This window comes from Cryptosporangium sp. NPDC051539, assembly GCF_044454545.1.
In the GTDB taxonomy this organism is placed as follows: domain Bacteria; phylum Actinomycetota; class Actinomycetes; order Mycobacteriales; family Cryptosporangiaceae; genus Cryptosporangium.
The window spans coordinates 115,343-156,092 of the sequence record NZ_JBITDV010000003.1 but is presented as its reverse complement, the minus strand read 5'-3'; the positions used below and the strand labels follow the sequence as shown (position 1 = coordinate 156,092).

Annotated in this window: 41 protein-coding genes and 1 pseudogene (1 of these 42 only partly in view); 23 read left to right on the top strand and 19 right to left on the bottom strand. The window is 72.2% G+C overall.

The genetic code is table 11. The features are described 5' to 3' along the window. Nucleotides 1-390 (bottom strand): hypothetical protein (locus ACIBZJ_RS10995; RefSeq protein ID WP_395928051.1); only part of this gene is annotated, 390 nt, incomplete at its 3' end. A 49-nt stretch (nucleotides 391-439) separates the two neighbouring features. Continuing rightward, the gene (locus ACIBZJ_RS10990; protein WP_395928050.1) at nucleotides 440-1,333 is read right to left on the bottom strand and encodes a TIGR03619 family F420-dependent LLM class oxidoreductase; all 894 of its coding nucleotides are present in this window, start codon (nucleotides 1,331-1,333) and stop codon (nucleotides 440-442) included. A 144-nt stretch (nucleotides 1,334-1,477) separates the two neighbouring features. On the opposite strand from ACIBZJ_RS10990, the gene ACIBZJ_RS10985 reads away from it, so the two are divergent. Together ACIBZJ_RS10985 and ACIBZJ_RS10980 are read left to right on the top strand one after the other, a co-directional pair. Continuing rightward, on the top strand, nucleotides 1,478-2,248 hold the full coding sequence (locus tag ACIBZJ_RS10985; RefSeq protein ID WP_395928049.1) for a CAP domain-containing protein: 771 nt from the start codon (nucleotides 1,478-1,480) through the stop codon (nucleotides 2,246-2,248). A gap of 298 nt (nucleotides 2,249-2,546) precedes the next feature. Then, entirely contained in the window at nucleotides 2,547-3,428 is an 882-nt protein-coding gene (locus tag ACIBZJ_RS10980; protein ID WP_395928048.1) for a sigma-70 family RNA polymerase sigma factor, read from the top strand. A 63-nt stretch (nucleotides 3,429-3,491) separates the two neighbouring features. Here ACIBZJ_RS10980 and ACIBZJ_RS10975 read toward each other — a convergent pair whose 3' ends face one another. The 4 genes from ACIBZJ_RS10975 to ACIBZJ_RS10960 form a co-directional block, all read right to left on the bottom strand. Beyond that, nucleotides 3,492-4,349, bottom strand: a complete 858-nt coding sequence (locus ACIBZJ_RS10975; protein WP_395928047.1) for a sulfurtransferase — start codon at nucleotides 4,347-4,349, stop codon at nucleotides 3,492-3,494. Beyond that, the gene (locus tag ACIBZJ_RS10970; protein WP_395928046.1) at nucleotides 4,346-5,347 is read right to left on the bottom strand and encodes a ketopantoate reductase family protein; all 1,002 of its coding nucleotides are present in this window, start codon (nucleotides 5,345-5,347) and stop codon (nucleotides 4,346-4,348) included. Before ACIBZJ_RS10970 ends, ACIBZJ_RS10975 begins: the two co-directional genes overlap by 4 nt. A gap of 174 nt (nucleotides 5,348-5,521) precedes the next feature. Beyond that, nucleotides 5,522-6,214, bottom strand: a complete 693-nt coding sequence (locus ACIBZJ_RS10965; protein ID WP_395928045.1) for a DUF4142 domain-containing protein — start codon at nucleotides 6,212-6,214, stop codon at nucleotides 5,522-5,524. 28 nt (nucleotides 6,215-6,242) lie between these two features. Beyond that, nucleotides 6,243-6,677, bottom strand: a complete 435-nt coding sequence (locus ACIBZJ_RS10960) for a DNA-binding protein (protein ID WP_395928044.1) — start codon at nucleotides 6,675-6,677, stop codon at nucleotides 6,243-6,245. A gap of 152 nt (nucleotides 6,678-6,829) precedes the next feature. Between ACIBZJ_RS10960 and ACIBZJ_RS10955 the strand changes: the two genes are divergently transcribed. Then, a complete protein-coding gene (locus ACIBZJ_RS10955; RefSeq protein ID WP_395928043.1) occupies nucleotides 6,830-9,625 on the top strand; it encodes a Tex family protein in 2,796 nt (931 codons plus the stop codon). A gap of 191 nt (nucleotides 9,626-9,816) precedes the next feature. Here the strand turns inward: ACIBZJ_RS10955 and ACIBZJ_RS10950 are convergent, their stop codons facing one another. After that, nucleotides 9,817-12,195 carry an MFS transporter gene (locus ACIBZJ_RS10950; protein WP_395928042.1) on the bottom strand — a complete coding sequence of 793 codons (2,379 nt, stop codon included), beginning with the start codon at nucleotides 12,193-12,195 and terminating at the stop codon, nucleotides 9,817-9,819. A gap of 366 nt (nucleotides 12,196-12,561) precedes the next feature. On the opposite strand from ACIBZJ_RS10950, the gene ACIBZJ_RS10945 reads away from it, so the two are divergent. From ACIBZJ_RS10945 to ACIBZJ_RS10930, 4 genes are all read left to right on the top strand, one after another. Then, nucleotides 12,562-13,506, top strand: coding sequence for a substrate-binding domain-containing protein (locus ACIBZJ_RS10945; RefSeq protein ID WP_395928040.1), 945 nt, complete (start codon nucleotides 12,562-12,564; stop codon nucleotides 13,504-13,506). 34 nt (nucleotides 13,507-13,540) lie between these two features. Further along, on the top strand, nucleotides 13,541-15,802 hold the full coding sequence (locus ACIBZJ_RS10940; RefSeq protein ID WP_395928038.1) for a PAS domain S-box protein: 2,262 nt from the start codon (nucleotides 13,541-13,543) through the stop codon (nucleotides 15,800-15,802). Nucleotides 15,803-16,255: 453 nt separating this feature from the next. Further along, a complete protein-coding gene (locus ACIBZJ_RS10935) occupies nucleotides 16,256-16,741 on the top strand; it encodes a glutathione peroxidase (protein ID WP_395928036.1) in 486 nt (161 codons plus the stop codon). Continuing rightward, nucleotides 16,738-17,325: a TetR/AcrR family transcriptional regulator gene (locus ACIBZJ_RS10930; protein WP_395928034.1), complete on the top strand. Its 588-nt coding sequence runs from the start codon at nucleotides 16,738-16,740 to the stop codon at nucleotides 17,323-17,325. Before ACIBZJ_RS10935 ends, ACIBZJ_RS10930 begins: the two co-directional genes overlap by 4 nt. On the opposite strand, the gene ACIBZJ_RS10925 is transcribed toward ACIBZJ_RS10930, so the two are convergent. From ACIBZJ_RS10925 to rfbB, 6 genes are all read right to left on the bottom strand, one after another. Continuing rightward, nucleotides 17,322-17,738, bottom strand: coding sequence for a DUF2304 domain-containing protein (locus tag ACIBZJ_RS10925; RefSeq protein WP_395928032.1), 417 nt, complete (start codon nucleotides 17,736-17,738; stop codon nucleotides 17,322-17,324). The two genes, ACIBZJ_RS10930 and ACIBZJ_RS10925, sit on opposite strands and share 4 nt — an antisense overlap. A 3-nt stretch (nucleotides 17,739-17,741) precedes the next feature. Continuing rightward, on the bottom strand, nucleotides 17,742-18,455 hold the full coding sequence (locus tag ACIBZJ_RS10920; RefSeq protein WP_395929087.1) for a glycosyltransferase family 2 protein: 714 nt from the start codon (nucleotides 18,453-18,455) through the stop codon (nucleotides 17,742-17,744). Between the two features lie 140 nt (nucleotides 18,456-18,595). Beyond that, complete coding sequence (locus tag ACIBZJ_RS10915) at nucleotides 18,596-19,618, bottom strand: glycosyltransferase family 2 protein (protein WP_395928031.1); 1,023 nt, start codon at nucleotides 19,616-19,618, stop codon at nucleotides 18,596-18,598. Beyond that, nucleotides 19,602-20,999 (bottom strand): hypothetical protein, encoded by a 1,398-nt coding sequence (locus ACIBZJ_RS10910; RefSeq protein ID WP_395928029.1) that lies wholly within the window; start codon nucleotides 20,997-20,999, stop codon nucleotides 19,602-19,604. The genes ACIBZJ_RS10915 and ACIBZJ_RS10910 overlap by 17 nt, the downstream gene beginning before the upstream one ends. Continuing rightward, nucleotides 20,996-21,874: a dTDP-4-dehydrorhamnose reductase gene (rfbD, locus tag ACIBZJ_RS10905; RefSeq protein WP_395928027.1), complete on the bottom strand. Its 879-nt coding sequence runs from the start codon at nucleotides 21,872-21,874 to the stop codon at nucleotides 20,996-20,998. Before rfbD ends, ACIBZJ_RS10910 begins: the two co-directional genes overlap by 4 nt. Nucleotides 21,875-21,876: 2 nt before the next feature. Beyond that, nucleotides 21,877-22,869 (bottom strand): dTDP-glucose 4,6-dehydratase, encoded by a 993-nt coding sequence (rfbB, locus tag ACIBZJ_RS10900; protein WP_395928025.1) that lies wholly within the window; start codon nucleotides 22,867-22,869, stop codon nucleotides 21,877-21,879. 155 nt (nucleotides 22,870-23,024) lie between these two features. On the opposite strand from rfbB, the gene rfbA reads away from it, so the two are divergent. Together rfbA and ACIBZJ_RS10890 are read left to right on the top strand one after the other, a co-directional pair. Beyond that, the gene (gene rfbA, locus ACIBZJ_RS10895; protein WP_395928023.1) at nucleotides 23,025-23,885 is read left to right on the top strand and encodes a glucose-1-phosphate thymidylyltransferase RfbA; all 861 of its coding nucleotides are present in this window, start codon (nucleotides 23,025-23,027) and stop codon (nucleotides 23,883-23,885) included. Between the two features lie 34 nt (nucleotides 23,886-23,919). Continuing rightward, the gene (locus ACIBZJ_RS10890; protein WP_395928021.1) at nucleotides 23,920-24,537 is read left to right on the top strand and encodes a class I SAM-dependent methyltransferase; all 618 of its coding nucleotides are present in this window, start codon (nucleotides 23,920-23,922) and stop codon (nucleotides 24,535-24,537) included. Here ACIBZJ_RS10890 and ACIBZJ_RS10885 read toward each other — a convergent pair. Next, nucleotides 24,501-24,737: an MMPL family transporter gene (locus ACIBZJ_RS10885; protein WP_395928019.1), complete on the bottom strand. Its 237-nt coding sequence runs from the start codon at nucleotides 24,735-24,737 to the stop codon at nucleotides 24,501-24,503. The genes ACIBZJ_RS10890 and ACIBZJ_RS10885 overlap by 37 nt on opposite strands. A gap of 54 nt (nucleotides 24,738-24,791) precedes the next feature. Between ACIBZJ_RS10885 and ACIBZJ_RS10880 the strand changes: the two are divergent. Further along, nucleotides 24,792-25,493: pseudogene (locus ACIBZJ_RS10880) on the top strand (response regulator transcription factor). A 100-nt stretch (nucleotides 25,494-25,593) separates the two neighbouring features. Here ACIBZJ_RS10880 and ACIBZJ_RS10875 read toward each other — a convergent pair. Together ACIBZJ_RS10875 and ACIBZJ_RS10870 are read right to left on the bottom strand one after the other, a co-directional pair. After that, a complete protein-coding gene (locus ACIBZJ_RS10875) occupies nucleotides 25,594-25,857 on the bottom strand; it encodes a hypothetical protein (RefSeq protein ID WP_395928017.1) in 264 nt (87 codons plus the stop codon). Nucleotides 25,858-25,872: 15 nt separating this feature from the next. Continuing rightward, complete coding sequence (locus ACIBZJ_RS10870; protein ID WP_395928015.1) at nucleotides 25,873-26,013, bottom strand: hypothetical protein; 141 nt, start codon at nucleotides 26,011-26,013, stop codon at nucleotides 25,873-25,875. A gap of 252 nt (nucleotides 26,014-26,265) precedes the next feature. On the opposite strand from ACIBZJ_RS10870, the gene ACIBZJ_RS10865 reads away from it, so the two are divergent. The 3 genes from ACIBZJ_RS10865 (at nucleotide 26,266) to pafA (ending at nucleotide 29,096) form a co-directional block, all read left to right on the top strand. Next, on the top strand, nucleotides 26,266-27,051 hold the full coding sequence (locus tag ACIBZJ_RS10865) for a sensor histidine kinase (protein ID WP_395928013.1): 786 nt from the start codon (nucleotides 26,266-26,268) through the stop codon (nucleotides 27,049-27,051). Further along, nucleotides 27,048-27,647 carry a dTDP-4-dehydrorhamnose 3,5-epimerase family protein gene (locus ACIBZJ_RS10860; RefSeq protein ID WP_395928011.1) on the top strand — a complete coding sequence of 200 codons (600 nt, stop codon included), beginning with the start codon at nucleotides 27,048-27,050 and terminating at the stop codon, nucleotides 27,645-27,647. Before ACIBZJ_RS10865 ends, ACIBZJ_RS10860 begins: the two co-directional genes overlap by 4 nt. Before the next feature lie 90 nt (nucleotides 27,648-27,737). Continuing rightward, complete coding sequence (pafA, locus tag ACIBZJ_RS10855) at nucleotides 27,738-29,096, top strand: Pup--protein ligase (RefSeq protein WP_395928009.1); 1,359 nt, start codon at nucleotides 27,738-27,740, stop codon at nucleotides 29,094-29,096. Nucleotides 29,097-29,126: 30 nt separating this feature from the next. Here pafA and ACIBZJ_RS10850 read toward each other — a convergent pair whose 3' ends face one another. Next, the gene (locus ACIBZJ_RS10850) at nucleotides 29,127-29,828 is read right to left on the bottom strand and encodes a DUF4232 domain-containing protein (RefSeq protein ID WP_395928007.1); all 702 of its coding nucleotides are present in this window, start codon (nucleotides 29,826-29,828) and stop codon (nucleotides 29,127-29,129) included. 260 nt (nucleotides 29,829-30,088) lie between these two features. On the opposite strand from ACIBZJ_RS10850, the gene ACIBZJ_RS10845 reads away from it, so the two are divergent. Next, nucleotides 30,089-32,137 carry a beta strand repeat-containing protein gene (locus tag ACIBZJ_RS10845; protein WP_395928005.1) on the top strand — a complete coding sequence of 683 codons (2,049 nt, stop codon included), beginning with the start codon at nucleotides 30,089-30,091 and terminating at the stop codon, nucleotides 32,135-32,137. 67 nt (nucleotides 32,138-32,204) lie between these two features. Here the strand turns inward: ACIBZJ_RS10845 and ACIBZJ_RS10840 are convergent, their stop codons facing one another. Beyond that, nucleotides 32,205-33,281 (bottom strand): DUF3866 family protein, encoded by a 1,077-nt coding sequence (locus tag ACIBZJ_RS10840; protein ID WP_395928003.1) that lies wholly within the window; start codon nucleotides 33,279-33,281, stop codon nucleotides 32,205-32,207. Between the two features lie 93 nt (nucleotides 33,282-33,374). Between ACIBZJ_RS10840 and ACIBZJ_RS10835 the strand changes: the two genes are divergently transcribed. The 9 genes from ACIBZJ_RS10835 (at nucleotide 33,375) to ACIBZJ_RS10795 (ending at nucleotide 40,356) form a co-directional block, all read left to right on the top strand. Further along, on the top strand, nucleotides 33,375-34,547 hold the full coding sequence (locus ACIBZJ_RS10835; RefSeq protein ID WP_395928002.1) for a helix-turn-helix transcriptional regulator: 1,173 nt from the start codon (nucleotides 33,375-33,377) through the stop codon (nucleotides 34,545-34,547). Continuing rightward, complete coding sequence (locus tag ACIBZJ_RS10830; protein ID WP_395928001.1) at nucleotides 34,544-35,506, top strand: helix-turn-helix transcriptional regulator; 963 nt, start codon at nucleotides 34,544-34,546, stop codon at nucleotides 35,504-35,506. Before ACIBZJ_RS10835 ends, ACIBZJ_RS10830 begins: the two co-directional genes overlap by 4 nt. Before the next feature lie 9 nt (nucleotides 35,507-35,515). Continuing rightward, nucleotides 35,516-35,743, top strand: coding sequence for a hypothetical protein (locus tag ACIBZJ_RS10825; RefSeq protein ID WP_395927999.1), 228 nt, complete (start codon nucleotides 35,516-35,518; stop codon nucleotides 35,741-35,743). A 135-nt stretch (nucleotides 35,744-35,878) separates the two neighbouring features. After that, nucleotides 35,879-36,175: a Sec-independent protein translocase subunit TatA gene (tatA, locus tag ACIBZJ_RS10820; protein ID WP_395927997.1), complete on the top strand. Its 297-nt coding sequence runs from the start codon at nucleotides 35,879-35,881 to the stop codon at nucleotides 36,173-36,175. A gap of 59 nt (nucleotides 36,176-36,234) precedes the next feature. Then, the gene (gene tatC, locus ACIBZJ_RS10815; protein WP_395927995.1) at nucleotides 36,235-37,098 is read left to right on the top strand and encodes a twin-arginine translocase subunit TatC; all 864 of its coding nucleotides are present in this window, start codon (nucleotides 36,235-36,237) and stop codon (nucleotides 37,096-37,098) included. An 84-nt stretch (nucleotides 37,099-37,182) separates the two neighbouring features. Then, nucleotides 37,183-38,256 carry a diacylglycerol/lipid kinase family protein gene (locus tag ACIBZJ_RS10810; RefSeq protein ID WP_395927993.1) on the top strand — a complete coding sequence of 358 codons (1,074 nt, stop codon included), beginning with the start codon at nucleotides 37,183-37,185 and terminating at the stop codon, nucleotides 38,254-38,256. 58 nt (nucleotides 38,257-38,314) lie between these two features. Beyond that, nucleotides 38,315-38,722 carry a fibronectin type III domain-containing protein gene (locus ACIBZJ_RS10805; RefSeq protein WP_395927991.1) on the top strand — a complete coding sequence of 136 codons (408 nt, stop codon included), beginning with the start codon at nucleotides 38,315-38,317 and terminating at the stop codon, nucleotides 38,720-38,722. A gap of 9 nt (nucleotides 38,723-38,731) precedes the next feature. Further along, complete coding sequence (locus ACIBZJ_RS10800) at nucleotides 38,732-39,586, top strand: putative RNA methyltransferase (RefSeq protein ID WP_395927989.1); 855 nt, start codon at nucleotides 38,732-38,734, stop codon at nucleotides 39,584-39,586. After that, nucleotides 39,583-40,356, top strand: a complete 774-nt coding sequence (locus ACIBZJ_RS10795; RefSeq protein ID WP_395927987.1) for an SDR family NAD(P)-dependent oxidoreductase — start codon at nucleotides 39,583-39,585, stop codon at nucleotides 40,354-40,356. Before ACIBZJ_RS10800 ends, ACIBZJ_RS10795 begins: the two co-directional genes overlap by 4 nt. Before the next feature lie 51 nt (nucleotides 40,357-40,407). Here the strand turns inward: ACIBZJ_RS10795 and ACIBZJ_RS10790 are convergent, their stop codons facing one another. After that, on the bottom strand, nucleotides 40,408-40,750 hold the 3' end of the coding sequence (locus ACIBZJ_RS10790; protein ID WP_395927985.1) for an IPT/TIG domain-containing protein. The gene runs 689 nt beyond the window's last position; only the last 343 of its 1,032 coding nucleotides appear in the window; its start codon lies beyond the right edge, outside the window; its stop codon occupies nucleotides 40,408-40,410.

Sequence of the window (40,750 nt, the reverse complement as noted above, 5' to 3'; positions counted from 1 at the left end):
ACCCGAGGTCGGCTGGCCGTAGCCGGGGCCGGAGGTCGGCGGACCATAGCCGCCGGGGCCGGCCGGACCGCCGGGCCCGCCGGGGCCCCAGCCGCCGCCGGGGCCACCCGGGCCCCCGGGGCCGCCGGACCCGCCCGAACCGCCGCCGCGACGTCGCATGAACAGCACGACGCCGATCACGATGATCGCGATGAACAGGAGGCAGCACACCGCACCACAGATGCCGCCGAAGCCACCACCACTGCGCCGCCGACCCCGGGCGACCTCGGTCGCGACCGAGGCCAGCGCCGGGTTTTCGGCGGCCCACGCGGACGCGGGAACGAGCACGGCGAACACGGTGGCGGCCGCGCCCGCGCCGAGTACGGCGAGCATGCGCCGGAAGGAAGTCATGTCCCTAGTGTCCCCACCAGCGCAATCGGGGGTTCATCCGGGCCTGCCCCTAGGGGGCGAGCGCCTCCAGCACGGTCAGCGCGTGGCGCAGCGACCCCACCGGATCGGCGTCCGGTGACCCGACCGCGGGATCGAAGTTCAAGTCGACGAACACCTCGGTGACGCCCTGCGCCTCGAGCGCCGGGAAGTCGGCGCGGATCTCGCCGAGCGTGCCGGTCAGCATCCGCTTGCGCGGACCGACCACCGCCACCCCCCGGCAGATGAACCGCAGGTCATCCGGGTTGCGTCCGGCCTTCTCGGCCGACCCGCGGACCACGCCGATCGCGTCGCCGAGCTTCGTCGGGTCGAAGCGGCTCGCGCTGATCCAGCCGTCCGCGAGCCGCCCGGCGCGGTCCAGCGCGCGCGGTGCGTCGCCGCCCAGCAGGATCGGCGGGCGGGGGCTCTGCACCGGCTTGGGTAGCACAGTGGACGGTTCGACCCGGTAGAACTCGCCCTCGAACGCGACCGGGTCCGGGCCCCAGATCGCGTCCAGGCAGTGCAGGTACTCCTCGAGCCGGGCACCGCGCCGCTCGAACGGCACGCCGGTCGCGGAGAACTCCGCCGGGAGCCAGCCCAGCCCGAGTCCGGTGACCAGCCGCCCGCGCGACAGCACGTCGAGCGTCGCCAGTTGCTGGCCGAGCACGGCGGGGGCGAGGAACGGCGCGTTGACGATCGCGGTGCCGAGGCCGATCCGCTCGGTGGCCGCGGCGGCGAACGCCAGCGAGACCACCGGATCGAGGACGCTCGCGTAGACCGGTGGCAGCGGCTGCGCCTCGGGAACGAGGAGCCGCTGGAACGACCAGAGCGTCCGGTAGCCCAGTTCCTCGGCGTGCCGCGCGACCGTGACGACGTTCTCCGGCGTTGCCCAGGCCCCGGAGACCGGCAGCCCGAATCCGATGTCCATGACCCGAGCATGCCAGCAACCTGGCTGCACCCGGAGTACCCCCAGAGCCTCACCGACGGTTTTCGCAGCGTCCGGCCGAGACCGCCGACCTTCCTGATGACGCCAACGGCAACCGACGCCGGCGCCGACCAAGGGGGACAATTCGTGCGAAACACCACCGTGCGTACGAAGCTCGCGTTCGGCGTCCTGACCGCCGCGATCTTCACCACGATGGCTGTCGGCGCGGGCTCGGCGGCATCGGCCGCCGACCAGCCCGCCGGGGGTTACGACCGCTACTCGCAGAGCGTCGACCACTACCGCTACTACGGCCCGTGGGGCCAGCGGCACGTGCAGCGCTCGGTCTCGACGACCACGCAGCAGACGGCCCCGGCCAAGTCCGCCCCCACCACGAGCAGCCCGACGACGAGCAGCCCGACCGCGAGCAGCCCGGTCACGAACGCTCCGGCCGACACGGTCACGCCGACCGGCCCGACCGCGAACACCGGTACGACGAACGCCCCGGTGCAGGCCGTTCTGCTCCAGATCAACAAGCTGCGGGCCGCCAACGGCGCCAAGGCGCTGACGCTGAACAACCAGCTCATCGGTGCCGCCCACGAGCACAACCTGACGATGGCCGGCGGTTGCGGGCTCTCCCACCAGTGCGCCGGCGAGAGCAACGGCGGTGCCCGGATCGGCGCGCAGGGCCTGAAGTGGAGCGCGTGGGCCGAGAACATCGGCTTCGGCAGCACCAGCGCCGCGACCGACGCCGCGCACGCCGCGACTGCGACCCGCATCACCCAGAGCATGATCGACGAGGTGGCCCCGAACGACGGTCACCGCCGCAACATCCTGAACCCGTCGCTGAGCCAGATCGGCATCGACCTGTACCGCGACGCCAAGGGCACCCTCTGGCTAACCCAAGACTTCTCTAACTGAGCGGGCGGCCCGCTGAGGGCGACGCTGCCGAGCGGGCGCGACGACTTGAGTATCAGTTATACGCGGCGTCATCGCGCCCGATCGGCAGCGTCGCCCTCAGCGGGCTCCAGGTCACTACCAACTACGTGGCGACGGGGCTTTCTGTGAGGGGGTGATTACTCCTTGCAACCGAGGTGCAACCGTGTGACACCCTTTTTCGCACCCGAACGGGAGAAATCTCTTTTGTGTCGGACCGGAACAGCACCGCTGCGGGAGCGGACGCGGCCGGCGCCGACCGAGAGATTTCAGGGGGGACCGCATGACCAGTCTTGCCACTCCGGAGCGCTTGTCCGAGCGGGAACTCGACACGCTGGTACGTGATCACCTGGCCCTGGTGGGCCACCTGGTCCGCGAGATGCTGGGCCGGGTCCCTGCCCACGTCAATCGCGACGATTTGACGTCGGCCGGTCTGGCCGCGCTGGCCGGCGCGGCGAAGTCCTACGATCCGTCGCGCGGCACTCCGTTCGGTTCGTTCGCGACCGTCCGGATCCGGGGTGCGTTGCTGGACGAGTTGCGGGGTCTGGACTGGGCCAGCCGGTCGGTCCGTCACCGCGCCCGCAAGATCGAGACCGCGGCCGCTGAGCTCACCGCTCAGCTCGGCCGCACGCCCTCCGAGGCCGAGCTCGCCGAGACGCTCGGCGTCGCGGTGGCCGAGCTCCATTCGGCGGCCGACGACGTGCAGCGCGCGGTGGTGCTCTCGCTGCAGGGGTTCGCGGCCGGGACGGCCGAGGACTTGGTGCCCGACCGCACCCAGGGTCCGGAGGAGCTGCTGCTGCACCGGGAGAAGATCGGCTATTTGCATCAGGCGATCTCGGCGTTGCCGGAGCGGCTGCGCACGGTGGTGGAGTCCTACTTCCTCGACGAGCGTCCGATGGCGGTGATCGCGGCCGAGCTCGGGGTGACCGAGTCGCGGGTTTCGCAGTTGCGGGCCGAGGCGCTCACGTTGCTGCGCGACGGGATCAACTCCCAGCTCGACCCCGACCAGCTGCCGAACCACGCCCGCCAGGACGGGTGCATCGCCCGGCGCCGTCACACGTACTACACCGACGTCGCCACCCGCGGAAACCTGCACACCCGCCTGACCCACACGTCGCCGCTCGGCACGCCTCTGCGCAATCAGCTCAAGGCGGCCGGTTTCTGAGCTACCGGCCGATCGGCCGGTGAACGCGCGGCCTTCCCGCGGGCCGCGTTCGGGGGCCCCTGCCTATACGGCGGGGGTCCCCGGCTGTTCTCCGGTCGCGGCCGGGCGAGCGGGATCGGCGGACCACTGGGACCACGAGCCGGGGTAGAGCGCGGCCGGGATACCCGCGACGGCGAGCGCGGCCACCTCGTGCGCCGCGGTCACGCCCGAGCCGCAGTAGACGCCGACCGTGGCCGCGGCGTCCACGCCCAGCGCGGCGAACCGTTCGCGAAGTTCGGCGGGGTCGCGGAACGTGCCGTTCGTACCGAGGTTGCCGGCCGTCGGAGCGGACACCGCACCCGGGATGTGCCCGGGACGGGAGTCCACCGGCTCCACCTCGCCGCGGTAACGCTCGCCCGGCCGGGCGTCCAGCAGAACACCCGTGCCGGTCAGGGCGGCGGCCTGGTCGGCGTCGAGGACCGGGAGCTGCCCCGGGCGCAGCGTGACGTCCCCGCCGCCGGGCGCCGGGTTCTCGCCGGTCTGCACGTCGTGTCCGGCCGCGATCCACGCCCCGAGCCCGCCGTCGAGCAACCGGACGTCGTCCACGCCGGCCCAGCGCAGCAGCCACCAGGCCCTGGCGGCCGCCAGCCCGCCGGTGTTGTCGTAGGCCACCACCGGTTTCCCGGTACGGACACCCCAGCGGCGGACCGTGTCCTGCAGGTCCGCGACCGCAGGCAGCGGATGCCGACCGCCGGCCGCGGTAGCCGGGGACGCGAGCTCGGTGTCCAGGTTCGCGAAGATCGCGCCCGGCACGTGCCCGTCGCGGTAGTGCTGCTCTCCGTGCGGATCGCCCAGTGCCCAGCGCACGTCGAGAATCGTGAGCTCAGTAGCGTCCGAAAGCAGGGCTCGTAGCTCTTCGGTGGTGATCAGCACGTCGGTCACCGGACCTCCTCGGCGGCCAGGCGGAGCAGCGTGGCGGGAAGCGTGGGATCGCCGCCGCCGGGCGCGACGCCGTCGCGCGCGGCCTTCGCCACCGCCGCCTGCATCGCCGCGTTGAGCGGCGTCGGAATGCCGTGCAAACGGCCGAGCAGCACGATCTCCCCGTTGAGGAAGTCGGCCTCGGTCGCGCCGGCGCGCTTGCCGAGGCTCTGCCGGGTGGAGCTGCCGCCGTACTGGTCGAGCAGGTCGTCGGCGAGACGGACGCGCATGTCGGAATCGGCGGAAAGGTCGGCCGGGTCGAGGCCCGCCGCCTCGAGCGCCCGCCGGGCCTCGGCCCGCAGTGCGGCGGCGACGTCGTCGAAGAGCTCGTGGCCGGCGTAGAGCGCGTCGAGCGGGTTCAGCACGTTGTTGAGCAGCTTGCCGGCCTTCCAGCGCGGCAGGTCCTCGACCAGGCGGACCGCGAACCCGGAGCGGCGGAGGTCGGTGGCCCAGACCTCGGCGTCCGGGTCGAGGCCGTCCGGGTAGCCGCCCAGGAAGAACGCGCCGACCACCGGGTCGCCGGGCGCGACGACCTCGCCGGGACGCAGGTAGCTGCTCGGCATCTGGACCGCGGCGCCGGAGGTGCGGGCGAAGCGGCGGAGCGCGGCGCGTTCGTTCTCCAGGCCGTTCTGCAGGCTGATCAGGGGTAGCGACTCGGCCGCGGTGGTGCCGCCGGTGACCGGGCGCCACGACCACTCGGCCAGCACGGCCTCGGTGTCCTGGGTCTTGGTGGTGAGCACCAGGACGTCGCCGACGGTCAGGTCGACTTCGGCGGCGGATCCGGCGACCGGCAGCCTGACGCGGTGTTCGCCGTCCGGGCGGACGTAGCGGAGCCCGTCGGTCGAGATCGCGGTCCGGTGCGCGCCGCGCGCGACCAGGACCACGCCGATGCCGGCGGTGCGCAGCTGGGCGGCGATCGGTGCTCCGATCGCACCGGCTCCGATGATGACGTAACGGCTCACGTCAGCCCTTCCTCTCGGCTCGATGTCCTGCTTACCGCACGCGGTGCCGGGCTCGGCGGTGGGCCCGGCCGCGACTCGCGGTCGGGGCCGGGAGCGGTGACGCGGTGACGCGGTGGCGCAGAGGAGGACGGCGGCTTCTGACCCGGGTGCCGCGTACGGCCCCGGCCGTGCCGGTCAGGGGGCGGCGGTGGTGGAGGGCCAGGGGCCTCCGGGGATCGGGATGGCGGTGTTCGCGCGGGGCTGCGTCCAGCCGGGGGTTTCTCGGACGGGCGCGACGGAGCTCTGGTCGGCCGGAGGAGCGGCGGGCGGTGGGAGCGGGGCAGAGCCGGGCCGGGGGACGTCGGGCCGGGCGGGAATCGCGGCGCCGACCGCGGGTTCGAGGGCGGTCAGCAGGCGCAGGTGGGTGGAGATCATCGGCCCGGCCGAGTGGGCCAGCGCCGTGACCGTCGGCGACGCACCGGCGGTGAGCTCGGCGGTCACCAGCGAGGCCGCCCGCTGGTGTTCGGTGACCTGCGTGGACACCCAGAGCGGGTCGAACTCCGCGTCGGGAGCGTTCCGGTAGCGCGCGGTGAGCGCCTCCTGGGCGGGGGTCGGCGCGGCCGGCAGCACCACGTCCAGGGCGATCGCGGCTTGGACGAGCGACCGGTCGGCGGACGTGTGGTCGCTGATCCAGCGGGTGGCCAGGTCGCGGACGCCCGACGTGGTGCCACGCTGCTGGGCGATCCGTGCCGCGCTGATCTCGGCCAGATTGCCCTGGTGCGCGGTGCGCAGGAACACCTGGTCCTGGGCGTTCGGGCGAGCCGTACCGGGGTGTCCGGCGGTCAGAACCGCCAGCAGGCTGACGGTTACGGCGGTTTTGGTAATCATTGTGGGGTTGTGCCCGGTTATCTGAGGGTCATGCGCTGCTCGGGTCGGTGCTGCTCGGGTCGGTGCGGCTGGACAGGCGGTCGTGGCGTTGTGACGCCGCTTGGGCGCTGCCCAGGCCCAGGCCGAACGCGATGTCGGCCCAGGTCATGCCCCGGCCCCTGGCCATCAGGAGCAGCCCGAGTTCGAGCTCGTCCAGCTCGGCGCGGACCAGCGGGACCAGCGTCAGCGCCGCGGTGAGGTCGTCCGCGTCGACCTCGGGCTCGCCCCCGCGGTACGCGGCCGACCCGCCGGCCAGGAACGAGACCAGCCGGACGGCCTCGTGCGGCGCCAGGATCGCCGGGTTCACCTGGCGGGCCCGGGCCTCGGCGTCGCCGGCGTGCCGCTCGGCCAGCCGGAACAGTGCCGCATAGGTGCGCTCGGCGCGGGCCCGGCTCGGGCTCGGCCTGCTCAACGATTCGCTCATACGACGAGTTTAAACAGATCGTTTTCAACATGCCATTGAAAAGTGCGTGCCTGTGGACGACGCGCACCGGCGTCGGCGCGCGGACGCTACGGTTCTCCGGAGCAACTGACGGGGCCGGGAGAGACCCGGCCGAAGACGGATTGGTGAGCTGCGTGGTAACAGAATCGGTAGGGGCACGCCCGGCGGGCCCGACCGGTGTCGGGGTAGCGACGATCGCCCGGCGTATCGCCGAAGAACTCGGCGTGCAGGAGCGGCAGGTCGACTCCGCGGTGGCCCTTCTCGACGGCGGCTCGACCGTGCCGTTCATCGCCCGCTACCGCAAGGAGCAGACCGGCGCGCTCGACGATGCTCAGCTCCGCACGCTCGACGAGCGCCTCGGCTACCTGCGTGAGCTCGAAGAACGGCGCACGGCCGTGCTGGACTCGATTCGCAGCCAGGGCAAGCTCGACGACGACCTGGCGGCCCGCATCAACGCCGCCGACTCGAAGGCGCGGCTGGAAGACATCTACGCCCCGTTCAAGCCGAAGCGTCGCACCAAGGCGCAGGTGGCCCGCGAGGCCGGGCTCGAGCCGCTGGCCGACGCGCTGATCGGTGACCCGTCGAACGACCCCCAGACGCTGGCCGGGCAGTACGTCGACGCCGAGAAGAACGTCGCCGACGTCGCCGCGGCTCTCGACGGCGCCCGTTCGATCCTCGTCGAGCGCTTCGGGGAAGACGCCGACCTGATCGGTGAGCTGCGTGAGCGGATGTGGGAGCGCGGGCACGTCGCATCCCGGGTCCGCGAGGGCAAAGAAGAGGCTGGCGCCAAGTTCTCCGACTACTTCGCGTTCTCCGAGCCCTACTCCCGGCTTCCCTCGCACCGCATCCTCGCGCTGTTCCGCGGCGAGAAAGAAGAGATCCTCGACCTCGACTTCGCGTCCGAGGAAGCGCTGCCCGAGGGGGCGCAGGCACCGGCCGGAGCGTCCGGCTACGAGATCCGGATCGCGGCCCGCTTCGGCATCCGCGACGACGGGCGTCCGGCCGACCGGTGGCTGCTCGACACCGTGCGCTGGGCCTGGCGCACCCGCATCGTCGTGCGGCTCGGCATCGACCTGCGGCTCCGGCTGCGTCAGTCGGCCGAGGACGACGCGGTCGCGGTGTTCGCCGGCAACTTGCGAGACCTGCTGCTGGCCGCACCGGCCGGCACCCGGGCGACGATGGGGCTCGACCCGGGGCTGCGGACCGGTGTGAAGGTCGCGGTGGTCGACGGCACCGGCAAGGTGACCGCGACCGACACGATCTACCCGCACGAGCCGCGCCGCCGCTGGGACGAGTCGCTCGCGACGCTGGCCCGGCTGTGCGCCGCCCACGACGTCGAGCTGATCGCGATCGGTAACGGTACGGCGTCCCGGGAGACCGACAAGCTGGCCGCGGAGCTGATCGCGAAGCACCCCGAGCTGACGCTCACGAAGATCGTCGTCTCCGAGGCCGGCGCGTCGGTGTACTCGGCGTCCGCGTACGCGTCGCAGGAGCTGCCGGAGCTCGACGTGTCGCTGCGGGGCGCGGTGTCGATCGCCCGCCGTCTGCAAGACCCGCTGGCCGAGCTGGTGAAAATCGATCCGAAGTCGATCGGGGTCGGGCAGTACCAGCACGACCTGTCGGAGGTGAAGCTCTCCCGCTCGCTCGACGCGGTGGTCGAAGACTGCGTGAACGCGGTCGGCGTCGACCTGAACACCGCGTCGGTGCCGCTGCTGGCCCGGGTGTCGGGCATCAGCACCGGGCTGGCCGAGAACATCGTGGTGCACCGCGACGCGAACGGGCCGTTCCGGTCGCGGGCGGCGCTCGGCGGTGTGCCCCGGCTCGGGCCGAAGGCGTTCGAGCAGTGCGCGGGTTTCCTGCGGATTCCGGGTGGGGACGATCCGCTCGACACGACGAGCGTCCACCCGGAGGCGTACCCGGTCGTGCGGCGGATCGTCGAGACGTCGGGCTCCGACCTGCCGGGGCTGCTCGGTAATACCGCGACGCTGCGGACGCTGAAGCCGGCCGACTTCGTCGACGAGCGGTTCGGCTTGCCCACGGTCACCGACATCCTGATCGAGCTCGAGAAGCCCGGGCGCGACCCGCGTCCGGAGTTCAAGACCGCGACGTTCACCGAGGGCATCGAGAAGCTGTCGGATTTGACGCCGGGGCTGGTGCTGGAAGGAGTCGTGACGAACGTCGCCGCGTTCGGGGCGTTCGTCGACGTGGGGGTGCACCAGGATGGGCTCGTGCACGTGTCGGCGATGTCGAAGACGTTCGTCAAGGACCCGCGGGACGTCGTGAAGCCCGGGGACATCGTGCGGGTGAAGGTGCTCGACGTCGACGTGCCGCGTAAGCGGATCTCGTTGACGCTCCGCCTCGAGGACGAAGCCGGGCCGGGCGGGAGCCGCGCCCAGGGAGGCCGGGGCCAGGGCGGTGGCCGGGGCCGCGACGGTGGCGCGGGTCGCGAGGGCGGCGCGGGTCGCGAGGGCGGCGCGGGCCGCGACGGTGCTGCGAGTCGTGAGGGCGGTGTGGGGCGCGACGGTGCTGCGGGTCGTGACGGCGGCGCGGGGCGTGGCGGTGCTGCGGTTCGTGAGGGTGGCGCTGGCGGTGCGGGTGGCGCTGGCCGTGAGGGTGGTCAGGGCCGTGACGGCGGCGCGGGTGGTGGCCGTGAAGGCCAGGGCCGTGACGGGCAGGGCGGCGGCGGTCAGCGCGGTGGGGCGGGCGGCGGCCGTGGTGGCGGTCGCGGTGGGTCCGGTGGGTCTGGTCGTGACGACCGGGGCGGGCGCGGCGCCGGTGGCGGTGGCCAGCGGCACGGCGGTCAGCGACAGGGCGGTGGGCCGCGTGGTGGGCGGCCCGAGCCCGAGGGCGCGCTGGCCGATGCGCTTCGCCGGGCCGGGCTGGTCGGCGGTGGCTCGGACGACGGTTCGCAGGATCGTCGCAAGCGTTAGCGGGTAGTTGGTCCGGCTCCCGAGCCGGACCAACTACCGCCGTAGCGCTCCGCCCGCCCGGCCGGCCGGGCGGCTGCCGGGCGGCTGCCGGGCGGCTGCCGGGCGGCTGCCGGGTGGCGGGGCGGCGCGGCCGGGTGGCGGGGCGGCGCGGCCGGGTGGCGGGGCGGCGGGGCCGGGTGGCGGCTGGGCGGTTACCGGACGGGCGGAGCGTCCATCGGGACGGATGGGTAGAGCTGCGGGCCGGTCACCCCGCAGTGCAGGCACTTCGCCAGGTCGAACCCGCCCCTCGCGGGCTCCGGGCTCCCGGCTTCGTCCGGCGCCGCTTCGTCCGGCGAGCCCTCAGGAGCCGCCACGCTCGGCGCCGCCCCCGCCGCCACGGTTCCTGCGGCCGCCCCGGGCACCACCCCCGGCGCAACCACGCCCGGAGTCGCTGCACCGACCCCCGACACCACCCTGCCCGCCGTCGCACCCCCGGCGACGGCCGCGCCCGCCGGCCCAGCGCCCGTCGGCCCAGCGCCCGTCGGCCCAGCGCCCGTCGGCCCAGCGCCCGTCGGCCCAGCGCCCGTCGGCCCAGCGTTCGCCGGCCCAGCGCCCGCCGCAGCCGCGCCCGCCGGCCCAGCGCCCGCGCCGGCCGCGCTCGTCGGCCCCGTCCCGCTGTCGGCCCCGCTCGTCGGTCCAGCGCCGGCCGCGGCTGCGGTTGTTGGTACGGCGCCGGCGACGCTCGCCGGTCCGGCCCCGGCATCGCCCGCGTTGGTCGGTCTGGCCCCGGCGACGGCCGCGCTCGTCGGCCCAGCGCCCGTCGCGGCCGCGCTCGTCGGCCCGGCGCCCAGGCCGGTCGCGCTCGCCGGTCCGGCGCCTGCCGCTGAGGTGCTTGTCGGCCCGCCGCCCAGGCCGGCTGCGCTCGCCGGTCCGGTCCCGGCGACGGCCGCGTTCGTCGGCTCAGCGCCTGCCGCGGCCGTGCTTGTCGGCCCAGCGCCCGGGCTGGTCGCGTTCGCCGGTCCCGTTTCGACCACGGCCGCGCCCGTCGGCACAGCGCCCGCCGCCGCATTCGTCGGGACAGCGCCCGGACCGGCCGCCACCGCGCCCGCCGCGCCCGCCGCACCCACTTCGGTCGCGGTCGGCGCCGTGGTGGCCGGCGTCGGCCGGGAACGCGCCGCCCCCGACGAGGCGCGGGCCGGCGTCCGGACGGTGGTGAAGGACAGGACGCCGCCGACGGCGAGAAGCCCGGCGCAGATCATCATCGCCATCCGGAACCCGTCCGACATCGCCGCCGGATCGGCGTACGCCTGACCGGACAGCCCCGCCACCACCGGAATCACCGCCACCGACAGCAACCCGGCCGCCCGCGCGACCGCGTTGTTGACGCCGGACGCGATCCCGGCGTGGCGCGACTCCGCGGACCCCAGCACCGTCGCGGTCAGCGGCGCCACGGTCAGCGACAACCCGGCCCCGAACAACACCACCGCGGGCAACACGGTCCCGAGGTACGACGACCCGGAGCCGATTCGCGACGCCAGCAGCAACCCCCCGGCCGCCACCAGCGGTCCGACGGTCAACGGCAGCCGCGCGCCGATCCGGTCGGCCAGCGCGCCCGACCTCGACGAGAACGTCAGCATGATCGCGGTCACCGGCAGCAGCGCGGTACCGGCCGCGATCGGCGAGAAACCGGCCACGACCTGCAACTGCAGCACGAGCAGGAAGAAGAACACGCCGAGCGCGGCGTAGACCAGGAACGTCACCCCGTTGACCGCGGTGAACGTCCGGTTGGAGAACAGGTCCAGCGGCACGAGCGGGTGCGGCGACCGCCGCTCCACCAGCAGGAACGCACCCAGCAGCACGACCCCGGCCGCGATCAGCGCCCACACGAACGGGCCGAACCCGCGACCACCGGCGATCAGCCCGTAGGTCAGGACGCCGAGCCCGGCCGCCCCGAGCACGGTGCCGCTCACGTCGAATCCGCGCACCGTGGACGGATCCCGGGTCTCCGGCACGTGCACCCGCGCGACCACCACGACCACGACCGCCAGCGGAAGGTTCAGCAGGAACACCAGACGCCAGTCCCACTCGACCAGCCACCCGCCGACGAACGGCCCGATCGCGCCCGCGATGCCGCCGAAGGCCGACCAGGCGCCGACCGCCCGCGACCGGTCCTGGGCCGAGAACGTCGCCGCGATCATCGCCAGGCTGCCCGGTGTCAGCAGCGCGCCGCCGACCCCCTGCAGGGCCCGCGACAGTGCGAGCAGCTCCGCGGTCGGAGCCAGCGCGCACAGCAGCGACGCGAGCGCGAACCACACGACGCCGATCAGGAAGACCCGCCGCCGGCCGAACCGGTCACCCAGCGCGCCGCCGAGCAGGATCAGCGCCGCGAGCGAGAGTGTGTACGCGTTGACGATCCACTGCAGCCCGGCGAAGTCCGCGTCCAGATCGCTACCGATCCGTCCGAGCGCGACGTTCACCACCGTGCCGTCGAGCATGACGAGGCTCGAGCCGAGCACGGTCGCCAGCAACACCCAGCGACCTCGCGCGGACCCCATCCGGATGCCCTCAGCAGCCTCTGATGGAACCGGCATCGTCACCCCCTCCGCAGAACTCCTGGCGAGCCGGGACGCTACCGGATCCGGTTCGCCCCCGATCGGTCGTGATGCGGGGGCCGAATACTCCGGTGGGAGTTGAGGTGTCAAACGACGAGCACGTGAATCGGCGCCGTCAGGATCACCCACTTATTCGATATTTGCGATGAGAAGTCGGCCGGTGATGTGGCTGACATCGGCTGATGCGGTGGGGGACCCTGCGGTGAACGGTGATTCGAGCTGCTAGGTTCCATCACCGTGAGAGTGGTCACACACCGTCGTCAGCTCCTTCGTCGGAGACCCGTCCGCGCGCTCGTCGGCGTCAGCGCGTGTCTGGGTTTGGTCCTGGCTGCCGGCGGGTGCGGCATGGCGCCGGAACGGTCGTCCGCCGCCACGAACGATCGGGCCGAGGCTCAGCTCGGCCTCCTGGTTCCGGATACGACGTCGGACGACTGGGACGCGTTGCGGAGCGCAGCGGTCGACTCCGGTGACCAATTCGCGGTCGACGTCTCACCGGACGCCGCCGATGCGAAGGATCCGGCGGTCCAGATCCGCAAAGTCGAAGCGTTCAACGAGCAGCGTCTCAAGTGCTTCGCGATCGCGCCGGTCGACCCGGCCGCGCTGATCAAGCCGCTCGCCGCTCTGGCGAAGAAGAAGGTCGCGATCTTCAACCTCGGCCTGCGCATGGACACGGCGGCCGCGGCGAAGGCCGGCTACCAGATCACCTCGCAGATCGGGCCGGCCGACAAGGAAATCGGCCACCAGGCGGCGCGAGAGATGGCCACCGCGGTCCCGAAGGGCAGCGAAGTCGCGATGGTGCTGGGTGACGAAGACGACCCCAACGCCGCCGACCAGCGCGTCGGCTTCAAAGAGGGCGCCGAGGCCAACTTCACGGTCTCGCTGACCAAGGCGACGAACGACAACTACAACACCGCGGTCCAGGTCGTCACCGACACGATCGCCGCCAAGCCGAACCTCAAGGGCATCTTCGCCAGCAGCGACGTGATCGGCCGTGCGGCGGCGAAGGCGGTCAAGGCGGCCGGCAAAACCGACTCGATCTCGGTGATCTCGGTCGGCGGAACGCTCGACGGCCTGCGTGCGGTCCAGGCCAAGGAGCTCGAGGCCACGATCGCGACGTTCCCCGCCTCGGTGGGTGAGCTGGTCGTCCGCGCCTGCCGCCAGGTCGTCGACGGCGGCGCGATCAAGCCGCGCCTGGTGACGCAGAGCTACGCGGTCAACAGGACGAACGTCGCGGCCGAGCTCGACTCGTACCCGCAACCGACCCAGCCGTTCCCGGACCCCCTCGTCTGACCCATTGCTCCATTAGTGGGGCATAGTGGGGCGAATGGGCACTCTGTCGTTCGGGGCCGATGAGCCTCGTCCGGCCGCGCTGCTGGCCTTCGATCCGGACAGCCGGGTCGTGCTGGCCGACGCGTTGGCCGCCGAATTGTTCGCCTGCCCGGTCGGCACGCTGGTCGGGCAGACGCTGGCCGGTCTGCTCGCGCCGCCCGACCAGGAGCCATCCGCCCGCGGCCTGATCGCCGCGGAACCCGGCACGGTCGCGACGACCCCGTTCCGCCGGCCGGACGGCAGCGTGTTCACCGCGACCGCCGCCCGCAGCGCGCTGACCGGACCGGACGGCACGCTGGTCTCGCTGTCGCTGCGGGCCGCGACCGAGCTCGGAGCCGCGCAGAGCTGGCTCGCCGGCATCGTCCGCTCGGCCCGCGACGCGATCATCGGCGAGTCGCTGGACGGCCGCGTGACCTCGTGGAACGCCGCCGCCGCCCACCTCTACGGCTACAGCGAGGAAGAGATGCTCGGCCGCCGGATGGCCGAGCTCTACGCCCCGGAGAGCAGGAACGAGGAGTCCGACATCCTCCGCCGGATCTCGGAGGGCCAGAGCGTCGAGATCTACGAGGCGCAGCGTCTGCACCGCGACGGGCACCGGATGACCGTCGAACTCTCGGTCTCGCCGGTCACCGACGCCTCCGGCCGGATCGTCGGTGCGGCCCGCGTCTCCCGCGACGTCACGGCCCGGCACCGCGACGAGGCCAAGTTCCGCTGGCTGCTCGACGCGACCGCGCTGGCGATCATCGGGGTCGACCGCTACGGGCTCATCCAGCTCGTCAACTCCGAGGCGCAGCGGCTCTTCGGCTACCGCCTCGACGAACTGAGGGGCCAGCCGGTCGAGCTCCTGCTGCCCGAAAGCGTCCGCACCCGGCACCGGCAACACCGGTCGGTCTACGCGACCGACCCGCGGATGCGCCGGATGGGGGAGGGCCTGCAACTGCGGGCCTGCCGCCGGGACGGTTCCGAGTTCCCGGCCGAGATCTCGCTCGCCTCCATCCAGACCGACGAGGGGCTGCTGGTCGCCGCCACCGTGCACGACATCTCGGCCCGGATCGAGCAGGAGGCCGAGCACCGGCGCCTGGAGAACGAGCTGCAGCGCTCGCAGCGGCTGGACAGCCTCGGTCAGCTCGCCGGTGGCGTCGCGCACGACTTCAACAACGTGCTCGCGATCATCAGCACGCACGCGTCGATCCTCGAGGAGGACCTGGAGGAGATCGCGTCCAGCACCCCTGCGCTCGACGGGGCGCACGAGGCGGTCGCGCAGGTCCTCGCGGCGTCCGAGCGCGGCGCCCGGCTCACCCGTCAGCTGCTGGCGTTCGGCCGCCGGGAGATCGTCCGGCCCGAGGTCTTCGACCTCAACGACGTCGTGTACGACGTCCAGCGGATGCTCACCGGCACCCTCGGGGCGGACGTCGTCCTCGGCGCCGATCTCGCCGGACGCCCGGCCGCGGTGAGCGCCGACCCGGGCCGGATCGAGCAGGTGCTGGTGAATCTGGCCGTCAACGCCCGGGACGCGATGCCGGCCGGCGGCTCGCTGACCGTCCGCACCGACCACACCGTGCTCGGGCCGATCGAGGCGGGGGAGTACGGCCTGGAACGCGGCTCCTACGTGCGGCTCCAGGTGACCGATACCGGTACCGGCATGCCCCCCGAGGTCGCCGAGCGCGCGTTCGAGCCGTTCTTCAGCACGAAGGCGGCCGAGGGACACGGCACCGGGCTCGGCCTGGCCTCGGTCTACGGGATCGTCGCGCAGGCCGGTGGGGCGATCAGCCTGGACTCCGAGGTCGGGATCGGCACGACCGTGACGATCCTGCTGCCGTCGGCCGAGCTGGTCGAGACCGGCGACCGGCCCGACACGGTGCAGCTGGAGCCCGCCCGCCCGGGCTACGGCACGATCCTGCTCGTCGACGACGAGCGCGAACTGCGTGCGTCGATCGAGACGATTCTGACCCGGGTCGGGTACCTGGTGCTGTCGGCCGCGACCGGGGCCGAGGCGGTGGAGCTCGCCGCGAGCTTCCCGGGACGCCTCGACCTGCTGCTGACCGACATCACGATGCCGGGCCTGTCGGGACGCGAGGTCGCCGACCAGGTGCGGTCGACGCATCCGTCGATCCAGGTGCTGTACATGTCGGGCTTCGCGCAGCGACTGCTCACGTCGAAGGGGACGATCGACCCCGAGGTGACGTTGATCGAGAAGCCGTTCAACCGTCGAGACCTGCTAACCGCGATCGAGGAAACCCTGCGCCTGCCGGTCTAGCATCGCCGGAACCGGTTCCGCACCGCGGCGAGCACGCGCCCGATCGGGCCACGGCGCCCGCGCGACGCCGACGGCCGGCCCAGCGGTGAAGGCCGGCCCAGCGGTGAAGGCCGGCTCAGCGGTGAAGGCCGGCCCAGTGGCGGTGGCTGCTCCACCCGGCTGGAAACGCGGGCTCCGGGTACCGCGTGCAGTGCCGCACCCGGCACACGTTTGGGTAGCCTCCCGGGCGTCTCGGCGAAAGTGTCCTCGAGTCTGACCCGCGGACGCGGGAGGGGCATCGGCTGGCTCATCGGTCTCCCTCGTGCTGCCGGTGCGCACGTCCGAACTTCCCGGTCGTCCTCGCGTGAGCGTCACGGTGATGATTGCCCGAACGCCATCCTCCGCGTGATGCATGCATGCATGCGCTCCATACCTGCCCCTGCTCGGAGCCCGGTACGGAGATAGTCTCCGGATATGGCGATCTATGACATCCCGCTGCGGACGCTCTCCGGCGACCCGGCCAGCCTGGGCGATTACGCCGGGCAGACGCTGCTCGTCGTGAACGTGGCCTCGAAGTGTGGTCTCACCCCGCAGTACGAGGGCCTCGAGCGGCTGCAGAAAAAATACGAGGACAAGGGGTTCACGGTCCTCGGCTTCCCCTGCAACCAGTTCATGGGGCAGGAACCGGGCTCGGCCGACGAGATCCAGGAGTTCTGCTCGACCACCTACGGCGTGACGTTCCCGCTGTTCGAGAAGATCGAGGTCAACGGCGAGAACCGGCACCCGGTGTACCAGGAGCTCACCGCGGCGCCGGACGCCACCGGCGAGGCCGGCGACATCCAGTGGAACTTCGAGAAGTTCCTGATCGGCAAGGACGGCACGGTCGTGAACCGGTTCCGGCCGCGTACCGAGCCCGAGTCGCCCGAGGTCGTCGGTGCGATCGAGTCCCAGCTGGGATGACCGTCGGGCTCCCCGCGTCGCCCGCGGCCCGGCGTCCGCGCCGCGCCGACGCCCGCCGGAACTACGACCGCCTCCTGGACGCCGCCCGGGAGGCGGTGGCGGCGCACGGCGCCGACGCCTCGCTGGACGACATCGCCCGGCGGGCCGGCGTCGGGTCCGGCACGCTCTACCGGCATTTCCCGAGCCGGGCCGCGCTGCTCGAAGCGGTGTTCCACGACCAGGTGGAGGCGCTTCTCGAGCAGGCGGACGCCCTGTGCGTGCACACCGACCCGGGTACGGCGCTCGACCGCTGGCTCCAGGCGGTACTCCAGCACTCGATCCGCTACCGGGGCCTCGCCGCTTCGCTGCGGGCCGCCCTGGTCCGGGAGGGCGCCGACCTCACCTGGTGCCACGCCGCGATGACCGCCGCCGCCGACCGCCTGGTCATCCGGGCGAAGGCCGCCGGTGCGATCCGCCCCGAGGTCGCCGCCGGCGACCTGCTGAAGCTGATCAACGGCCTCGCGCTGGCCAACGTCGACTGCGCCGACGCCGACGAGGGCAGCGCCCGGATGCTCGGCTACCTGCTGGCAGGCATCCGCACCTAGGACTTGCCCTCGGCGACGACGGCGGCGAGCAGCGCGGTGTCGGCCCCCTCGCCGGCGGCGGGGGAGTGCGGCAACCGGTGCTGGTTGAGGATCTCGGCGTCCCGGAGCGCCACCGCCCGCGCCAGGTCGGTGATGCGGCGCTCCATGTCCCGCGTCCGCAGGTAGAAGTTGATCACGACGAAGACGAACGCGACGACGGTGGCGTAGAGCACCAGGTCGGCGCCACGACCGACGCCGACCCAATGCGCGATCGCGGTGATGTCGTCGGGGCGGACCACCGCGTACGCGGCGAACACCAGGAACGCGACGAACGCGAGGCGCTTGCCCGCCTGCAACCGGACGCCGTGCTGCCGCCGGACGAAGTAGAACAGCGACGCGGCGACCGCGAGCAGCAGCAGGAACTGGATGACCATCGGTTAGACGCCTTTATGACGCAGGGACAGCTCGAACAGGATGTTGACGCCGTTGACCAGGGACTGTCCCTTGGCCCGGGAGTAGTCGGTGTACAGGATCGTCACCGGGATCTCCGACACCCGCCAGTTCGACCGGGCGAGTTTGCCGACGATCTCCGACGCGTGGGCCATGCCGTTCATCCGGATCCGCAGGCCCTCGGCGGCCGGCCGGTTGAACACCCGCAGGCCGTTGTGCGCGTCGGTCAGCTTCAGCTTCCGCGCCGTCGGGCTGAGCGTCACCACGGTCTTGAGGACGAGCCGCTTGATCCACGGCACGGTCTCGCGCGACTCGAGGAAGCGCGAGCCGAGGACGACGTCGGCCTGGCCGGAGCGGGCGACCTCGAGCATCCGCAGCGCGTCCTCGACCCGGTGCTGCCCGTCGGCGTCGAACGTCACGAAGTACTCGGCGCCCGGGCGGTTCAGCGCGTACCGCAGACCGGTCTCGAGCGCGGCGCCCTGGCCCATGTTGATCGGGTGCTGCACCAGGTGCGCACCGGTCGGCGCGATCGCGGCGGCCGAACCGTCGCGGCTGCCGTCGTCGACGCACACGATGTTCGGGAACGTCTGCCGGGCGTGCTCGACGACGTCGGCGATGACCTGGGCCTCGTTGTAGACCGGGATGACCAGCCAGACGTCCTTGTTGTCGGGAACGTGGGCATCGGCGGAGGCGTCGTGCAGGTCACCCTCCGCGACCGCCGGGATCTCCACGCCGGTGCTCTCCGCGACTTCGTCGCTGCTCAGCACAGCGGCGTCCTCGTCCGTCACGATGCTCTCGCCTTCGTTCTCGATTCCGACGAACTGTAATGGCGCCGTGCCACTCATACCCACCGTCGAGTCACCGACCACCAGATCGTGACCAGACCGTTGACCGCACCCGCAAGTGCTGGTACCGGAATGACCGATGCATCGACTTTTGTTGTCAAACGTGCCATCCAGATCCGGTCCGGCACCGTGGCTTCGGCGCGCAGCACCCGGCGCCGCGCGCGGATGTGCGAGCGGTGCGCCCACAGCCACCGCCAGCCCTTCACCTTGGCCGGGAACCAGCCCTGCGACGCCGCCATCAGCGTCATCGCGACCTCCAGCCCGGCCAGCGGGATCGCCAGCAGCACCAGGGCCTTACCGCTCCACAGCGTGGCCACGAACAGCAGCCGGTTCCGCTCGACCAGGTACATCTTGAAGGCGTTGCGGGAGAACTCGTAGCGGTGCACGGCCACGGCGTCGGGCACGTACAGCACGCGCAATCCCATCCGCCAGGTGCGGATCGAGAGGTCGGCGTCCTCGTGGTACGCGAAGTACTCGTCGTCGAAGCCGCCCAGCGCGTCCCAGTGGGCCTTCGGCACCACGACGCAGGCCCCGGAGGCCCCCGCGGTCTCCATCGGCTCGGTGAGCGTCTCCGGCTGGCCCATCCGGCCCGACCACGAGAGCCCGAGCACGTGGATCGGGTTCGCCCCCGCGTTGAGCAGCGCCGGGTCTTCCGCGAGGCGCACGCTGGCGACCGCGATGCCGACGTCGGGCTTCGACGCCTCCTCGACCAGCCGGGACATCGTCGTCGGCTCGACCACCGCGTCGCCGTTGACCAGCGCCAGGTACTCGCCGGTCGCGGCCTGGGCGCCGAGGTTGCAGCCTCCGGCGAACCCGGTGTTGGTGCCGGGGCGCAGGACGGTGACCCGGTCGAGGTGCTGCAGCACGTCGACGTCGTCGGTGGTGCAGCCGTTGTCGACCAGGATCACGTCGATGTCGACCTTCTCCGAGGCCAGTAGCGCCTCGACCGAGCGCCGCAGCCAAGGCTCCGCCTTGTAGGCGAGCACCACGGCGCTCACGCGTTCAGGCGGGTTGGACATCGCTGAGCTCCTCAGACTGTTGGGGGACGCTGCGCAGCGCGCGGCCGAGCACGGCACCGAGCACCGCGATCGTGACGGCCGCACTGGCGAGCTGGGCGATCACCGCGTCGGTCACCGGCGCGAACGGCAGCGCGAAACAGGCCGCGAAGACGACCGCGCCGAGCACCCAGCCGCCGGCGACCCAGCGGTGGTGGCCCAGCGCCAGCAGCGCGGGCTGGACGATCTGTACGGCCATGCCGGCGACCGTGCCGACCATCAGGGCCGTGACCAGCAGGTTCGAGCTGGTGAACGTGGGGCCGAACGCGATCCGCCCGGCCCAGTGGCCGAGGACGGCGCTCCCGAGGATCGCGGCGACGCCGACCGCGGCGACCAGCAGCAGCGCCGGGCGCACGGCCCGTCGGAGCGCGCCCGGGTCGCTCTGGGCGGCCGCGTGTGCGAACGACGGCAGCACCAGCGACTGCGCGCCCTGGAACACGAACAACGGGATCCGTGCCAGCACGACCGCGGACGAGAACGTCGCCGCGGTGGCCGCCCCGGCCGCGTCGTTGGGCAGCAGCCCGCTCACCACCACCGGAGCCGCGTTGGCGATCGCCAGCGACAGCCCCCAGGCCACGGTGAGCAGTCCCACACCCCGGGCCAGCCCACCGAAGGCCTCGCCGGCCGCGGTGACGGGCAACTCGTCCGGCGCGGACGTGCCGGGGGCGGCAGCCGACCCGGCGCGCCCGTCCGCCGCGCCGCCGCGGATGTCGGGCAGGAACCAGCGTGCGGTGAGCAGCACTGCCACCGCCGGCGCGAGGCAGAACGCGAGGCCGTAGGCGCCGGCGCCGCCGGTCGCTCCGGTGGCGACGACCCCGCCGAGAGCCAATGCGGCCAGCACCACACCCGCGATCAGGCGGACCGTGCCCTCGGTGCCGACCGACGTGCCGTACCGGCCGAACGCGCGGCGCCCGCCGAAGTTGCCCCGGGTGACCGATACGACCGCGTACGACGCGCTCGCCAGCAGCAACCCCACCAGCAGCACGGCGTCGGAGTGCAGCACCTCGGGCAGCAGCACCGGCGAGAGCGCCAGCGTCAGCACCGCGATGCCGGCGAACAACCCCGCCGAAATCAGCGCCAGCTGCCGCACGACCGGCCGCGGATCCAGCCCGCGCGCCAGCCGCGTCGACACGTTCCGGCTCGTCTCTTGCTCGACCGCCGCGAACAGCCCCGGCCCGATGATGTTGACCAGCAGATACACCGACGCCAGGGCCGAGTAGGCCGCGTCGTCGAACACCCGGCTGGCGATCGCCAGGAACAGGTACCCGGCACCACCCAGCACCAGATAGCCGGCCCCCACGGACGCGGCGCTGCCCAGCAGCGCACGCAACCGGGAACCACTCACGAGGCCGCCCGGGCCTTCTCGACCAGCTCCGCGAACGACGGCCGGGCCAACGCCGCAGCCAGCTGATCGCGCCACTCCGGCTGAACCGCCACCCCGGCCGCGGCCCAGCGGTCGTGCGCCAGCACGCTGTACGCGGGCCGCTTCGCCGGGCGCGGGAACGCGTCGCTCGTCGTGGTGGAGACCCGGGCCGGATCGAGCCCGGCCAGCCGATAGATCTCCTGGGCCAGCCCGTGCCAGGTGGTCTGCCCCGACGCGGTGCCGTGGTAGATGCCGGGGCCCGCGTCCGGCGCGTGCCCCAGCGCGACCAGCTGCGCCGCCAGCGACGACGTCCAGGTCGGCTGTCCGTGCTGATCGTCCACGACCGAGACCGTCGGCCGGGTGGCCGCCAGCTTCAGCATCGTCGCGACGAAGTTGGTGCCGGTCTCTCCGTACAGCCACGCCGTCCGGACCACGTAGCCGCGCGACGGCAGCAGCGACAGCACCGCCTGCTCACCCACCAGCTTGCTGCGCCCGTACGCGTTCACCGGGTCGGTGGCGGCGTCCTCCGGGCACGGTGACGACGCGTCCCCGGGCAGCACGTAATCCGTCGACACGTGCAGCAGCCGGGCGCCCGACGACGCGCACGCGTCGGCCAGCACCGAAGGCCCGAGCCCGTTCACGCGCGTCGCCGCCACCTCGTCGGTCTCGGCGTTGTCGACGGCGGTGTACGCGGCGGCGTTCACGACGACGTCGTGCCCGCCGACGGCCGCGCGCACCGCGTCCGCCTCGGTGATGTCGAGGTCGGCCCGCGTCGCGGCGGTCACCTCCGCGCCGCGGAGCGCAACGAGGAGGTCGTGTCCGAGGGCGCCGCCGGCGCCGGTGATCAGCCAGCGCACGACTACTTCTCCAGTGCGGCGCGCTGCTTGAGGGGCTCCCACCAGTCTCGGCGGTCGCGGTACCACTCCACGGTTTCGGTGAGGCCCGACGCGAACGGCACCCGGGGGGTGTAGCCCAGCTCCGACGAGATCTTCGAGATGTCGACCGAGTAGCGCCGGTCGTGGCCCTTCCGGTCTTCGACCGGGGTCACGAAGCTGTCCCAGTCTCGCCCGGTCGCGTCCAGCAACAGCCGGGTCAGTTCCTTGTTCGTCAGCTCGGTGCCGCCGCCGATGTTGTAGACCTCGCCGGCCCGCCCGCCCTGCAGCGCGAGCTGGATGCCCCGGCAGTGGTCGTCGACGTGCAGCCAGTCGCGGATGTTGCCGCCGTCGCCGTAGAGCGGCACCGGCTTTCCGTCGAGCAGGTTCGTGACGAACAGCGGGATGACCTTCTCCGGGAACTGGTACGGCCCGTAGTTGTTGCTGCACCGGGTGACGACCACGTCCAGGTGGTGGGTGCGGTGGTAGGCGAGCGCCAGCAGATCCGACGACGCCTTCGACGCCGAGTACGGCGAGTTCGGCTGCAGCGGGTGCGTCTCGGGCCACGAGCCCTCGTCGATCGAGCCGTACACCTCGTCGGTGGAGACGTGCAGGAACCGCCCGGTGCCCGAGCGGTGGAACGCGTCGAGCAGCGTCTGGGTGCCCAGCACGTTCGTCGTGACGAACTGCGCCGCACCGAGGATCGACCGGTCGACGTGGGATTCCGCGGCGAAGTGCACGACCGCGTCGTGGCCCGGCACGAGATCGTTCACCAGGTCGACATCGGTGATGTCGCCCTTGACGAACGTGTAACGCGGGTCATCCGCGACCGGGTCGAGGTTCGGCAGGTTGCCCGAGTACGTCAACGAGTCCAGCACCGTCACCGACCACTCCGCCGCGCCGGCGTAACCGCCGGTCAGCAGAGTGCGGACGTAATGCGACCCGATGAAACCGGCGCCCCCGGTGACAAGAATCCTCACGGCGCGGGAGTGTAGTCACCGGGAGCGACACAGCGTGAATCGCCGAGCCGCCGCACGCCGGGGTTGTACCGCGCTGCGAGGGGCGTCACTTTCACCGAAGGTAGGCGCCCGGGCACGCGAACATCGCGCCTTCTGAATCGCGTACGCTGCGCACCGTGCGCGGAATCCTCCTGGCCGGCGGCACAGGTTCCCGTCTGTGGCCGATTACTCACGCTGTGTCGAAGCAATTGATGCCTGTCTTCGACAAGCCGATGGTGTATTACCCGCTGTCAACGTTGATGTACGCGGGCGTCCGGGAAGTACTGGTGATCACCACACCGGGGGACGCGGCGCAGTTCGAGAAGTTGCTCGGCGACGGCTCGCAGTGGGGCATGGACATCCAGTACGCGGTGCAGCCCTCTCCCGACGGGATCGCGCAGGCGTTCCTGATCGGTGCGGAATTCATCGGCGACGAGCCGGTGGCGCTGGTGCTCGGCGACAACATCTTCCACGGTGCCGGTCTGGGCCGGCAGCTCTCGACGCACAACGGGCTCACCGGTGGGCGCGTGTTCGCGTACCCGGTGGCCGACCCCGAGGCCTACGGCGTCGTCGAGTTCGACGAGACCGGCACCGTGCTCTCCCTCGAGGAGAAGCCGGAGAAGCCGAAGAGCAAGTACGTCGTCCCAGGGCTGTACTTCTACGACAACCGCGTCGTGGAGATCACCCGCGGCCTGAAGCCCAGTGCCCGGGGCGAGCTCGAGATCACCGCGGTCAACCAGGCCTACCTGGACGAGCACCAGCTGAAGGTCACGGTGCTCGACCGGGGCACGGCCTGGCTGGACACGGGCACGTTCACCTCGCTGGTCCAGGCGGCGGAGTACGTCCGGGTCATCGAGGAGCGGCAGGGCTTCAAGATCGGCTGCGTCGAGGAAGTGGCCTGGCGGCAGGGCTACATCGACGACGCCCAGCTGCGCGCGCTCGCCGAACCGCTGCGCAAGTCCGGCTACGGCGATTACCTGATCGAGATCCTCGGCTAGGGTTCCGAAAAACCCCGGGACGGAAGGTCTGGACGTGGCGACGAACGAGGCACCTGGTACGGCCGGCGCGGATTACGCCGAACGGCTGCAGCGGCTGGAAACGGCCCGCTGGAAGCAGGTGCTCAACGTCCAGGCCCCGTACCGGTGGAACCTGCGCCGCCTGAAGCTCGGCCGCACGCTCGACGTCGGCTGCGGCATCGGGCGCAACCTCTCGCACCTGTCCGACGGCAAGAACCCTCCGCCGGTCGGCGTCGACCACAACCCGACGTCGATCGAGCTCGCCCGGGAACGCGGCTTCACCGCGTACACGGTGGACGACTTCTTCGCCTCGGACGAGATGGAGCCCGGCTCGTTCGACGCGATCCTGGCCTCGCACCTGGTGGAGCACCTGCTCGAGCCGGACGCGAAGGCCGTCGTCGAGTCGTACCTGCCCTACCTCCGCTCCGGCGGCCGGGTCGTGTTCATCACGCCGCAGGAGAAGGGCTTCACCACCGACGCGACCCACGTCCGGTTCAGCGCCTTCGACGAGGTGTCGGCGCTGGCCCGCGACGTGGGTCTGACGGTCGTCAAGAAGTACTCGTTCCCGTTCCCGCGGTTCGCCGGGAAGTTCTTCGCCTACAACGAGTTCGTGGTCGTCGCGCGCAAGCCCTGAGATCGCCCCGGTCGTCCGGGCCGCCACCACGTCTTCTCACCCAGGACCCCGAGAAGTGCGGGCATCAGCAGTGCCCGCACCACGGTCGCGTCCAGCAGGATGCCGATCGCCAGCGCGCTCGCGAACACTTTGAGTTCGGTCACCGGGGCCGCGGCCAGCGAGGCGAACGCGAGCGCGAGGATGTCTGCGGTCGAGCCCACGGATTCCCAGGTTTTTCCCAGCCTTCGGACGCGCCCGGACGCCAGGATGACTCCATGACCGAGGGACGGCCGACCGGCGAACCGCGCCGAGTCCTCGTCGTCGACGACGAGACCGCGCTCGCCGACCTCGCCGCGATGGCGCTGCGCTACGAGGGCTACCGGACCGCGGTCACCGGTTCGGTGCGCGGTGCCCTGACCGAGGTCGGCCGCTTCCGGCCCGACCTCATCGTGCTCGACGTCGTTCTGCCGGACGGGTCCGGTGTGGACGCCTGCGCGCGGCTGCGTCGCGGTGGGACGACCGCTCCGGTGATCTTCCTGACCGCCCGGTACGACGTCCGCGATCGGATCGCCGGGCTGGACTCCGGTGGCGACGACTACCTCACCAAGCCGTTCAGCCTCGACGAACTGGTCGCCCGGGTCCGGGCCGTGCTGCGTCGGTCCGGCCCGCCGGAGCGTCCGCTGCTCACCTGCGGTGACCTGGAGATCGACGAGGACGCGTAGGAGGTGCGGCGGGGCGGCACCCCGGTGACGCTGACGCCGACCGAGTTCCGGCTGCTGCGGTACCTGGCCGCGAACACCGGCCGGGTGCTGAGCAAGTCGCAGATCCTCGACCACGTCTGGGGCGGGGATTTCGGCGCGAGCGACAACACGGTCCAGACGTACGTGAGCTATCTGCGGCGGAAGCTCGATCCGCTGGGGCCGCCGCTGCTGCACACGGTGTCGCGGGTCGGGTACGCGTTGCGGCCGCCGTCGTGATGCTCCGGACGCGGGTCGCGTTGACCACGGTGGCGCTGCTCGCGGTGGGGCTGCTGGGGACCGCGCTGGTGAGCGCGTGGTCGATTCATTCGGTGGCGAGTCAGCGCACCGAGTCGAACCTGACGTCGGCGGCGGCCCAGGCCGCGGCGATCCTGACGCTGGTCGACACCGGGCCGGGGGCCGACCCCGCTCCGATCGGGGCGGCGCTGGGGGCGGTGCTCAGTCGCAACGAGCATCTGTCGTTCGGGGCCGTGGTCGACACCCGGGGCCGCACGCTGGCGACCACCGGACCGGTTCCGGACGCGGCACTGGCCAGGGCCGGGGCGGTGCTGGCGGCCGACGGGCGCGCGCTTCCCGCGGACACCGTGGGCTCGTACCCCTACCGGTCCGGGCTGAGCCGGGTACCGGCCGGGGACGAGCAGACGCGGGTGCGGGTGACGCGGATATCCGGCGGTGCCGCGCTGGTCGTCGGCTCGCGTACCGGGGCGACCGACGCGCTGGTCCGGACCGTCCTCACCACGATCCTGAGCGTGCCGATCGTCGCGCTGATCGCGACCGGGCTGGCCAGCTGGTGGCTGGTGCGCCGCGGCCTGCGGCCGCTGGCCCGGATCGCGGAGTCCGCCGACGAGGTGGCCCCGAGCGGTTCGGACCACGGCGACGGGAAACCGGGCGACGGGAAGCCGGGCGACGGTAAATCGGGGGATGGGGGGCAGCGGATCGCGGTGCCGGACGGGTTCGCGAGGGGCGTCAGGTCGCGCAGGCGCTCAACCGGATGCTCGACCGGATCGAGACCGCGCGGCGCGAGCGGGACGCGTCCGAGGAGCGCCTGCGCCGGTTCGTCGACGACGCGTCGCACGAGCTCCGCACGCCGATCGCGACGATCCGCGGGTACGCCGAGCTGTTCCGCCGGGGGGCGGCCGAACGGCCCGAGGACCTGGCGACGGTGCTGGCCCGAATCGAGTCCGAGGCGCAGCGGATGGGGCTCCTCGTCGACGACCTGCTGGCCCTGGCCGCGCTGGACCGGGACCACACCCCGGTCACGGAGCCGGTCGACCTGGTCGCGGTGGCGACCGACGCGGTCGCGGCCGCCACCGTGGCCGGTGCGCGCGGGCTGACCGTGCACGCCCCCGACCCGGCGACGGTGCCTGGGGATCCGGTCGGCGTGCGCCGCGTCCTCGACAACCTGCTGGCGAACGCGGTCCGGCACACCCCGCCCGGTACCGAGGCCGAGGTGCGGGTGTCGGTCGGGGACCGCGGCGACGTACTGCTGGCCGTCGCCGACCGGGGGCCCGGCCTACGCGACCCCGCGCGGGTGTTCGAGCGCTTCTACCGGGACGGGACCCGCGGCCCGGCGCCGGGCTCCGGCGCCGGTCTGGGGCTGGCCATCGTGGCCGCGATCGCGTCGGCTCACGGGTGGACGGTCGTGGCACGGAACATGCCCCTCGGCGGTGCCCTGGTAGGCGTGACGATCGACGGGGAAGGGAGGCCGGACCGTCCGCGGACGCCCGGCAGGGGCGGGAACCGCGACGGCGGCGGGGCCAGTACGGTGGCCGCGTGAAGATTCGACCGCTGAGCATCGACGGTGCTTTCGAGATCACCCCGGTCCTGCACGGTGACCCGCGGGGGTTGTTCACCGAGTGGTACCGGTTCGACCATCTCGCGGAAGCGGTGGGGCATCCGCTCGGGCTGGCGCAGGGCAACCTGTCGGTTTCCGCGCGCGGGGTCGTGCGTGGCATCCACTTCGCCGACGTGCCGCCGGGTCAGGCGAAGTACGTCACGTGCGTCCGGGGCGCGGTCGTCGACGTCGTCGTCGACCTGCGCGTCGGCTCACCGACGTTCGGGCAGCACGACGTGGTCCGGCTCGACGACGTCGACCGGCGCGCGGTGTACATGGCCGAAGGCCTCGGGCACGGGTTCTGCGCGCTCACCGACGACGCGACGCTGACCTACCTCTGCTCGGCGACGTTCGCCCCGACGAGGGAGCACGCGATCCACCCTCTCGACCCCGATCTGGCGATCGCGTGGCCCGCCGACTCGCCGCAACTGTCGGCGAAGGACGAGGTTGCTCCGTCGCTGGCGGAACTGCGCGCTGCCGGGGGCCTTCCCGACTACGAAGAGTGCCAGCGCTACTACGCGTCGCTGAATCGCGTCTAAACAGAAACGGAGAGCGACCGCCGTACGGGGCAAATCGACCACGCTCGAAGTTGCCGGGTCAAGGTGGGAAACCCCCGCTAGTGTTCAATCATGGAGCGGCGGATCTTCGGTCTCGAGACCGAGTACGGAGTCACGTGCACGTTCCGGGGCCAGCGGCGTCTCTCGCCCGACGAGGTGGCGCGGTACCTGTTCCGGCGTGTGGTCTCGTGGGGACGGTCGAGCAACGTTTTCCTGCGGAACGGCGCCCGGCTCTATCTGGACGTGGGTTCCCACCCCGAGTACGCCACGCCGGAGTGCGATTCGGTCGCCGACCTGGTCACCCACGACCGGGCCGGCGAGCGGATCCTCGAAGGCCTGCTGGTCGACGCCGAGCGCCGGCTGCGTGACGAGGGCATCGCGGGCGACATCTACCTGTTCAAGAACAACACCGACTCGGCCGGCAACTCGTACGGGTGCCACGAGAACTACCTGGTCTCGCGGCACGGGGAGTTCGCACGGCTGGCCGACGTCCTGATCCCGTTCCTGGTCACCCGGCAGCTGATCTGCGGCGCGGGCAAGGTGCTGCAGACGCCGCGCGGTGCGGTCTTCTGCCTGTCCCAGCGAGCCGAGCACATCTGGGAGGGCGTCTCGTCGGCGACCACCCGGTCGCGCCCGATCATCAACACCCGCGACGAGCCGCACGCCGACGCCGAGCGGTTCCGCCGTCTGCACGTCATCGTCGGTGACTCGAACATGAACGAGGTCACGACGCTGCTGAAGGTCGGTGCGGCCGACATCGTGCTGCGGATGATCGAGGCCGGCGTCACGATGAAGGACCTCACGCTGGAGAACCCGATCCGGGCGATCCGCGAGGTCTCGCACGACATCACCGGCCGCCGCACCGTGCGGCTGGCCAACGGCAAGGAGATCTCGGCGCTCGACATCCAGCTCGAGTACCACACCAAGGCCGCGGAGTTCGTCGAGCGCTACGGCGGTGGCCCGGCCGCCCGCCGGATCATCGACCTGTGGGGTCGCGTGCTCAAGGCGGTCGAGGGCGACGATCTGGGTTCGGTCGAGCGCGAGATCGACTGGGTGACGAAGCTCAAGCTGATCGAGCGCTACTCCGAGCGCCACGGGCTGACGATGTCGAGCCCGCGGGTCGCTCAGCTCGACCTGGCCTATCACGACATCCGGCGGGGCCGGGGAGTCTTCGCGGTGATGGAGAAGCGCGGAGCGGTCGAGCGCATCACCCGAGACCTGGACGTCTTCGCGGCGAAGTCGGTGCCGCCGCAGACGACCCGGGCCCGGTTGCGTGGTGAGTTCATCCGGCGGGCGCAGGAGCGGCGGCGGGACTTCACCGTGGACTGGGTGCACCTGAAGCTGAACGACCAGGCCCAGCGCACGGTGTTGTGCAAAGACCCGTTCCGGGCCGTCGACGAGCGAGTGGACCGTCTGATCGCGTCGATGTAGGGAAGCGGTGCCGCTGTGGCGGCACCGCGATCACCAGTCGAGGATGTCGGTCGTGGTCGGCTGAAGTGAGCCGACCACGATCGCGCTGACCGCGAATCCCTTCCTCTCGGCCGACGAGAAACCGGCGAGCTCGGCCGGGATCGCGGTCGAGCCCGGCGCGCCGATGCGGAACCCGTCGACGATTCGGCAGCCGGTCGCGGTCGGCGGGCAGCTACGCCACTGCACACCGGCGAACGCGGTTCGCCGGGGTTGCAGGAGCATGCCCACGGGCCGGCGGGGACGGTTGACGTTCGTGGCCGGGACGCGGAGCGCCGTACCGCCGCTGGTGAGACCGATCACCGGCCAGCCGCTGAGTGCGCAGGCTTTGCCGCCGAGGTTGTTCAGGATCACCAGGCCGACGCCGGGGCTGGTCTTGCTGGTGCCGAGCTGACGGATGATCCGGACGCTCAGCTGGGTGGTCTTGCAGGGTGCGGTGTTGCCGGGCGGCGGCGGGGGAGCCTGGGTGGCCGGTTGGAGCGGCGCGGTCGTCCTCGGGTGCGGTGGGGCGAGGGTGAGCGGCTCGACCGGCTGATTGCTGGCCTGCTCTTCGGACTCACCGGACGCGTAGGGCGTGCCCGGCGGGCCCGGGGTTCCCACGGTAGGCGCTTCCGGCCCGCCGGTCGTGCTGCACGCCGCGAGAACCGTGAGAAGAGCCCCCGTCGTCGCGAGCGCTCTGAGGCCGTTGTTTCGCACGCCTGTTTGCTCCTCCGGTACCTCGCCGATGCGTCCGGTGCAGGCCAAGGATGACCGATTAGTGCTTTATATCCGCTGAGCCGCGCCGCCGACTCTTGCGCCTGATGCATGGATTCGTCCGTTACGAACGTTCCTAATAATCACTTATGTACGTTATCGTCGGTTTTGATCGCGCCGACACGGGTCGACGACCGCTACTTACCGGGCCCAGAGCCTCGAGTTTGAGTCGAAGGAAAGCGTCAATGCCTAGTTCGAGTAAAATGTCCAGAACGTGGACAGCCGGCGTCGGTGTAGCCGCCGTCGTGGCCGGCAGCACGTTGGCCGCCCTGGCCCCTCACACCGCGCAGGCGGTGGCCGCCACCGTCTCGCCGCCCACCGGCCCCTCCAACGGCCAGATCACGATCAACGCGCCCGCCGGCACGTTCCGGACCAGCACCGGGACGCTGCGGATCGGGAACACCGCGAACGTGGTCAACACCAACGCGATCCAGTTCTCCACCACCGCCTGCCCGACGACCGCCGGGACCGTCCCGTCGCTGCCCCGCCAGGTCACCGACATCACGACGAACGCCACCACGACGATCGTGTCGGGCGGTAACGCACTGTTCTCGGCAGCTGACGTGGGCCGGGCCGTGTACGGCACGCAGATCCCGGCCGGCGCCACGATCGCGTCGGTGACGAACGCGACCACCGCGGTGCTGTCGGCCGCGGCGACCGGCTCGACCGCGGGCAGCGCGACTCTGCGCATCGGCGTCCGGAAGGTCGCCGACCTCGCCACGACGTCCGGCAGCACCACGGTCACGTCGGCGACCGCGGGCTTCCACCAGGGTGACGTCGGCGCGTCGATCCTGAGCCCGAACCTGGGCGCGACCGGCAACGTCATCACCGCGGTGACGAACTCGACGACCGCAGTGGTCACCACGGCGGCCACGGCGACCGGCTCGTCGCAGACGGCGACGATCAGCACGCTCGGCCCGTCCTACGGGGTGACCTCGCCGGCGACCAACGTGACCGTGATCAGCGGCTCGAAGCTGCTCGTCAAGGCCCCGCAGTACATGTCCAGCCTGGCCGGAGGCACGACCTACAACGTCTGCGTCTACGACAACCAGGCCGGTTCCGCGGCGACCGTGCTGGCCAACGGCACCTACAAGGTCTACACCGCCCCGACGATCACCGACGTGTCGACGACCTCCGGCCCGACGGCCGGCGGCAGCAGCATCACGGTGACCGGAACGAACGTGTCCGCCGCCGCGAAGGTCACGATCGGCGGTACGTCGCTGGACAACCCGATTGTCAGCGTGGCCAACGGCACCGTGACCGGCACCGTGCCCGCGCACGCGGCCGGTGACGCGCCGATCGTCCTCAGCACCGAGGGCGGCCCGGTCACCTACGGCACCCTGTACACGTTCCTCGACGGTCTGGACGTCAGCCCCCGGCAGCTTTCCTCGAGCAGCAGCACGATCCTCGACATCTTCGGATCCGGCTTCACGGATCCGAGCCTCGCCTACAGCGACTTCGCTCTGCCGACGGCCATCACGCCGACCGGCTCGGCGACGGTGGCGGCCAGCGACACGATCACGCTCAGCGCGACCGGTGTGGGCTCGCTCGTGGTCGGTGACCGGGTGAAGCTGGGCACCGTCGGCGCAACGATCGGTGGCCTGGTGTCCGGCGGCACCTACTGGGTGACGTCGCTCAACGGGACGGCCCTGAAGCTGTCGCTGACTCCGGGTGGTACTCCGGTCGACATCACCGGAGCGACCGGAACCATCAGTGCGTTCCAGGTCGTGACGCGGCTCGGCTCGGTGTCGACCACGGCGGCCACGTTCACCGACACCGGCGACGTCGTCGGCTGGAGCGCGCACGGCCTGGTCGTCGGCGACGTGGTGCGCTTCTCCGGTGCCCTGCCGGGCACCAATGCGTCGTTCGCGGTGAAGAACAACATCCCGTACTACGTGGTCGGGACGCCGGGCACGAACTCCTTCCAGATCTCCGACGTGAAGGGTGGCCCGGCGATCGACTTCACCGACGACGGCACGGCCGCACTCGCCTGGCACGGCGACGCCGGGACCCACCTGGTGGTCGCGCTCGGTTCCTACGACCCGAACGCCACGCCCGGAACCGCGGGCGCCGTGGCGGCCGAGTGCACGGGGGCCGGCGCGATCTCCGACCAGGAGCTGATCTGCAACCTGAGCACGCCGAGCCTGGCGCCGGGCAACTACCAGGTCGCGCTGCTCGACAACGTGTTGCAGGGCGGCGACCGTTCGACGATCGTCACCAGTACGTCGTCGCTGACCTCCGGTCCGTACTGATCGGCTGAGTCGCACCTCGCCCGGCGAGCCGGCCCGGGTCTCTTCGGAGGCCCGGGCCGGCCCGTGTTCAGAGCAGTGACGCCGCGTGGCGACCGGCGACGGCGGCGGCTTCGAAGTAGACGCGGTCCTCGTCCAGCCCGCGGCCCATCGACGAGAGCTTCACCGGCACCGCCCGCAGCGCCGCGTCCAGGCCGTCCACCGGCACCTCGACGACCCGGTGGCGCTCCGGGAGCTCACCGAGTTGCGCCGCGATCCGTTCCGCCGAACCCGCCGGCAGCGGCGTCGGTACCGGCAGGTCGGCGCCGGCCAGTGCCACCTTCCCGTACGCGGTCAGTGAGTGGTGCGACACCCCCTGGTGCCGCTCCCGGGCGTCACCGGACGAGAGGCGCAGCGACCCCACCGCCCGGCCCCCGAGTACGGAAACGGCGTTCACCGCCTCGCCGACCGCGACTCCGGAGAAGCCCCACGGCGTCCCGGTGCCGAGGTTGCCCGGCCCCTGGGCGACCACGACGACGTCGGCCGAGAGCACGTGCCGGGCGGCCAGCAGGCCGGTGTGCAGGGTGACCGCTTCGAGATCGCCGCCGAACGCCTGGCCCACGGTCACGGTGCCGACCAGCAGCCCGGCCTCCCGCAGCGTGGCCACCGTGCGCGAGAACCACAGCGGCAGCGCCCCGCCGTCGGTCATCACGTACGCGACCCGGGCCGACGGCCGGTCGGTGTGCACCCCGGCCAGAACGGCGGGCAACGCCGAGTGCAGATCCGCCAGCACGACCGGCGTCCCGTCCAGCGACGAGGCCGCGGCCAGCAGCGCGTGGTGCGGGGAGTCCTGTTCGTCCACTCCGAGCACCGTGACCTGGCCGGGCGTGTACCGGGCCTTCACCATGTGCCCCGGCCCGTCGAGCACCGGGGGATCCGGCGGCAACCGCGACGGCAGCGCTACGACCAGCGCGTACCCACCGGTCCCGAGCCCCATCGCGAGGGCGGTCGTGTTCAGCAGCACGTCGTCGCCGACCACCGGTTCCCCGACCAGGGCCGGATACGCCAGCGCCCGCACCGGCGCGCCCTCGACCGAAACCGTCAGCTCCACCGCCCCGGCCCACCCGCGCCCGACCGACTGCACCTGCCCCCGCCGCCAGCGAATCACCCGACCACCGTAGTGGCCTCCCGGCCACGACATCGTCAACAGGCACCGGGGGTGCGCCACACTGGTCGCAGAAGTGAAGTAGCGTCGGCTGGTGTGTCCCGTCGACGCACCGAACGCCTGGTCAACCTTCTGCTCTGCCTGCTGTCCACACGCCGGTACCTCACGGCTGCGCAGATCGCGGCGATCGTGCCCGGGTACGAGCACGACGAGAACGATCCCAAGTCGCACGAAGCGTTCCAGCGCATGTTCGAGCGCGACAAAGGCGAGCTCCGTGACCTCGGCGTGCCGTTGGAGACCGGCACCAACAGCGTGTTCGACAGCGAACCGGGTTACCGCGTCACCCGCGGCGACTACGCGCTGCCCGAGGTCCACCTCGACCCGGAGGAGGCCGCCGCGGTCGGCATCGCCGCCCGGCTCTGGCACCACGCCGAGCTCAGCAACGCGGCGAGCTCCGGCCTCACCAAGCTGCGCGCCGGGGGAGTCGACCTCACCGACGGCCCGCCGCTCGGCATCGAACCGGTGGTCAGCGTGGATCCCGCGCTCACCCCGATGCTGGCCGCGATCGACGTCCGCCGCGCGGTGAGGTTCGGCTATCGCACCCCGCGCGACGACCAGCCGCGGCAGCGGCGCCTGGAGCCCTGGGGCGTGGTGTCCTGGCGCGGCCGCTGGTACGTGATCGGCCACGACCTCGACCGCGACGCGACCCGCTGCTTCCGGCTCTCCCGGGTCGTCGGCGCGGTCAGCACGGTCGGCCCGGCCGACGCCTACGAGCCCCCGGAAGGCCTCGACCTGGTCGCCCAGGTCGCCGCGTTCGACCCGGAGCCCACCGAGCAGAAGTCCGCCCGCGTCCGGGTGCGGGTCGGCGCGGCGGCCGGTCTGCGCCGCTGGGCCGACGAGGTCCGGCCCGAGGAGGACGAAACTCCCGAACTGCTCGAGGCGGACGTCACCGGAGCCGGCGCCGTCGTGACGCTGGACGACGAGAACGCCCCGCAGGCGAGCGTCCCGCCCCCGGCCGAACTCGATCCCGACGACGAGTGCGGCGAACCGGCCCCGGACGCCAAGGCCGCCTGGGATCTCGTCACGCTGAGCTACTCGGATCCGGAGGCGCTGGCCGTCCGGCTCGCCGGGTACGGCTCGGTGGTGGTCGTGCAGGAACCGCCCGAGGTCCGGGACGCGGTGATCCGCCACCTCACCCGGATGGCCGCAGGCATCCCGGCGCCCCGGGGGCAGGCCGAATCCGTCCCGAGCCGGGAAGCACTCCGATGAGCAGCGCGGGGACCGACCGGCTGGCGCGGCTGCTCGCGCTGGTGCCGTACCTGCAGGCCCGGCCGGGCGCGCTGATCTCCGAGGTGGCGGCCGACCACGGCGTCAGCGAGCGGCAGCTGCGCGACGACCTGCAGCTGTTGTTCGTCTGCGGGCTGCCCGGTTACGGCCCCGGCGACCTCATCGACATGTCGCTCGACGACGACACGGTCACGCTGACCTACCACGCCGAGCTCGACCGCCCGCTGCGCCTGACCGCCGACGAGGCCCTCGCGCTGATCGTCGCGCTCCGGGCGCTGGCCGAGACACCCGGCGTCGACGGCGCCGCGGTGGGCAGCGCACTCGCGAAGGTGGAGAGCGCCGCCGGAGAGGCCGGACGCTCGGCGCGCCAGGTCGCGGTCACCGGCGGTTACGAAGACACCGGTGTCGCCGGCCGGGTGCGCGGCGCGCTCGAACGCGGCCGGGCGCTCAAGATCGTCTACTACACGGCCGGGCGCGACGCGACGAGCGAGCGGGTCATCGACCCGATGCGGTTGCTCGTCGTCGACGGGCGCGCGTACGTGGAGGCGTGGTGCCGCCGTGCCGAAGCAGTCCGGATGTTCCGGATCGACCGGATCGACGCGCTGGAGGAACTCCCCGAGCCGTCCGTCCCGGCCCGGGGGATCGCCTCCGACGGCTCCGCCTTCCGCCTCGCCGACGGCACGGTGTTCGAGCCGCCGCCCGATTCGCCGCTGATCACGCTGCGCGTCGGCCTGGGTAGCCGGTGGATCACCGAGTACTACCCCTGCGACGACGTCCGGCCCGAGCCCGGCAGCACCTGGCTGGTGACGCTGCGGGCCAGCGACCTGGAGTGGGCCCGCCGGCTGGCGATGGGCCTGGGCGAGGACGCCGAGGTCGTGGGCCCGCCCGAGCTGGCCGAACTCGTCCGGTCCGAGGCGCGGGCGGCGCTGGCGGCCTACTAGTCTGCATCCGTGACCCTCGCCAGCTGGATCGTCGTGGCCCTCGTCGTGCTGGGTGTCGTGCTGCTCGGGCTCGTCGCCACGCCGTTGCTGTCCAAGCTGGCCCGGCTCAAGCGGGCGGCCGACGTCGCCAAAGGCAAGGCCGAGGAGGCGCAGGCGCTGCAGTCCGAGCTCGAGCGGCTCCAGGGACAAGTTCTCGAGGTGCAGGCGAAGGTCGAGAGCCTCCGCCCGGCGCGCTAAATGTCTACCTCGCGTCGAATTTGCGCCGACGCAGCGTAGGGCCGGTTCCCGCCGCTCATTCTCAGGGCCTATCCTTCGAACCGCAGGGCCGGTGAGACGTACGATGAACCGGTACCCGATTCGAGAGGTGTCGTCATGGGTGCTCTCAAGCCCTGGCATATCGCAGTACTCGTTATCGTGCTGCTCCTGCTGTTCGGGGCCAAGCGTCTGCCCGACGCTGCGCGCGGTCTGGGCCGCTCGCTGCGGATCTTCAAGGCCGAGACCGAAGGCCTGATGAAGGACGACGTCAAGGGCAAGGCCGAGGCCAAGCACGAGCGCGCGCCGCTGACCGAAGAGCGCACCGACCAAGCCGATCAGTTCACCGAGCGGCCCAACCCGGTCGTTGAATCCCGGGTGGTCGACTCGCGAAGCGAGACCCGCGACCAGCGGTGAGCCCAGCGCTCAGGCTGCGCCGGCGCACACCCAAGCGGGTGATCGCGCCGGACGGCTCGATGACACTCATGGAGCACATCCGTGAGCTGCGTGACCGCCTGTTCAAGGCGTCGCTGGGCATCCTGCTCGGGTTGTGCATCGGTCTGTACTTCTCCGAACCGGTGCAGCACTTCCTGACCGATCCGTACTGCCGCCGGTTCGTCGACCAGAAGTGCCAGCTCAACGCGCAGACTCCGCTCGAGCCGATCATCGTCAAACTGAAGATCGCGCTGTACATCGGGCTGATCATCTCGTCGCCGATCTGGCTCTACCAGCTGTGGGCGTTCGTCGCGCCGGGGCTGCACCGGCGCGAGCGGAGGTGGGCCTACGGGTTCATCGCGTTCGCGGTGCCGCTGTTCGTCGGCGGTGCGGTCCTCGCGCACTTCGTCGTCAACAAGGGCATCCACTTCCTGTTGCCGACGAACGGCGAGTACCAGTTCACGACGGATATCGCCGGCTACATCGATTTCGTCACCGGCATGCTGTTGATCTTCGGCGTCGGGTTCGAGTTCCCGCTGCTGGTGTTCATGCTGAACCTGGCCGGGGTCGCGAGCGCGCGCCGGCTGCTCGGCTGGTGGCGGGCCGCGGTGTTCCTGACGTTCGCGTTCACGGCGGTCGTCACGCCGACGCCCGACCCGTTCGGGATGACCGCGCTCGGCGCCTGCATGACCCTGCTGTACTTCGGTGCGGTCGGGGCCGCGTTCCTCAACGAACGGCGGAGGGCACGAGCCCTGGCCCGCAGCTCGTACGGCAGCCTGGCCGACGACGAGGCGTCCGAGATCGACACCGCGCTCGACCCGGTCGACGTCAGTGGTCCGGTCGACGTCAGCGGCCCGGTCGAGCCGAGTGAGGCCCCACGGCCGACGCGCCGGGAAGATCTCTGATCGATCGCTGACCGGCCCCGCTCGCGGATCCGCGTGCGGGGCCGTCCGCTGTTCCGGCGCCTGCTCCGGCGGTACGCTGCGCCGATGCGCGCTGACCGGTCCGGCCCGGGCGACCTGGCCGGTCGCGTCGGGGTGATCGCCCATCCGGCCGCCGGTCGCGGCCGGGTCGGCCGGCACCTGGACGAGGTTCTCGCCGCGCTCGGCCCCGCCGATCCGCTGGTGCTGTCGGCGGCGACGGCGGCCGACGTCGTCGCCAAGGCTCACGACGCCATCCACGCGGACGTCGCCGGGCTGGTCGCCGTGGGCGGCGACGGCACCGCGCACCTGGCCCTGCAGGCGGTCGCGGGTACCGGGGTGCCGCTCGGGCTGGTCCCGCTGGGTACCGGCAACGACCTCGCCGACGCGGTAGGGGTGCCGGCCGGCCCGATCGAGGCCGCGCAGGCCGTCCTCGCCGACCTGAGCGCCGTCCGGACGACGCCGATCGACGCGGTCCGGGTGTCCGGCGCCGCTCCGCACGGCGCCGCTCCGCACTGCGCCGCTCCGCACGGCGCCGGATCGGGGGGCGCCGGATCGGGGGGCGCCGGATCGGGGGGCGCCGGATCGGGGGGCGCCGGATCGGGGGGCGCCGGATCGGGGGGCGCCGGATCGGGGGGCGACCACTGGTACGCCGCGATCCTCTCGGTGGGCTTCGACTCGGCGGTCAACGCCCGGGCGAACCGGATGCGCTGGCCCCGCGGACCCCGCCGCTACGACGTGGCGATCCTGGCCGAACTCGCCCGCCTGCGCACGTACGCGCTCACGCTCGACCTCGACGGGGTCCGCGTCGAGACCCCGGCGCTGCTCGCCGCGATCGGTAACACCCGCTCGTACGGCGGCGGCATGCGGATGTGCCCGGACGCCGACCCGACCGACGGCCTGCTCGACGTCACGGTCGTCGGTCCGGTGACCCGCCGCGAGCTGATCCGCGTCAAGCCGCGGCTCTACGACGGCACCCACGTGACGCATCCCGCCGTGCGCACGTACCGCGCCGCGACGATCCGGGTGGACGCTCCGGAGGCGAGCGTTTTCGCCGACGGGGAGCCGCGCCCGGCGCCCCCGCTGACGCTGACGGTCGTGCCGGGCGCGCTGCACCTGCTCGGCGCGCAACTTCCCGGCTGAGGGTCGACCTCAGGTCGAGACGCCTCAGGTGCCCCGTCCCGCGGCCGATGGGACCGTCATGTTCACGCGCCGGTCCGGGGCCGTTCTCGTCGTTCTGGCGGTGCTGGCCGGGGTGCTGTCGGTCGCCTCGCCCGCGCGGGCCAACCCGTACTGGCGGGTGGCCGTGAACGTGACGCCGGGGCGAGCGTCCTGCACGCTCTCCTGGATCCGCGATTACTGGGACGGGCCGGTCAACGCGTACACGATCTGGGTGGTCCCGCAAGACGTCCGGATCAACGCACCGCAGGCGTACCGGAAGATCCCGCTGACCCCGCAGACCGCCGGAGCGTCGAAGTCGGTGAAGGTCGACGGCCTGACCAAGGGCGCGCCGTACGTGTTCTGGCTCGAAGCGTTTTACCCCAGCTACTTCCGGAACGGTCCGATCAGCAAGCAGGTCGCCACGACCCGGGTGTGCGTACCGACCTAAGCTCTGTGCGTGCTGGCAGACGTCGTCGACAGGCTCCGCTGCCCGCACTGCGACTCCGCTGCCGACGTGCCTCTGACGCTCGGGGACCGGATTCTGCGCTGCCCGGAGGGCCACACGTTCGACGTCGCGCGGCAGGGTTACGTCAGCCTGCTGACCGGCCGGGCCCCGGCCGTCCCCGGCGACACCGCGGCCATGGTCGCCGCCCGCGAGTCGTTCCTGGCCGGTGGCCACTTCGCCCCGATCGCCGAGGCCCTCGCCGGTCGGGTCGCGGCGGCGGTGCCGGGCGGTGGTGGCGGCGTTCTCGACCTGGGCGCGGGCACCGGGTACTACCTCGCGGCGGTGCTGGAGGCGGTGCCGGGTGCGATCGGCATCGCGGCCGACGTCTCCGGGTTCGCGTTGCGGCGGGCCGCGCGGGCTCATCCGCGGATCGGGGCGATCCGGTGCGACGCCTGGCGTCCACTGCCGTTCCGGACCGGCGCCGCGGACGTCGTCCTCAATGTCTTCGCACCGCGCAACGGCGGCGAGCTGTACCGCGTCCTGCGGCCCGGAGGGGTGGTTCTGGTGGTCGCACCGACCGACCGGCACCTGCGGGAGCTCGCGGGCGCGGTGGGCGCGGTGTCGGTCGACCCACGGAAGTCCGATCGGGTGGACGCGGCCCTCGGGCCGCACCTGTCCGCCGCGGGCACCGAGGCGGTCGAGACGACGCTGACGTTGGATCACGCGGCGGCGGTGACCGCGGTCGCGATGGGGCCGGCGGCCTGGCACGTCGGGCCGGAAGAGCTCGCGGCCCGGGTCGGCGCGCTGCCGGAGCCGGTCGAGGTGACCGTGTCGGTCACGCTCAGCGCCTACGAAAGGGTGGCATGAACGGGTATCTGGAGGAGCTGTTCTCGCTGCGCGGGCGGGTTGCGCTGGTGACCGGCGGGAGCTCCGGCATCGGCCGGACGATGGCCGGTGCGCTGGGGCGTAGCGGCGCCAAGGTCGTGATCGTGGCGCGAGGAGAGGCTTCGCTGGCCGAGACCGTCGCTTCGCTCGCGGCCGACGGCGTGGAGGCGGCCTGGGTGAGCGCGGACCTCGGCCGGCGGCACGACGTGTGGCGCGCGGCCGCGGAGGCGGTGGACGCGTTCGGCGAGCCGGACATCCTGATCACCGCGGCGGCGGTGAACCACCGGCCGCCGATGGAGGAGCTCACGGTCGAGGACTGGGACGCGACGATGGCCGTCAACCTGACCGCGCCGTTCCTGCTCGGGCAGCGGTTCGCCCCGGCGATGGCCGAGCGCGGCTGGGGCCGGATCATCCACGTGGCGTCGCAGCAGGCCGTGCGGGCGTATCTGAACAGCGGCGCGTACGGAGCCTCGAAGGGTGGCGTGGTCGCGCTGACCCGCTCGCAGGCGGAGGCGTGGTCGTCGCGCGGGGTGTGCTGCAACGCGGTGGCGCCCGGCGTCGTGCGGACGCCGCTGACCGCGCCGGTGTTCGCGGATCCGGAGAAGGCCGCGGCGATGGCGGCCCGCACGATGATCGGCCGCAACGGCGAGCCCGACGACTACGCGGGCGTGGCCGTCTTCCTGGCGAGCGAAGCCGCCGCCTACGTCACCGGTCAGACCGTGTTCGTGGACGGCGGCTTCTCCGTGCACTGACGCGCCGGTGCCCGGTCCGCTCGCGTGGACCGGGCACCGGAGGTGCCGTTGTTAGTGCGAGACGTAGGTGTACGTCGTGGCGCCCGTGATGATGCTGTTCAGCGGCGTCGAGCCGGTGCTGACGCTGACGCTCACCGGGCCCTCGGTGGCGCCCGTGGCCTGGGCCGGGGCGGCGACGACGAGCTTGGTGGCCGTGCTCTTCGCCGTGTCCACCGTCGCCGCGACCGTTCCGAACTTGACGACGGACGAGCCGGTGCCGGTGACGATGAACCCGGTGCCGCTGATGCTCACCGTGGTGCCGCCCGCGGCCGGGCCGGACTGCGGCGACACCGTGACCAGCGTGCCCGCGTAGGAGTAGCCGGTGTCGGTCGCGGAGAACGTCTTGCTGACGCCC

Excerpts from the sequence above, each read along its gene's own strand:
- ACIBZJ_RS10990 (WP_395928050.1), bottom strand. The coding sequence starts at position 1,333 with ATGGACATCGGATTCGGGCTGCCGGTCTCCGGGGCCTGGGCAACGCCG.
- ACIBZJ_RS10980 (WP_395928048.1), top strand. The coding sequence starts at position 2,547 with ATGACCAGTCTTGCCACTCCGGAGCGCTTGTCCGAGCGGGAACTCGAC.
- ACIBZJ_RS10965 (WP_395928045.1), bottom strand. The coding sequence starts at position 6,214 with ATGATTACCAAAACCGCCGTAACCGTCAGCCTGCTGGCGGTTCTGACC.
- ACIBZJ_RS10960 (WP_395928044.1), bottom strand. The coding sequence starts at position 6,677 with ATGAGCGAATCGTTGAGCAGGCCGAGCCCGAGCCGGGCCCGCGCCGAG.
- ACIBZJ_RS10950 (WP_395928042.1), bottom strand. The coding sequence starts at position 12,195 with ATGCCGGTTCCATCAGAGGCTGCTGAGGGCATCCGGATGGGGTCCGCG.
- ACIBZJ_RS10945 (WP_395928040.1), top strand. The coding sequence starts at position 12,562 with ATGGCGCCGGAACGGTCGTCCGCCGCCACGAACGATCGGGCCGAGGCT.
- ACIBZJ_RS10940 (WP_395928038.1), top strand. The coding sequence starts at position 13,541 with ATGGGCACTCTGTCGTTCGGGGCCGATGAGCCTCGTCCGGCCGCGCTG.
- ACIBZJ_RS10935 (WP_395928036.1), top strand. The coding sequence starts at position 16,256 with ATGGCGATCTATGACATCCCGCTGCGGACGCTCTCCGGCGACCCGGCC.
- ACIBZJ_RS10930 (WP_395928034.1), top strand. The coding sequence starts at position 16,738 with ATGACCGTCGGGCTCCCCGCGTCGCCCGCGGCCCGGCGTCCGCGCCGC.
- ACIBZJ_RS10925 (WP_395928032.1), bottom strand. The coding sequence starts at position 17,738 with ATGGTCATCCAGTTCCTGCTGCTGCTCGCGGTCGCCGCGTCGCTGTTC.
- ACIBZJ_RS10915 (WP_395928031.1), bottom strand. The coding sequence starts at position 19,618 with ATGTCCAACCCGCCTGAACGCGTGAGCGCCGTGGTGCTCGCCTACAAG.
- ACIBZJ_RS10865 (WP_395928013.1), top strand. The coding sequence starts at position 26,266 with ATGCTCGACCGGATCGAGACCGCGCGGCGCGAGCGGGACGCGTCCGAG.
- pafA (WP_395928009.1), top strand. The coding sequence starts at position 27,738 with ATGGAGCGGCGGATCTTCGGTCTCGAGACCGAGTACGGAGTCACGTGC.
- ACIBZJ_RS10845 (WP_395928005.1), top strand. The coding sequence starts at position 30,089 with ATGTCCAGAACGTGGACAGCCGGCGTCGGTGTAGCCGCCGTCGTGGCC.
- ACIBZJ_RS10830 (WP_395928001.1), top strand. The coding sequence starts at position 34,544 with ATGAGCAGCGCGGGGACCGACCGGCTGGCGCGGCTGCTCGCGCTGGTG.
- tatA (WP_395927997.1), top strand. The coding sequence starts at position 35,879 with ATGGGTGCTCTCAAGCCCTGGCATATCGCAGTACTCGTTATCGTGCTG.
- tatC (WP_395927995.1), top strand. The coding sequence starts at position 36,235 with ATGACACTCATGGAGCACATCCGTGAGCTGCGTGACCGCCTGTTCAAG.
- ACIBZJ_RS10810 (WP_395927993.1), top strand. The coding sequence starts at position 37,183 with ATGCGCGCTGACCGGTCCGGCCCGGGCGACCTGGCCGGTCGCGTCGGG.
- ACIBZJ_RS10805 (WP_395927991.1), top strand. The coding sequence starts at position 38,315 with ATGTTCACGCGCCGGTCCGGGGCCGTTCTCGTCGTTCTGGCGGTGCTG.
- ACIBZJ_RS10795 (WP_395927987.1), top strand. The coding sequence starts at position 39,583 with ATGAACGGGTATCTGGAGGAGCTGTTCTCGCTGCGCGGGCGGGTTGCG.